This is a genomic window from Streptomyces sp. NPDC002623, assembly GCF_053592635.1.
In genome coordinates this window covers 397479-441282 of record NZ_JBSFWB010000006.1, presented here as the reverse complement: position 1 = coordinate 441282, position 43804 = coordinate 397479, and the positions used below count along the sequence as shown (strand labels likewise).

Sequence of the window (43804 nt, the reverse complement as noted above, 5' to 3'; positions counted from 1 at the left end):
TGAGGACGACCTCCTCGACGGCGGAGTCCGCGGTGGGCAGCGGGGTGTCCGGGGTCGCGCCGAGCAGGAAGGCGCACTCGGGCGTCGCGTCCAGCCCCGGGCCGCCGCCTTCGGCGTTTCCCCGCCCTCGCGTGATCCACTGGCCCGATGACGACACCCGCGCCGGATCGCGGCGTACGCCTCGTCCCCGTACTCCTGGTCCTCACCCTGGTGAGCGGCCTGATCGACGCGGTCAGCTTCCTCGGCCTGGGCCATCTCTTCACCGCGAACATGACCGGAAACGTGCTGGTCATCGGCTTTGCCGCAGCCGGCGTCCCGGGCTTCTCCGTGCCGCATTCCGCCGCATCCCTGCTCTTCTTCCTGGCCGGCGCGGTGGCGGGCGGCCGTGTGGTCCACCGCAGCGGGAACGGCTCCCGCCGCACCTGGGCACGGCTGACGCTGGCCGTGGAGGCGGCGCTGCTGGCGATCGCGGCGGCCATCGCCTTCACGACCACCGCCGCCGACGGCCGCTTCCGGATCTACGCGATCATCGCCTGCACGGCCTTCGCGCTGGGCATGCGCACCGCGACCGTCCGCAAACTGAAGGTGGCCGACCTCCCCACCACGGTCCTGACGATGACCCTGACCGCCCTGGCCTCCGATTCCCGCGCGGCAGGCGGCTCGGAGGTCCGCGGCTTCCGCCGCGCGGCGGCCGTGGCGTCCCTCTTCCTGGGCGCCCTGCTCGGCGCGTGGCTGGTCATCCACCACGGCCTGGGCTGGCCCCTCCTGCTGGCAGCGGCGATCTCGGGCGCGCTGGCCCTGCTCGCCGGCGGGAGGGACTGATCACCCGATCAACTGATCAACCGAACCGATCGCTTCACTCCGCGCTGACTCTCAACTCCTTCACCCCGTTGATCCAGGCGGACCGCAGTCGCCGTGGATCCTCCACCAGCCGCAGCCCCGGCATGGCGTCGGCGATGGCGTTGAAGATGAGGTTGATCTCCAGCACGGCAAGGGATTTGCCGAGGCAGAAGTGGGGCCCGCCCCCGCCGAACCCGAGATGCGGGTTCGGATCCCGGGTGACGTCGAACGCATCGGGATGGTCGAACACCTCGGGATCCCGGTTCGCGGAGGCATAGAAGATCCCGACCCGGTCCCCCTTCCTGATCAGCTTCCCGCCGAGTTCGGTGTCCTGGGTGGCGGTCCGCTGGAAGGCGGTGACCGGGGTGGCCCACCGCACGATCTCCTCGGCGGCGGTGTCGGGCCGCTGGTCCTTGTACAGCTCCCACTGCTCGGGGTGGGTGAGGAAGGCGTGCATCCCGTGGGTGGTGGCGTTCCGGGTCGTCTCGTTCCCCGCCACGGCGAGCATGAGCACGAAGAACCCGAACTCGTCGGAGCTGAGATTGCCCTCGTCCTCGGCCGCCACGAGCGTCGAGACGATGTCATGAGCGGGGCACTGCTTCCGCTCGGCAGCCATGTTCATGGCGTACGCCAGGATCTCGGCGGCGGACTGCTGCCCGACCTCGGCGGTGACGGCGAACTCGGGATCGTCGTACGCGATCATCCTGTTCGACCAGTCGAAGATCTTGGAGCGATCCTCCTGGGGCACGCCGATCAGCTCGGCGATGGCCTGGAGGGGCAGCTCCGAGGCGACGGAGGTGACGAAGTCGAAGGAACCGCCCTGCGCGAGGGCGCCGGCGACGATGGCGGTGGCCCGCTCCCGCAGCCGCTCCTCCAGCCCGCGGATGGCCCGCGGCGTGAACCCACGCTGCACGATCTGCCGCACGCGCGTGTGCTCGGGCGGATCCATGTTCAGCATGATCAACCGCTGGGCATCGATGGAAGCCCGCTCGATGTGCTCGTTGAAGCGGATGATCGCGGTGTTGAGGTAGGAGGAGAAGATCTCCGGATGCGTGGAAACGTACTTCACGTCCGCGTGGCGGGTCACCGCCCAGTACCCCTCGTCCTCGAAGCCGGCCACGTTGTCCGACTGCGGGATCCAGCGGACCGGTTCGGCGACCCGCAACTCGGCGAACTCGGGGAGGGGTACACGGTGTTGCAGCAGGTCGGGATCGGTGAAGTCGAACCCGTCGGGAAGCGCTGGACAGGGCATCGGCGGCTCCAGCCATCTGACGATGCAAGCTGACGGTCGATCTACGATCGAATCACGATCGATCTGACGGTTCATCAGAAATAGATTGCCGTGAAGGTAGTTCAGGACCCTCGAGGCTGCAAGACCCTTGCGGTGACCCACATCACGTAAGCAGACTGCACTCAGCAGAACTAGAACACGTACTAGTTCCGAAGGGATCCGCACCCATGGCCGCCGAACCCGTGATCGTGGAAGCAGTCCGCACCCCCATCGGCAAGCGCGGCGGCGCGCTCGCCAACCTGCACCCCGCCTATCTCCTGGGCGAGACCTACCGCGAACTCCTCGGCCGCACCGGCATCCCCGCCGACGCCGTGGAGCAGATCGTCGGCGGCACGGTGACCCACGCCGGCGAACAGTCCATGAACCCCGCGAGGACGGCCTGGCTGACCATGGGCCTCCCCTACGAGACCGCGGCGACGACGGTCGACTGCCAATGCGGCTCCTCACAGCAGGCCAGCCACATGACGGCGAACATGATCGCGTCGGGCGTGATCGACGTCGGAATCAGCTGCGGGGTGGAGGCGATGTCCCGCGTCCCCCTCGGCTCGGGCTCGAAGCACGGCCCCGGGAAGCCGTTCCCGGAGGAGTGGAACGTAGACCTCCCCAACCAGTTCGAGGCGGCGGAACGCATAGCCCGCCACCGAGGCCTGACCCGCGAGGACGTGGACGCCCTGGGCCTGCTGTCCCAGTCCCGCGCGGCGACGGCCTGGGCGGAGGAACGCTTCAAGAAGGAGACCTTCGCCGTCCAGGTCCCGACGACGGAGGAGGAGCAGTCGACGGGCCAGGGCATGTGGCGACTGGTCGACCGGGACGAGGGCCTACGCGACACATCGGCGGAAGCGCTGGCGAAGCTGAAGCCCATCATGCCGACGGCGGTGCACACGGCCGGCAACTCATCGCAGATCAGCGACGGCGCGGCGGCGATCATGTGGGCGTCGAAGCGTATGGCAAGGGCCCTGAAGCTGAGGCCGAGGGCGAGGATCGTCGCCCAGGCCCTGGTGGGCGCGAACCCCCACTTCCACCTGGACGGCCCGATCGACGCGACGAAGGCGGTCCTGGGCAAGGCGGGGATGTCCCTGAAGGACATCGACATCGTCGAGATCAACGAGGCGTTCGCGTCAGTGGTGTTGAGCTGGGCCAAGGTCTTCAACCAGCCCCTGGACAAGGTCAACGTCAACGGCGGAGCGATCGCCCTGGGCCACCCGGTCGGCTCGACGGGAGCCCGCCTCATCACGACGGCACTTCACGAACTGGAGCGCACGGACAAGGAGTTCGCCCTCATCACGATGTGCGCGGGCGGCGCATTGGCAACGGGGACGATCATCCAGCGGCTGTAGTCCAGCGGACGAACTCCGAGAACACGGCGGGCCGAAGCACGAGGACCGGGCCCGCCGGGTTCTTGGAGTCGCGGACGGCGACGGTGGCGGGGGTTTCGGCGATCTCGACGCAATCCCCGCCCTGGTCACCGCTATACGAAGACCTACGCCAGTTCTTCTCCATAGCGTTCCTCCATCACTCGCCGGATCAACTGTGCCGAATCCTTGAGGGAGAGAGCAGCAGCCCGGAGATGATCGTAACGGAGTGAACAGTCCTTGACGGTGTCCGGGTTCGCGCTCGGATACCCGATGCCATACCCCTCGGTATAGACGATCGTCGGGTCGCTGGAGAACCGGTAGAGGTTGAACGAGCCTTGCGTCCCGGGGTGCGCCCCGGCTGCGAACGGCAACACCTGGATGTTGATCCGGGGATCGCTCTCGAACGACAACAGATGGGCGAGTTGCTCGCGCATGACGGCCCGGCCACCGATCTCCTGGCACAGCGCGGCCTCACTCAACACCAGCCAGAAGACGGGCGGTTCGCCCTTCTCGAAGATGCGCTGGCGAGCAAGCCGGACGGCGGTGCGGTCGTCGAGGTCGCTCTTGTCGAGCACCCCGAGGACGGCACGCGCGTAGGCAGGAGTCTGGAGCAGGCCATGCACCAGGTGGGTCTGGAAGGTGCAGATCTCAGCGGCCCGCACTTCCAGCTCCGCCACCTGCCGGAACCAGGCCGGAAGTTGACTGCGAAGCACAAGCTCGACGAGCCGCGAGAAGAGACCACCGGTCCCGAGAGCCGCATCGACTCGCTCGCTGAACTCGGTAGTCGGAACCTTCCGGGCGGTCTCAACCTGCCCAACCAGCGACCCGGTGTAGTTGAGGATGTCCCCGAGCTGCTGCTGAGTGAGCCCGGCCGCTTCCCTTAACCGGCGCAGCTCGAACCCGTAGTAGTCGAGCGGCGAAGCACCCGGGTCAAGAACGTTGATGTGGGTCACGCAGGGGCCCCTCTCACGCAGGCACACGTTGCATTCAGCCAGTAGCCCAGAGTAGTCGTAGCAGGTCACCCTCGTCCCGTGAACGGATACTTCCCCTCGATCTACGCGCCCCCGGTCCCCACGCAATACCGAATGACGCTGACAGCAGGCACCCACTCGGCCCGCCACATCCGCCGAATCGCCCGCACCCTCCTGGCGGACTGGGACCTGAAGGACCTGACGGACCCGGTCGAACTGGCCCTGACAGAACTGATCGCCAACGTGGTCCGCCACACCCCGGACAGGCACTGCAAGCTACTGCTCCTGAAACAACCGACGGGAGTCAGAGCCGAGGTAACAGACAACTACGGCCAACTACTCCCGACCCCGGCGGAGTTGCACCCGGAGTCGGAAGGCGGCCGGGGCCTGTTCCTGCTCAGCGCACTGGTCGACACATGGGGAGTGTCACCGGCACCCGGCGGCGGGAAGACGGTGTGGTTCGAGTGCACCCTTTGCAGCACATGAGTAACCAGACGGCCCACCGAAGGAACCAGCAGGCCGCCGCCACAGATCCGAAGGTCACTCTTTAGTGAATATAAGATCCTGTTCTTGCATATCAGGCCCTCCCAAAGAGAGGTAAATCTTTCCAGAGTCCTCGTACGGATAGAAACCGCTCTGGAAATCTCCAGCACTGCCGCACATACCGGCGGAGAATTCAAGGTCGACCCAGACGTCCGAGTTCCTGCTCGGAAGACGCTGCTGCAGCTTCCAAGTCCCGTGCACGTCAGCAACGCCATTCTCCCCGTCCGGAAGGAGGTAACTGCAGCGAATGCCTGTCAGGACAGCAGTCCCATCAGGTGAGAGCCGAGCCGTGCGACTCCCGTCAGCACGCCAGGTCCCGACTATTTGCTGACGGGTTGGAGCCTCAGCGGTCTCCGGATCTACCCCTCCTGTACATGCCGCCGTAAACAACACGCACACGACACCCACAGCAGATGGGTTCAAACTTCTAGCGGATGGCAATCGACTCACTCCAGGAGACCGTCACTTTCATGGGGCGCTAACCCTCAGGGAATCTCTTCAAGATACTGTCGAAGACAATCTTCGCCAGCGTGAACGCCTTGCCGTCCCGATACCCGCCCCCGGTCGGAGGACGCATCCCCGACTCGCGGGTGATTGTATCCTGAACAGCGAATCTAACGCGGCCTTGCCCACGGCTGTCGATCGATTCGAGCTTGACTCTCCTGACGAACTACCCCGAATATCCAGGGTGCGTCCGCCGAGCTTTCCTCATTCCGCGCGCAACTCCTCGATCCTAGCCAGCTGATGCTCATAGCTGGCCGCATTCTCAGGAATTAGCTTGCTCAGCGTCCGAAAGAAGCGTGCGGCAGAAAGTGACATTTCCTGCAGGAAGTAGTCCAGTTCTACAGCGGCAGCTCGCAGGCCGTCACCGGCGTCACAAGACACGAGGACCTGCCCGCCTCCGATTTTTGAGAACTTCAGCTCAATCGGCTGGTCAGGAAAGTACGTCTTAGCCTCCACCGCCGTCTGCAGTTTCAGCATCATGGCGATGAAGTAGGCCCAAAGTTGGTCAACATAGTCCTCCATGGATGTGTCGATAACAGTCACTCCATTGATCACCAGATCGATGGCCCCCTCTACGTAATCGGAATCCCCGTCGAACCTTGAAGCAACCCGAACATTGGTAAGCCGACCCGATGAGCTACCCAGATAAGAGGTGATCTCGATCATTCATCGTCCTTCGATTATGAAATGCAGAGCGGATGTCCCCACAGGGCACCTGCGGAGACATCCGCTCACGTCACGGCAACGGGAAGAATTGTCCGATTCTACCCTTGTTTAGCCCGAGTTGATAGCTTTCCCCATTGAACACTCCTGTAATATTCCCGATGCCCGACGAGCCTATACGGGCAACTTCATCCTCATTCTGCCGCATCACTGAGGTTACTGCGGCCGCTATGTCATCGGGTGTCATACTCTCATCAAAGAAGGTCTGCATCTTTTTCACGGTAAAATTCCAGTACTTCGGGTGATGCCTGTTCAGGATATGCTTCATACCCGTCTTATCCAGAAGGAATCTCTCACCCCCGATGGCGATCCTAAGGTTCGAGAACTTGGAGAGGGCTTGCGCCACTTCCCCTGGCTTCCCCAGCTTATAAGCACTCTTGAAGCGCTCGAGCTGTGACCCTGCAGCGCCTTTCCCAATGCCTAGGGCGCCAGGCGAACCCGGAACCCACGGGACGATATTCTGCTGGACTTGCATATACTCGCAGTACGATCCGTCCGCATTGCAGACCAGACGCGGTTCAGGCTCTCCAAAAATTTCGTCGAAAACGAATTTGAGCGCGCTGAGAACAGGATCGTTGAAACCGCCCTTGTAGGGACCGGGAACCGGGGCAGGACCGGGGCTGGGCGCAGGTACGGGGCTGGTGTTGTCGCTGGATTGGTCGGCGTTGGCCGTGCCACCGCCGTTGCCGGAATTGCCGTCGTCAACCCCGTTGCCATCGGGGTCCCATGCGTGCGCAGGGTCGTCGGCAGGGTCATAGTCGTCGGTGGTGCCGTTGCTGCCCGAGCAGAAGTGCGGGTAGCAAGATTCGAGACCCGTCGGATCGCTCTCCGTCACGGGGTTGTTGTTGGCGTAGCTGTACCCGTTCAGCGAACCGGGCTGACCGAGGCTGAGGATCGGGTCCACGCTGATGAACTGACCGATGCCAGGGTCGTATTCGCGGGCGCCGATGTGGGTCAGGCCCGTCGTGGTGTCCTTCGTCTTGCCGAGGAAACCCTTGTCGTCGGGCCAGGGGCCGTACAGAGGGGTGCCGCGGTCCGCACCGAAGGGGGTCATGTAGCGCTTGGTGAAGGTCTGGCCGGTGTCCGTGTTGATGGCCAGCGAGGAGGTGTTGTGCTGGTCGCCCGTCAGGTACGTGAGCTTGTTGGTGCCTGACTGGTTGGACCGGAGAGCAGCCGTGACGTCACCGGCGCTGTAGTAACGCTGGGCCCAGGTGGTGCCGTTGGCGCGAAGGTGGAGTTCGGTGGCGCCGGCGTACAGGACGCGCTCGCCGTTCTGCGTGTTGCGGATCAGCAGGGTGCCGTCGGCGGAGTACAGGTAGTCGGTCGACGTCCCGTTCTCGGTGAGCTTGTTCAGCTTGCCTTCGGGCGACCAGTCCAGTGTCTGGGTGCCCGTCGCGCCAGGGCGATGCCAGCTGTTGCCGGTCTTGTCGTAGTCGTACGTGCGCTCCGGGCTCGCGCAGTCTGTCTTGGTCGTGGTGCCGGTGAGGGTGTGGGGCTGAGTGGTGCTGGTGTAGCAGTAGGTGGTCTTTGTGTCACCGGTGCTCTTGTGGACCGTTTCACCGGTCCGCTGGCCTGCGGAGTTGTAGGAGTAGCTCGTCCAGTAAGGGGCCGGGCCCGACAGGCTTGAGGCGCTCTTGGGGTCGGAGCACTTCTGCGAAGCGGGTGTCCAGGCCTCGATCATGCGCTGATGGCCGTCGTAGGCGAAGCACTGGGTTTCAGCGGAGCTGGTGCCGCCCAGGGTGGTCGGGTCGCTGATCGCCGTGACGTTGCCGGCCTGGTCGTACGTGTAGTTGAGGTCCTGCAGCATGTAGCCGTGTGTCTGGTCCGTGACATTGCTGCTGGTGACCCGGCCGGTTCCCTCCTCGAAGTTGTTGGAGACGTACACGCTCTTGGCGCCGGTGCCGCCCATGCCCAGCGTCAGGAGTTGGGGCTGTGCGAGCGCCGAGTAGTCCACGTCCAGCAGGTAGCCGGTCGCACCGCCGATGGAGGTCACATGGCCCAACGCGTCGTAGCCGTAGTCGATGTTCTCGGCCGGCAGCCCTCCGAGGGCCGACTCCTTCGTCTGCTTCAGGGTGCCGTCGACGTTGTAGTACGTCTCGTAGGCCAGCGTGGACGGTGCGCCCGCCTTCACGAGCGGGTCGCTCGCCGGCAGTTGCAGCTGGGCGCCGGTGGCGCGGTTCAGGCTGTCGTATGCGGTGACGGCCTGCGTGTAGGCAGCGCCCGTCTTGCCTCCGACGTAGCGCGTGGAGGAGGTGGGCAGGCCCTTGAGGAGCGTGTCGTAGACGTAGCCGGTGAGCTGGTTGGCGTCCGTCTTGGAGTCCTTCCAGGTACCCGTGACGCGGCCCAGCTCGTCATAGCCGGTCAGCATCGAAATGCCGCGCGAGTCCGTGGACTTGACCGGGCGATCGAGGACGTCGTACTCGACCGCTGTCGTTCCCTTGTCCGGGTCGGCAGCGCTGGTCTGGCGACCGAACAGGTCGTACGCGTATGCCCACTTGGCGTTGTCCGGGCCGGTGACCGACTCCTGCTGGCCATCCAGGACGTAGGTGAACTTCGTCGAGGAGTAGGGGGCGCCGGGAGCGGTGCCGAAGGAAGCGTCGGTCGGGCTTGTGCTCTCGTACTCGCGGGTCTCCGTCGTCTTGCCGCGCACGTCGGTGATCGTGCGCTGGGCCGAGCCTCCCTCGACCGCTGACGTCGCGACGGAGTCACCGGTGTAGCTGGTAGTGGTGGACCACTTCTTGACGCCGAAGATGTACAGACTGGTGCTCGTGGGTCGGCCGGCTCCGTCGAACACCGTCCCGGTCTGAGTGGGGGACTCGCCGTACTCGGCCCGGGCGTATGCGCCGTTGGGCGTCTTGGATTTGTCGAAGATGTCGGCGTACGTCTCGTAGGCCAGGCCACGCGTGTCGTACCGCGTGTCCGTCAGCAGCCGACCACCATCGGGTGTTGGTGACTGGCTCTGCAGGGGGCGCAGGAGCGAGTCGAAGAGCGCGTAGCTGGTGGTGTAGGTCTCGCCGTCGTTCTTCAGCGTCGAGGACGAGACCCAGGACGGCTCGGTGTTGTCCAGGTGGTAGGCGAACCTCTGGTTGGGGGCCTGGGTGCTGCTCGCGGTGTTCGGCAGCCAGACCTGGGTCAGTCGGCCGAGGGCGTCGTACGTCAGCTCGGTCTTCTTGGAGTTGACGTCGTAGACACGCAGTGGCTGACCGCGTCGCGGGTCGAGGAAGCTGACCTTTTTGTACGTCTTGGGGTCTGTGGTGATGGTCCTGGTCAACGGTCCGGCGTCGATGGGGGTGTAGGCGACGGAGGTGGGCGGGTTCGTTGACGCGTCACTGACACTCAGGGGGCGGCCCAGGGTGTCGTAGGTCGTGGCGGAGACCTTCTGCCAGCCGGCCGGAAGTCGGTCGCCGTTGCCGTCCGCGGTGGCGGCATAGCCGGTAGCTCGGCCGGTCCAGGTCGCCAGGCCCTTGGTGGGTTTCTGGTCCGCCGACCACGTCGTGGCGTTCGCAGTGTCGTAGACGGTGCTGACGTCGGCGAGGACGTCGCCCCGCGCGGGCTTGGCCGGGTCCATGGCCGTGGGCAAGGTGAGCGATGCGTCCGCCGTCGCACAGCTACGGGCGACCGAGCGGGTCCGGGAAGTCAGCGAAATGATGCCGGCGTCAGTGTTGCGGGCGTACCACGTGCGCGTGCAGGTCTCGTCCGCCGCTTTGCCGATCTGCCCGGCGTCATCGACCGTGACGGGCATGCCGTAGTCGTCGAAGGACGTGCTCGTCTGGCGCTCGCGCCAGCTCTGGGACGCCGTCAGGTAGGTGTAGTTGTGCACCTTCTGCGTGCGGACGTATCGGGCGACATGGTCGCCGGCACCGGGCGGGGTCTGCCGGGCGGTCTCCTTCGACCAGGGATCGTTCACTGTCGCCGAGATGGCTGTGGAGCCGTCGTAGGTGACCTGTTCGCGCAGTTGGCCCGCGTACTCGCCCTTGTCAGTGATCGACGCCGCGCCGAGTGCCGGTGTCGCCAGAGGGGCGACGGAGACGGACTTAGTGGTGCCGTCGCCCCTCTCGTCCCCGTGCATGCCCTGGAGGTAGAGCGAGACCGTCCTGGAGCGGGTCACGTCCGTCGCGCCTGTCCAGGCCGTGACCTGGGCGTATCCGCGCCATTCGGACCAGGTGCGCTCTTCCTTCTTCGTGAACGGGTCGTCGCTGTAGTGCCAGGCGGCGCCACTGTACGTGTAGGCGTGCTCGACCGCCTCGTTGCTGGCGGTCGGGTCCGCCACGGACACGGCCAATACGCGGTACTTGTGGAACCAGTCGATCGAGGCGTTCTCGGCACCGTTGATGTGCCAGAACTGCGGATAGCAGGAGCGCGTGTTGGTGTCAGGGGCCGCGCCCAGGACCTCGCTGCGCACGCACTCTTCTCCCGACAGCGTCACCGTGGTGATCGCGCCGGTCTCGGAGATGATGGTGGAGATGCGCGGGCGGGTCAGGGGCAGGATCTTGTCCGTCGCGTCTACCCGGTTGGGTCGCATGTGGTAGGTGAACGACACCGGGTTCAGAGCGATGGCGGTGTCGCCGGCCTTCGCGGTCCGCTTGAGTGACTCCAGTGTCAGTACCTGGTCGGAGCTGTCGCCGAGGTCCCCGCCGTCCAGGTACTTCTCGGTCAGGTCCCAGGAGTCCACGGCGTCATAGGCGGCGCTGGTGGCGTTGTACGAAAACGTGCCGATTCCGGTCAGACGCTTGCGGGAGAAGAAAGACGGGCCCGCGGCGTTGCACTCGTCGTCGCCACTGGAGCAGATCGCATCAAAGGGCACGTCCGGCCAGTTTTCGGATGTGTCGTCGGTCAGGCTGGAGCAGTCCGAGGCCGTGCAGCGCTCGGCATAGCCGAAGGTGACCTTCGCGTCCGCCTTGTCGGTGAACAGCGCGCCCTTGCGCAGGCCGTACTCGATCCGGCTCAGGAAGCCCCCGCGCGTGTAGGAGGCGTTGGCGGTCTCCGACTTGTTCTTCTTGTAGTAGTTCGATTCCTTCGTGTACCAGTACGTGGCGGCGTTGCCGCGGGTGTCCTCGACGTAGTCCAGGTTCCAGCGCCAGGCCTGGGTGAGAGCCCGATCGGCAAAGGCATCACCCGCCGAGTAACCCGGCTCAAGCGAGTCGTCACCGAACACCGGCACAGTCGAGACCGAGTTGGTGCGCTCGGTGCCCGCGCCGTCCAGCTTGTTCAGGCCGAACACGTACTTGGTGCCGTCGCCTGTGACAACGGTCCAGTGCTCGCCGTCGTCATCGCCGTTGTCCGCGTCCTTGGACCGTGTCACCTTCGACGCATCGTCGTTCTCGAGCCGCCACTGGTCGTCGTCGACCTTGACCAGCCGCGAGGACTTGCCGTTCAACACCAGGCGCGCGTTGTCGTACTTCCAGCACAGGTCGAAGACGTCTTCATGACCGTCGTCGTCGCACGAGCCGTAGGTGCGCTCGATGTAGGACTCGGTGAGTCCGAAGCCCTCACCGACCGACGTGCCCTGGTTATTGGACCTGGCGGTGCGACCGTCCACGCTGCCCGAGTCGTACGAGAGCGACAGCGGAGGCTGCGGGCCCGCCGCGGCCGGCGGCAGTGTGAAGTCGTACGACCAGGTGAACGATCCCGAACTGCCTCCTGCCTCCCAGGACGAGGACTCCGCCAATGGAGTGGCCGAGTAGCTTCCGGTGCCCTTGGGCGACTCTCCGGACCCGGCCGCGGCTGCGGTGACGGCCAGCACGGTGGCGGCAGAGGTGGCACTGTCCGCGGCCTTCATGAACTGGGTGGCCGGGCCGTCCGTGGGCTCGGCGATGCTCACCTTCGCCGAGACCGACTGGCGGGCGAGGTCGTTGTCCGACGCCAGCGGACTCTGTGTGCGGCACTCCTTCTTCTCCGGTGTCGTCAACGCACACGCGGGCAGTTGCACCAGACGCAGGCGCTGGGACCAACCGCCGCCGATGGCGGAGGCGAAACCGCTGTAGTCGATGCTTATCTCGGCGTCGCCCGCCGTGTCCGCGTCAGTGGTCAGGAGCACGCCGGTGATGCCTGCCGCGCGTGTGGACTTCTGGTCCAGCACCATGACACGTGCCTTGCCGCCGGCCACGGCCTTGCGACCGGACGGGGGTGCGATGGCGACGGGGACGCCACCCGGCTCGGCGGCTGTCGTCTTGCCGGCCGCGAGACCGAGCGTCGCCTCGCCCTTCCTCGGCCAGGTCGCCTTCTGCTCATTGCGGGCCCGGTCGGCCTGAGCCTTGTTGGCCTTCTTCTCCTGGGCGACCTGCTCGCGCGCCTTCTTCGCCCCGAGGCCGTCGACCTCCTTGACCTTGCTCACTCGGGACTTGGGCACGTCGGGGCGTCCCAGACCGGAGGATTCGGCGGCCTGGGCCAGTTGCGCCACGCCCAGGGGGACGACCAGTGCCAGGGCCAACGACTGCACCAGCAGTCGGCCAGCTCCGCGCCGTCTTGCATCCCTGCGCAATCTTGAGGTGCTCCTGCCAATGATCATGTGCTACGCCCCACCCGGTCCCGTTGAGAGAAGATTCAGCAAGTCGTCCGCAGGCTGCTGCGGCTTCCGCACTCTGCGTGGGGGTGAGGACAGCGCCCCCGGCGCTGTCCTCACCCGCCAGCCGTCAGTCGCCCACGGTCTCTTCGACCTGATCGGAACCGGTCATCGCACCGGCCCACAACCGCACCTCGGCTATACGTCCAGGCAGGTAGTGCTGCCACGCGCTGCTGGTGAAACCCTTGCCGACGGCGAAGTCACCGGAGCCGACCTTGGCGGTGAAAGCCTGTGGGTCTCGGTTCTGGACGCCTGCCAGATAGAGGCTGATCGTGCCCGTCGTGTCCGCCTGGGCGTCGAAGACACCGGTGAGCCGGACCATGCCGTCCAACACGGCGCTCTGTTCGGAGGACACCGCAGTGAACGTGCCGTTGGCGTCAAGTCGACCGAACTGCCAGTACCCCACCGGGACGGTCTTCTCCTCCGAGGTCTCCTCGTCCCACACGGTCTCCTTGCCCGACAGCTGGTACCAGAAGCCCCACGCCGAACCGTCCGCCGTCCGCTGTCCGACCACCTGTCCCGTGTAGCCGACGCTCTTGCCCACGAGGGCGGCACCGTCCAGGGACGCGAGGGCGGTGACTGTGAAGGAGCCGGTGTCGTCGACCACAGGTCCGGCCGTGGTGGCCGCGTCGTCCGATCCGTCCAGCACGATCGACTCGCCGTCCAGCGACGCTCCGCCAACAAGAGCCAGTGCACGACCGTAACCCGAGGTGGTGTCCGTGATCGTGGTGTAGACGCCGTGCTCGGCAGACCAGTCGGCGACCAGCTCCACACCTGCGTACCCCTGCGAAGTCAACGTCCGTGCTTCCTCCTTGATCGCCTCCGCTGACAGTGCCCGCTGCCATGTCTTAAGCTCGTCCACACTGCCCTTGAAGTAGTCGGTGTAGGCGTCGGCCCAGATCCCTCGGCCGATCTGCAGCGGACCTGACCCCTTCCAGGCAGTTCCGGCGTCGACCGTGCTCTGCAGCGCCCCGTTGACGTAGAGGCTGACCTTCTTCGTCTCGGCGTTGTGCACCCCCGCCACATGCGTCCAGACACCGCGCGGTGCGGCCTGCTGAGCGCTGGCCTTGTGCAGCGATCCATCGGTGGCCATCACGCTCATGCTCCAGGTGCTGGCCCCTTCACCCGCATACGACAGCCCAAAGGGGATGTACTTCTTCGAGAAGGGGCTCGGGTTGTCGGGCGCCTGGCTGAGCACCGTCAACGTGCGCGAGGCGGCGGGGTCGACACGCACCCACGCGGAGACCGTGTAGGAGGCGGAGGTGTCCAGCACCGTGGCGGGCGTGGCCGCATACCCTGTGCTGCCGTCGAGAGCCAGACCCTTGTCCGTCACCGGCGTCTCCAACGCCGCACCTGACGCGTCACGCGTGATCAGCCCGCGACGTCCCCGGTCGTCGCGCACGGCACCACCGGCCAGGGTCGCGTTGTCCGAGCCGTCCCACGTCGCGGAGTCCACCGCCACGCCGTCGGCCTCGGCGAAGTTCCACTGCCCGACTGGCTTCTCACCGTCGGCGACCAAGAATTCGACGACCGACTGCTCGCCGTAGCGACCGACGGTGTCCTTGGCCCGTACGTACAGGTTGTACTTGCCTTCCTTCGGCGGCGTGATGCCTACCGTGACCGTCGAGCCGGTCTGGTCGGCCGACCACGCAGCCGTCGACGAGAGCCGGTACTGGTAGGCGACGTTGTTCGCATCGACCGTCGCCGGCTTGAACGTGAACGTGCCCTTCACCCCCGGCCCGCCGTGAGGCGTACAGTCGTTGGCCAGGCACTCGGTGTATGTGGAAGCGATGGTGATCTGCGGTGCCTTGGGTGCCGTCGGGTCCACCTTGAAGTAACAGGGTGTGGTGTAGCCGGTGTTCTGCTGGTTGCTGCCGTCCTCGTAGTAGGACAGGGTCAACGCCTTGAGTCGGTACAGCACGCCCTCCTGGAGCGTGGGCAGACTGCGCGTCTGCTTGACAAGGTTCCCGACGTAGCCGGAGGTCGGACCGTCGACGTCCGTGTGGGCGGTCGTCCAGGTCATGCCGTCGTACTTGTCTGTCCGCCAGCGGATGCGGAGGCTGGCGCCCACCGAGCCGCCGGCCGCGGTGCGTGGCTTGCCCTGCACCAGCGGTGTCGGATCGGACACCACGGCCGGATCCGCCGAGCTCGCGGAACACGCGTAGCCGGTTCCCGTGACCAGACCGACCTCGGTCGGAAGCGCGGGCACTGCCACGAACTTCACCGCGAGCACAGCGTCGTTCTTGAACCGCTTCCATGCCGAGGTGTCCGACTCGTCATGCGCCTTGATCTCCAGCGTCAGCTGGGAGAACTGGCCCGCCGCGAAGTTCGAGACCGTTGAGGTGAGGTTCTCGTTCGTCTCGGCCGGGTTGTCGTTGAACTCGATCGGCGCGTCCGGGGAATCCGGGTCGCAGAGCGAGCCCCGACCGGCGGACACGTTCTGGTCGACCATCAGATCCAGCTCCGCCGGCCGCGAGGACCACGTCGTGGCAGAGGAGATGTTGTTCGTGCGGACGAGGTCCACCCAGCGCGGATCGCACTGGAACGCCCACGGCTCGGTCACCCGGAACGTGGCATCGAGGACCTTCTTGCCCTTCAGGCTCGCCGGGGAGAATTCGAAGTACAGCTTCTGCACGTACCCCGGGCCGCAGTAATAGCCGTTCCAGGTACCACACTTGCCCGCGCCCTTGCCCTGATCGTCGTCGCCGTTGCTCCAGCCGTAGGACTCGTAGCCGTCGTTGCGCAACAGGGTGCGCTCGGACTCGCCCCAGGTCACAGTCGGATCGATGAAGAGCGGGAAGGCGTCGGCCCCGGTCTTGCTGAGCATCGCCGTGTCAGGGACGACGGACAGCGAGTTCTTGGTGACGTCGACGTCCATCTTGGCGACCTTGTCGCCCTGACCGGGCTCCAGACCTGAGCCGGACGGTGCCAACTCGGCAGGGTCGGACGGTTCCAGGATGTCCGCGACAAGTGCCTGCGCCCGCATGAGTTGAGTCTGCGTGCCGGAGGCTTCGGGAGCCGCAGACGCCCCCGGAGTGCCGGACGCCTCTCCTCCCGAGTCCCACATCCGCGCCGGCGGTGCCTTGAACACGGTACGACCACTGCCGTCGACGGCCGTGAGGTTGCCCGCCGCCCCCTCGCGAACGTTCAGCCCTTGGGTCTTGAGTCCGAAGGTGAGCTTCTTCAACTCGTCGTTGGCCGCCGCCTCAGGGGACTTGACCACGAACACAGGTTGGAAGCTCTCCGGCGTCGCGGTCACCTGTAGGTCGACACCCGGCAGAACATCGGCATACACGGCGCTGGAGCCGTCCAACTGCGGGGCCGGAAGCTTGCCCGGCCAGCGGAGTTCCAGTGAGTTGCCCTCGTCCTCGATCCGAGCCAAGGGCTCCTTGTCGCCACCTGCCGAGAACGTGATCGACACGGCCGCGGCCTTGGGTCCGACCGACCCATCGGAGCGCGATTCCAGAGTCGCGTCCGGTGCCTGCCAGCCACCGTCCGGCTTGGCGACGCGTACAGGGACGGCCGACTGCTCCAGCGTGAAGGTGAAACCGTCAGGGTTGGCGTAGACCGTCGCGCGGTCTGTGCGTTCCCCGATCACCTCCACTTGCCGGCCGGACTCCTCGGCTGCGGCCAGTGCCTGCTGCCCCTCGGCCAAGGACGCAGGGTCCGTATCGGTGGGAGAAGCCGCTGCCTGTTGCGCGGGCAGCACCAACATGCCCAGCAGCACGGCCAACGCGGCTGTCGTGGCTCCGGTCCTCATAAATCTGCCATGCCCACGACATCCAGCTCCGCCTGAAACACCCCGTGCGAACTGCACTGAACCCCGCCCCCAGAGTCACACGATCTTCAAAAAAGTAACCGCATTCAAACCCTTCTCTCACCTTGCGTCAAGGAATTATCGACGCGCGCAGAACTCACTCGACGCCATGTATCCGCTAAACACGTTCGGCAATAAATAGCTTGAATTCGACGTCGGCCGCGATCGCGGTCTGCGCATGCCAGTCCGTTTCGGGAGGCACTCAAGCGCCTTGGCAAGATGGGGAGTTAGATACCTCAGGGCCGGTCGACGGGTTGGCCGACGCCAAACGGTCGGACGGGTTCCGGTGTTCGGCGCCGTCCGCACTCTGACTCAAAACATTCAGTTCAGTTGGTCAAGAAGTTCGGGAACGTAAGCGGTTCGAGTGAGCGACTCGGGCGATCAGTTCGGTGCCGGGTTCTTCTCCAGTTCCGTCGGCTCGGCAGCCCGCTCCCTCGGTGCCGACGGCATCGTCAGCAGCCGGGCCCTCGGTCCCATGAACAGATACGACAGGGCGAAGCCGCCGCCTACGACCGCTGCGCCGCCGGCCGCGTCCAGGATCCAGTGGTTGCCGGTGGCGACGATGGCCGAGACCGTGAAGAAGGGGTGCAGGAGGCCCAGGGCCTTCATCCACCACTTCGGGGCGACGATCGCGATGACGAGTCCGCACCACAGGGACCAGCCGAAGTGCAGGGACGGCATCGCCGCGTACTGGTTGGTGAGGGCCGTCAGTGTGCCGTAGTCCGGCTTGGTGAAGTCCTGGACGCCGTGGACCGTGTCGATGACGCCGAGAGAAGGCATCAGACGCGGGGGAGCCAGGGGGTAGAGCCAGAAGCCGACCAGGGCGAGGAGGGTCGCGAAGCCGAGGGACGCGCGGGCCCAGCGGTAGTCGACCGGGCGACGCCAGTACAGGAGGCCCAGGACCGTCAGCGGGACCACGAAGTGGAAGGACTCGTAGTAGAAGTCGAAGAAGTCACGGAGCCAGCCGACGCCGACCACCCAGTGGTTGACCGCGTGCTCGATGTCGATGTGGAGGAAGCGCTCGATGTCGAGGATCTGCTGGCCGTGGGCCTCCGCGCGGACCCGTCCCGCCGCGTTCGAGCCGCCGGTCGCCGCCAGCCTGACCTGCTGGTACGCCGCGTAGGTGACACGGATGAGCAGGAGCTCCAGGAGGAGGTTGGGGCGGGTCAGGACTCGCTTGAGGAACGGGAGCAGGGGCACGCGACGCCAGCGCGGGGGGACCGGCTGCGCGACTTCCGTCGGTATCGGCGTCCGGTAGTAGGGGGACGTCCGCGGCAGGAACGGGACGACCGTGGCCGCGGCGATCGCGGCCAGCAGCACCGCGTTGTCGCGCAGCGGGTAGAGGGCCGCCATGTTCGGCAGCATCATCTTCGCCGGGAGGGTCGTCACCAGGATCACCGCCACCGGCCACACATAGCGGTCGGAGGCGCGCTTGCCGACCCGCCCGACCACCGCCAGCAGGACCCACAGCAGCTGGTGCTGCCAGGTCGTCGGCGAGACGACGATCGCCGCGCAGCCGGTCAGCGCGACCGCCAGCAGCAGCTGGCCGTCGCGGGCGTAGCGGACCGCCCGGCGGATCCCCAGGACGGCGACGGCCGCGCCCAGCGACAGGAACAGGCCGATCTCGACCGGGCCGGCGAGGCCGAGGCGCAGCAGTGCGCCGTGCAGGGACTGGTTGGCCAGCCCGTCCGCCTCGCCGCCGAGGCCGGCGCCCGCCATGTGGTGCACCCAGTAGGTGTACGAGTCGTGCGGCATCGCCGCCCAGGCGAGCACGGTGACCCCGGCGAACGTGGCGCCGGTGGCGGCCGCGACCCGGCGGCGACCGGTGAACCAGAGCAACGCGGCGAAGAGCAGGACCGTGGGCTGGAGGGCGGCCGCCACGCCGATCAGGACGCCGGCCGCCCGCCAGTCCCGTACGACGAAACAGCCGAGCAGGACGAGCAGGACGGGGATGATGCTGGTCTGGCCGAGCCAGAGCGTGTTGCGCACCGGCAGCGACAGCATCAGCAGGCTGGTCGCGACGGGCGCGGCCAGCAGTGCGGTGCGTCTGCTGATCGGCTGCGGCAGGGCGCGGGCCACGACCAGGCCGAGGGCGGCGACCAGCAGCAGGGTCCCGAAGGTCCAGCCCCAGCCGAGTGCCTGTTCGGCCGCCCGGGTCAAGGGCTTGAGGACGAGCCCGCCGAACGGGGTACCCGTGAACTGGGTCGAGTCGTAGATCGAGCCGTTGACGTGCAGGACGCCGTTCGGTCCGACCCAGGTCTCGAGGTCCGTCAGCCGCTCACCGCGCGGGGTGCCGAGGACGACGGCCACCTGGCGCACGGCGAGGACCGCCGCCACCAGCCAGAGCCCGAGGCGGGCCGCGCGAAGCCGCGCCCGCGCCGTGTCGACCACCGTGTCGACCGCCGTCGACCCGAAGGCCTCTGTCGGCCGCCCGCTGTGCTCCGCATTCGCCACGCCTCGTAGGCCTCCCGCCCCGTTCGTGCCACGCGTTCCATGCGCAAATTTCCTACGCGCACTCTACGAGGCTCGCGCCTCCCAGGAGAGAGACGCAGGCCACCCCCTCTTCACCTGACGTCCGCCCTCCTTTTGTCCGGAAGACGATAGTCGTCCGTGGGGCCGGTCGCCTCCGCGGGGGCGGGATTTGGATCACGGTGCGAACAGATTCGGCTCTTCCGCCGTACCGTCCTTGGCACCACATACGCAGTGGAGGGTGACGGAGGGGATACGGAGCATGGTCGGTTTCCTGCGGGAACGGCGACGGCGGTTGCGGGCGTGTGGCAAGCGGTTACGCGGGCGGGTCGTCACTGTCCTCCTGGCGCTGCTGGCGATCCAGCTCGGTTCGCTCGTGGCACCGGCCTACGCCTGCGGCTGCGGTGCGCTCGTCCCGGGCGACGACCGGCAGCTGACGGTCGGCCGGGAGGCCTCCGTCGTGCGCTGGGACGGCAAGCAGGAACAGCTCGTGATGAGCCTGACCGTCGACGGCGACGCCGACCGGGCCGCCTGGATCATGCCCGTGCCGAACCGCGCGACGGTCGAGCTCGGCGACCCGGAGCTCTTCGACCAGCTGGCCGGGGCCACGGCGCCCGAGCAGCGCACCCGCCACCACTTCTGGCCGCAGGACGGCGACTGGCCGCTGACCACCGGCGACGGCCGGGTGGGCCCGCCACCGCCCGGCGCGGGGCCCGGCGGCGTCGGCGTGGTCGGACGCCAGCGGCTCGGTCCGTTCGACGTGGCCCGACTCACCGCCACCGACCCGGCCGGCCTGGACGACTGGCTGCGCAGCAACGACTTCGCCTTCCCCGCCGCCCTGCAGACCGCCCTCCAGCCGTACGTCGACCGGCGCTGGGAGTACGTGGCGGTCCGGCTGACCCCCGAGACCACCGGCGCCGCGCTGAGCGGCCGGCTCGACCCGCTGCACCTCACCTTCGCCGCCGACAGCCTCGTCTACCCGATGCGGCTGTCCCGGCTGGCGGCCACACCGCAGTCGCTGGGCCTGTACGTCCTCGCCGCCCACCGGATGGAACCGGCCTCCCGGATCGGCGGCGAGCGGCCCCGGGTGACGTTCGCGGGACGGCTCGGCACGACGACGGGGCCGCTGGCCGAACTGGCGAAGGGCGCCCCGTTCCTGACGGCCGTCGCCCAGGAGTTCCCGCGTCCCCCGGAGATCTCCGGGGACCTCGAGCTGCGCCGGGCCGCGACGGACACCGCGTTCCGGCAGGTCATCTACGAGGACCGGCTGCTCGCGCTGGCCGGGATCCCGGTGTGGCTGCTGACGGTCGTCGGCGGACTGGCCGTCCTGAACACGGCCGCGGTGGTCCTGGGGGTGCGCTGGGGACGGGCCCGCCGGGCGGGCCTGCCGGGACCTCGGCATGCGGTGGGCTGTCAGCCGGCGGCCACGAACCCGGTTCCGGGCGCGCCCCCGATGCCGACCCAGGCCCCGACCGCAGCTCCAGCTCCGACCCCGCCTCAGCCTCCGGTCCCACCTCAGGCTCCGACCCCGCCTCAGCCTCCGTTCCCACCTCAGGCTCCGATCCCGCCTCAGGTTCCGACCGCAGCTCCAGCTCGGAGAGCGGCTCCGACCCCGGGCTCGGCTCCGACCGCGGCAGCCATGCCGACCGCGCCTCCCAGGTTCGCCGCCCCGCCGACGCCTACCGGGCCTCCCAGGTTCGCCGCCCCGCCGACGCCTACGCCTACCGGGCCTCCCACGCCCTCCGGGCCTCCAGCGCCTCCCGGGCCTCCAGCGCCTCCCGCACCCTCCGCTCCTCCCATGCCCTCCGCGCCTCCCTCCGTACCTCCCTTCCTGCGTCCCCCCATATCTCGCTCCACGTCTCGTTCCGCGTCTGGCTCCGTGCCTCGTTCCGCGCCTCCGATGCCGTCCGCGCCACCGCCGTCCCCGGGACTTCGCGCACCCGGAGCTCCTGTCGCTCCTGCCGCTCCCGCCCCTTCCCCCGGGCCCCGCACGCCGCCTCGCTCGCGCTTCGCGCCCCCTGCGCCGAACGGCTGAAATCCGCTGCCGAAGACCAGCCTGACTAGTTAGCATTCCTAACTAGACATGCCGCCAGACATGTCAGGTACACGAGAGGCAGAGCGCATGAGCGAGTCGCAGGTCTGGGACGCCGTCGACGCCTACTTCACCGACCACCTCGCCCCGGACGACGAGGTGACGGAGGCCGCGCTGCGCGACAGCGAGGCCGCCGAGCTGCCGCAGGCCAACGTCACGGCGAACCAGGGCAAACTGCTTCAGCTGCTCGCCGAGATCCAGGGTGCCCGAGCGATCCTGGAGATCGGCACGCTCGGCGGTTACAGCACGATCTGGCTGGCCCGCGCCCTTCCCGCCGACGGCCGTCTGATCTCGCTGGAGTACAACCCGCGGCACGCGGAGGTCGCCACCCGCAACATCGCCCGCGCGGGCCTGGACAAGCTGGTCGAGGTACGGGTCGGGGCGGCCCTGGAGTCGCTGCCGCTGCTGGCCGACGAGAACCCGCCCCCGTTCGACCTGGTCTTCATCGACGCCGACAAGGCGAACAACGCCAACTATCTGGAGTGGGCGCTGAAGCTCACCAGCGTGGGCAGTCTGATCGTCGTCGACAACGTCGTACGGGGCGGCCGGGTCGTCGACGCGGACAGCGACACGGGGGACGTGCTCGGCACCCGCGCCGCGATCGAGCTGATCGGCTCGCACCCGAGGCTCAGCGGCACGGCGATCCAGACGGTGGGGACGAAGGGCTACGACGGTTTCGCACTGGCGCGCGTCCTCGCGTAGCCCCCACGTTTCCAAGCCTCAGCCCTCAGGCCTCAAGCCTCAGGCTTCAGGTCTCAGACCTCAGGCCTCAGACGTCAGACTTCGGGCCTCAGGCCTCGTGATAGAAGCCCACGTTGACGCTGCGCGGCCCGGTGCGGTCGATGACGATGATCTCGCCGGAGCCGCCGCGCTCCAGCGGCATGCTCCCGCCGTACGCGAGCGGCTGCGCGTACTGCCCGCTCACCAGCCGCACCTCGGAGGACGGCTCGTCCTGCGAACCGCGCAGCCACGAGACCTGCCAGACGCCGTCGGGGCCGCACAGGAACTCCAGGTGCACCCGGGAGACGAACAGCCAGTCGTCGGGGGTCGCGAGGCGACACACGGACTTGTCCCGGCCCACCCGCAGCACGGCGCCCGGTTCGCTGGGCGAGTCGGCCATCAGCATGCCGGCCGTGGCGCCCTCTTCCGTGCCGGAGACGGTGGCCATGGTCAGTTCGAGCACGTGCGCTCCCCTTGAAATGTCTTTGACATGCCTGTCGGCGTCCTGGGTCCTAAGTGTGCTTGTACAGCGGCCGCATGATAAATCGCCCGGCCCCACCGCGTCCGGCACAATGGACGCATGACCGAGCGAAAGCCACCCGGTGTCCCTTTCGAGTCCTGGGTCGACAAGCAGATCCGTGACGCGGAGCAGCGCGGCGAGTTCGCCCAACTCCCGGGCGTGGGCCAGCCGTTGCCGGAGATCACGGACACCTCGTATGACGAACTCTGGTGGATCAAGCGCAAAATGGCCCGCGAGGGCCTCTCCGTGCTGCCGCCGACGCTCGCCCTGCGCAAGGAGGCGGAGGACGCGCTCGCCGCAGCGTACGAGGCGCCTTCGGAACGCATCGTCCGGAAGATCATCACAGACGTCAACGTCAAACTCCGCGACATGATGTTCAAGCCGCCGCCCGGGCCCCCGCTGGGCATGAAGCCGTACGACGTCGAGGCGGTCGTACAGGAGTGGCGGGAGCGCCAGGAGCGGCGGGAACAGCAGGAGCGCGGGACGACGGCCGGGCAGTCCGAGATGCAGTCAGAGGCGTAGCAGCCGCTCGGTCAATTCACGGTAGCTGCGCAGCGCCAGCCGGAGTTGCTCGGTGTCGACGGTCGTCGCGGCGGGTGTTGCGGCGGGTGTCGCGGCGGTCGCCGGTCGGTCCTCGGCGCCGGCCGTCGGCTGCCAGGACCGGCGCAGGGTGCGGCGGCGTCGGTCCATGGCCTCGGTGAGGCGGGCGGCCAGTTCCTCCAGCGCCTGATCGGCCTCCACCACGGCGTCCCGGGGCCCGTCGACGAACCCGACGACCGCGTGCCGTATGCGTAGGGCGATCCGCTTGCCTTCGTCGTCCGGCAGGAGCGGCCCCCCGTGGTCGACGGGGGCCGTCCTCGTGTCTGCGTTCTTGCTCGTGTTCGTGCTCGTGCTCGTGCGCGGTGTCACGTCCTGCATGACGGTCAGCTCTCCTTCGCCTGGTGACGGGGGAAGCTCCACGGCAGGCGGCGGCCGAACCGGGAGGAATTCCGGGCCTGGACCTGTACCTGGGACTTGGGCTTGGGCTTGGGCTTGGACTGCTGTGGAGCGGATGCGACCAGGTCGTCGAAGAGCGCGCGGGCCTCGACCATGGCCGTCCGCAGGTCCTCCGTACCCGGCACCCGGCCGTCGCCCGTGCCTGCCGCGTGTGCGGCGCCGTGGACGCGTCGGTAGCCGTGGACATGGTTCGCGTGGTGGACGGAGAGCGCGGCGAGCTGTTCCTCGTGCTCGCTGCCGTCCGGGAAGCCGCGGGCGCCGGCCACCTCGGCGAGCAGGTGGTCCGCGTCGGCGACCGCCTCCCGGGGCGAGTCGACGAACCTCTCCTGCGCGGCCCGCCAACGGGCCTGGAACCGCTCGCGCTCCGCCGGCTCCAACGGCCGCTCGCGCAGCCCGCCGTGCCGTTGCACGAGGGCGTCGAGCTCTCTCTCGGCGGCGCCGACGTCCCCGTCGTGCCGGGCCACGGCCCGGTCGTACTCGGGCCCGAAGCGGTGCTTCAGGCCGCGTCCGCCGTGCGAGCCGCCGCGGGCGCGCAGGATGCGGACTGCCGCGACGACCATGACCGCCACGATCACGATCACGATCAGAGCGATGATCACGCCTGTGGACATGCCTTGCCTTCCGGTGGGTCGGCCCCACGGGCCGGTTCCCCTGCGTGTTGCCCGGATGTCGTCCGCCAAACAGCGCGCGAGGGCCGGGCCGAGTGCCGGGCCGAGTGCCGGGCCGGGTGCCGGGCCGGGTGCCGGGCCGACGAGCGGGGCGCCGCGCATATTCGCTTGCGGACCCCGCACACCGGCTCGCCAGAATGAGCGAATGACCTGGACCATCGCCCCGGAAGCCGTCGACTCCCCCGCCGCCGTCGCGCTCTGGCGGGCGTACTACACCGAGGTCAGCGACCGCTACTACCTGCTGCACGAAGGGCGCCGGACCGGCCCGGAGGAGCTGGAGCGGGAGATCGCCGCCCACGCCGGCGCCGAACTCGCCCCGCCCAGCGGGCAGTTGCTCGTGGGGCGGTACGACGGCGAACCGGCCGGCACCGCGGGCGTACGGCTGCTGGACGCGACGACCGCCGAGCTGACCCGGGTGTTCGTCCGGGCGGAACTGCGGGGCAGGGGCGGCGCCGCGCTGCTCGTCCGGGGCGCCGAGGACGCCGCCCGCGCGCTCGGCGTCACCCGGATGATCCTCGACACCCGCGGCGACCTCGTCGAGGCGCGCGCCCTGTACTCCCGGCTCGGCTACACGGAGACCGAGCCGCACAACGCGAACCCGTACGCCGACCACTGGTTCGTCAGGCTGCTCGGCCAGGACCTCAGGTGAGCCGGTGGTCGGGCACGACCCGCCCGCCGTGCGGCTGTTCCCGCTCCGAGCCGCACAGCTCGCTGTTCAGTTCCCGGACCAGTTGGACCAGGTCGGTGGGCCGGTCGGGTCCCCACCAGTCGCCGAGCAGCTCGGCCAGTGACTGCTCGCGGGTCTCGGCCAGCCGTTCCGCGACCTCGCGGCCCGCGTCGGTCAGCGTCATGTCGAGTCCCTCGCGCACGGCGAGCCGGCGTTCCTCGACCTGCCGGGCGGCGTCCATGATCACCGACAGCGGGACGGTGCTGCGCTCGGCCAGCACCGACGGCTCGACGCTGCCGTACCGCTTGATCCGCAGCAGCAGCCAGCTCGCGGCCGGGTGGAGGTCGTAGCCGGCCCGTGCGGTGATCTTCCGGTAGATCTCGCGGCGGCCCTCGCGGGTGCCGAGGACCGACAGCGCCCGGCACACCTCGTCGTACGAGGACCGCTCCACCGGGTTGCTGGCGAGGGTCTCGGTGACGTCGGGGGCGGTGACCGAGCCGCGCAGCGGGTCCTCCCTGAGGAACCAGGCCAGGACGAAGCCGAGGAGCGCGACGGGCGCGGCGTACAGGAAGACGTCGGTGATGGCGGAGGCGTACGCGTCCAGGACGCGCGGGCGCAGGTCGGACGGCAGGTCGGCGATGCCCCGTGGGTCGGACTCCAGCGTCCCGGCCGAGACCCCGGACGGCAGCCGGACGCCCCGGAAGGCGTCGGTGAGCTTGTCGCCGAGGCGGCCGGCGAAGACCGTCCCGAAGATGGCGACGCCGAAGGAGGCCCCGATGGAGCGGAAGAAGGTCGCGCCGGAGGTGGCGACGCCGAGATCCTCGTATCCGACGGCGTTCTGCACGATCAGCACCAGCACCTGCATGACCAGGCCGAGGCCGAGGCCGAAGACGAAGAAGCAGGTGCTCATCTCGCCCGTGGAGCTGTGTGCGTCGAGCTGGTGGAGCAGCAGCAGGCCGAGGGTGGTGACGGCGGTGCCCGCGACCGGGAACACCTTCCAGCGGCCGGTGCGGCTGACGATCTGCCCGGAGCCGGTGGACGACAGCAGCATGCCCGCCACCATCGGCAGCATGTGCACTCCGGACATGGTCGGCGAGACGCCGTGCACCACCTGGAGGAAGGTCGGCAGGTACGTCATCGCGCCGAACATCGCGAAGCCGACGATGAAGCTGATCACGGCGGAGAGGGTGAAGGTGCGGATGCGGAACAGCTTGAGCGGGAGGACCGGTTCGGCCGCCCGGCGCTCCACGGCCACGAACGCGACGGCCAGCAGCGCCCCGAGCACGGCCAGTGCGACGATCTGCGGGGAGCCCCAGTCCCAGGTGGTGCCGCCGAGGGACGCGACCAGCACCAGACAGGTGGCGACCGAGGCGATGAGGAGGGTGCCGAGGTAGTCGATGACGTGCTTGGTCGACTTGCGCGGGATGCGCAGCACCGTCGCGATGACGGCGAGGGCGACGACGCCGACGGGCAGGTTGACGTAGAAGACCCAGCGCCAGCTCAGGGCCTCGGTGAACAGTCCGCCCAGCAGCGGGCCGAGGACGCTCGTGGCGCCGAACACCGCTCCGAACAGGCCCTGGTAGCGGCCGCGGTCGCGCGGCGGGACGATGTCGCCGACGATCGCCATCGACAGCACCATCAACCCGCCGCCGCCCAGGCCCTGGAGCGCGCGGAAGCCGATCAACTGCGGCATGTTTTGCGCCATTCCGCACAGCGCCGAACCGATCAGGAAGATGACGATCGCGATCTGGAACAGCCTTTTGCGGCCGTACTGGTCGCCCAGTTTGCCCCACAGCGGGGTCGCGGCCGTCGACGCCAGCAGGTACGCGGTGACCACCCAGGACAGATGCTCCATACCACCGAGGTCGCTGACGATCGTCGGCAGGGCGGTCGACACGATCGTCTGGTCGAGGGCGGCGAGGAACATGCCGAGCAGCAGGGCGCCGATCGAGACGAGGACGTTTCCGGACACGTGTTCCTGACGTGGATCCGCGGTCCTGCTGTGCGCGTCCAAGGCCATGGATGCCTCCTGCGGCTCTGGTGGCTCTGGTGACCCCTTCATCGTGATCGGTGTGACCCGTTATGGCCTCTTGAGTCCGCTTCGGTCCGTGTTCGGGGCCGCTGTGATCCTTCCGGGCGCCCGAGGGTAATCCCTCGGGATCCTGGCGGAATCCGACATTCCGGGGGTCGCGCGCGGTCGGCTGTGTGGAGGATCTGCATAATCTCTGGAGTTTGGATGGGGAGGGACGAACAAGTGATCGATCCGACGGGGCAACAAGGGCGACCCGAGCAGTACGGGCTGCCGTGCCCGGAGTGCGGGGCACTGCGCGCGCCCGACAACACCCCGTCCTGCGCCTGCGCCCAGCGCGCCGCCGACACCCTGCGCGACACGCGCACGGCGGAGGCCGCCGCGGCGGAGGACTTCGATCCGCTGCGGATACGGCCGTACGTGGAACTGGACGGCACGGGCGCCTCCGGGACGGACACCGGGTTCGGGGCAGGAGTCGGGGCGGGGGCCGGCGCGGGGATCGGGGTCGGGGCTTCCTCCGCCGCCGATGTGACCATGCCGATCCCGACGGTCCCGGCCGACGTGACGATGCCGCTGCGCGCCGTGGACCCCACCGGCCCGCCGCCCCCGGACGCGACGACGGCTTTACCCACTCCGCTGGCTCCGCCCGGCCTCGCGCCCAGCGCCGGCGACCTGAGCCTGTTCGAGGCGGACGACCTCGACACCGCGCACCCCGACGACGAGGAGCCGGGCAGCCCGCGCCGTCGCCGCGCCCTGCTGATCGCGACGACCGCCGCCGTCGTGGCCGTCCTGGCCGCCGCCGGGTTCGCCAGCGGACTGTTCTCCTACGAGACGCCGACCCGCGACGGGGCCGCCCCCAAGGACGTGCGGGCGGCCGTGCCCGACACCTCCACGAGCGCGTCGTCCGGGTCGCCGTCGGCGAGCCGGTCCGCGTCTCCGTCGGCCTCCGACGCCTCGCCGTCGCCCTCCGAGAGCGAGAGCCCGTCGCCGTCCAGGTCGCAGGCGAGCGCCTCGTCCTCGGCGTCGCGGTCGGCCGACGCGGTCGAGAGCACGCCGACCTCTCGCGTCACCAGTTCCACGGGGCCCGAGAACGGCGCCGACGACAGCGAGGAGGCCGCGCCCGGAGTCGTCCTGCGGCTCGGCGACACGGGCGCCGAGGTGACCGAACTCCAGTTGCGGCTGACCGAGGCGTTCCTCTACACCGGCGAGGCCGACGGCACGTTCAGCAGCGAGGTCGAGACCGCCCTGCGCAACTTCCAGTGGGCGCGCGGCACGACGGAGGACGGGCTGGGCGTGTACGGACCGGTGACCCGGGAGAAGCTGGAGTCGGAGACGAAGGAGCCGTAGGCCGGCCCGCACGCCTCACCCCAGGTGGATCCGCACCCCGTCCGCCACCGTCTCCACCCGCACCTGCCGCAGATCCCGCACCACCGCGTCCGGTCCGTGCACCGCCGCCCGTGGGCCCACGCCCACGACCCGCATCCCGGCGGCGCGTCCGGCCTCGATGCCCGCCCCGGAGTCCTCGAAGACCACGCACTCCGCCGGGGCGACCCCCAGCTCGGCCGCGCCCTTCAGGAACCCTTCCGGGTCCGGCTTGCTCGCGCCCACGGACTCCGCGGTGACGCGCACGTCCGGGAGGTCCAGTCCCGCCGCGGCCATCCGGGCCGTCGACAGCGGGACGTCCGCCGAGGTGACCAGCGCGTGCGGGACGCCGCGCAGGGAGGCGAGGAACTCCGGTGCGCCGGGCACCGGCACCACGCCCTCCAGGTCGGCGGTCTCCTCCGCCAGCATCCGCGCGTTGTCCGCGAGGTTCATCTGCATCGGCCGGCTGGGCAGCAGTACGGCCATCGAGGCGTAGCCCTGTCGGCCGTGGACGACCTTCATGACCTCGTCCCCGTCGAGCCCGTGCGCGTCGGCCCAGCGCCGCCAGACCCGCTCGACGACGGCGTCGGAGTTCACGAGGGTGCCGTCCATGTCGAGCAGGAGGGCGCGGGCGGTCAGGACCGGCATCAGGCAGCTCCAGGTGAGAAGGGACGAGGCGGCCGGGAAGAGAACAAGGCGGCCCCGCCCGCCGGTCAGGGAAAACGGGCGGGAGCCACTTTGTTTCCCCACGGTACAAAATAATCCGGTCCGACCGCCACCCCACCGGGAAAGGTCCGGAAACCGTTCACCCGCCGTTCAGCTCCCCCGGGCCGCCTCGGGCGCACGCGCAGGCCCGACTCAGCCCGCGCCGCAGGCCCGGCTCAGCCCGCGATCGCCTCCCACAGGCTCCACACGCCCAGCGCCAGCATCAGCAGGGCCGCGATCCGGGTGATCAGCTTCAGCGGTACTCGCTTCATCAGGGCCTTTCCACCGACGATGCCGAGTCCGGCCACCGCCCACAGCGCCAGCACCGCGCCGAGGCCGACGGAAAGCGGGTCGTCGTAGCGGGCGGCGAGGTTGGCCGTCATGATCTGGGTGAGATCGCCGAACTCGGCGACGAGGATCAGCATGAAGCCCGCGCCCGCGACCTTCCAGAACGACTGGTCCTCGGGCCGCCGGACCTCCTCGTCGCCCTCGTCCTTCTTCAGCAGCAGCACCGCGGCGCCGCCCAGGAACAGCACGCCCGTCAGCGCGTGCAGGATCTGCTGCGGCAGCAGCGTGAGCACGCTGCCCGCGGCGACGGCCAGCACGACATGCAGCGTGAAGGCGGCGGCGACGCCCGCGAAGACATAGGAGGCGCGATAGCGGGTGCCGAGGACGAGGCCGGCGAGGGCGGTCTTGTCCGGCAGCTCGGCCAGGAAGACGACGCCGAAGACGAGCGCCGTGACGGTGATGCTGATCAAGGTTCCTCAATCGGTCGGGGCCGCCCCACCGAGAGTGCAGTACCTCACATACTTCGCACAAAGACACCTCGGCACGGCAGCACACAAGTCACCCGTGCCGTAGGGCACGGGCGTGCACTGCTTGCCGAAGGTCTCGCTGGCCGACCCGTACGACGGGTCTGCCTCCGGGCGCCGGCTCAGACGAGCTGAGCAGTATGTCGACGGTCCGGCGAAGAGCTACTCCCCTTCTGCGCTCCCCATTGTACGAGATCGTTCTGCGATAAACCTTGTCGTGTCATGCACGCGTCATTAGTTTCTTACCGAGCGCTCATCTCCCCGCAACTCGGCACCGCGAGCATTCGAACGCTCGCGCTCCAACACCCCGCATCCCCCATGGAGTTCGCATGTCGAAGTTCTACGCGCGTGGACGGCTGAGCATACTCGCCGCTCTCACCGGCCTCATAGCCTCGGTCGGGCTTTTCACCTCCCCGACCGCCTCCGCCGCCCTCCCCACCCCGGTCAGCGCCGCCACCGCCCGCACCTACCTCGCCTCGCTCACCGTGGCGACCGAGGACCGCACCGGCTACGACCGCGACCTGTTCAACCACTGGATCACCATCTCCGGCACCTGCAACACCCGTGAGACGGTCCTGAAGCGGGACGGTACGAACGTCGTCACCAGCTCCGCCTGCGCCGCCACCAGCGGCACCTGGTACTCCCCCTACGACGGCGCCACCTGGACCGCCGCCTCCGACCTCGACATCGACCACCTGGTCCCGCTGGCCGAGGCCTGGGACTCCGGCGCCGACAGCTGGACCTCCACCCAGCGGCAGAACTTCGCCAACGACCTGACCCGCCCGCAGCTCATCGCCGTCACGGACAACGTGAACCAGTCGAAGAGCGACCAGGACCCGGCCGAGTGGATGCCGTCGGTCACCTCCTACCGCTGCACCTACGTCCGCGCCTGGGTCCAGGTGAAGTACTACTACGACCTCTCGGTCGACTCCGCCGAGAAGAGCGCGCTGACGAGCTACCTCGCCAGCTGCTGATCGGCGTTCACGGAAGCTGATCGATCCGTAGCCGCCGGGATCTCCCCGCAAGCCTCCGTCGTTCCGTACCGTACGGGGCGACGGAGGAGGGCGATCACGTGGCCGGACTGCGGCTGGGACCACTGCTGAGGTACGCCGACGGCTCGTCCGCGACCGTCTGGGTCGAGGCGAGCCGTCCGTGCGCCGCCGAGGTGCGCTGCGCGGACGGCGCCGCCGGCACGGCCCGCACCTTCCAGGTCGCGGGCCATCACTACGCCCTGGTCCAGGTCAGCGGCCTGACCGCGGGCACGACGACGGCGTACGAGGTCCTCCTCGACGGCGCGCTCGTCTGGCCGCCGCCCGACTCCCCCTTCCCGCCCTCGGTCATCCGCACCCCGCCCGACGGCGACGGCGAGGTCCGCGTGACCTTCGGCTCCTGCCGCTGGGCCGCGCCCCCGGCCGACGACCACGACCCCGTCGGCCCCGACGCCCTGGACAGCCTGGCCGCCCGCCTCGCCGCCGACCCGACGGCCGAACGACCCGACGTCCTGCTGCTGTTGGGCGACCAGGTGTACGCCGACGAGGTGTCCGACAGCACCAGGGAGCGGATCGCCGCCCGCCGCGGCCTCGCCGATCCGCCGGGCGCCGAGGTCGCGGACTTCGAGGAGTACACCTGGCTGTACTACGAGTCCTGGCTCGACCCCGAGGTGCGCTGGCTGCTGTCCACCGTGCCCAGCTGCATGGTCTTCGACGACCATGACGTCATCGACGACTGGAACACCTCCGCCGCCTGGCTGGCGGACATGCGGGCCACGCCCTGGTGGCGCGAGCGGATCCTGAGCGGCCTGATGTCGTACTGGGTGCACCAGCACCTCGGCAACCTCACCCCGGCCGAGCTGGCCGCCGACCCGCTCTACGCCGCCGTCCGCGACACCCCCGACGGCACCGACGTGCTGCGCGCCTTCGCCTGCCGGGCGGACGCGGACCCGGCGTCCGTGCGGTGGAGCTACCGGCGCGACTTCGGACGGGTACGGCTGCTGATGGTCGACACCCGGGCCGCGCGGGTCCTCGACGAGGGCGGGCGCTCGATGCTCGACCCCGGCGAACAGGCATGGCTGCGCACACAGGCCCTCGACCGTCCCGGCTCCTACGACCACCTGCTGATCGGCACCTCGCTGCCCTGGCTGCTGCCGCAGCTGGTGCACGACGCCGAGGCCTGGGACGCGGCCCTGTGCCGGGGCGAGCGCGGCCCGCGCTGGGCCCGGTTCGGGGAGAAGCTGCGCCGGGCGGCGGACCTGGAGCACTGGGCGGCCTTTCCGACGTCCTTCGCCGCGCTGACGGCGCTGATCGCCGAGGCGGGCAGCGGGGCGGCCACCGGGGCGCAGGCCCCGGCGAGCGTGCTCGTGCTGTCCGGGGACGTGCACCACGCGTATGTGGCCGAGCCCCGCTGGCCCGAGGGGACCGGTCCCGACGCGCGTGTGCTGCAGCTCACCTGCTCCCCCGTGCACAACGCCATACCGCTGTCGATAAGGGCGGGCTTCCGCTTCGGCTGGAGTGCCGCGGCCCGGGCGCTGGGCCGTCGGTTCGCCCGGCACGGCCGCTGTCCGCGGCCACCCGTCGACTGGCGGAAGACGGGCGGACCGTGGTTCGGCAACCAGCTCATGTCGCTGACCCTGCACGGGCGTTCGGCCCGGCTGCGGCTGCAGCAGGCGCGGGCCGACGGCATGCTGGCCACCGTCCACGAGTCCGACCTCACCCCCTGATCCGGACGGCGACGGGACGACCGCGGGGAAACAACGGGACAACTGGGGCGCGTGGGGCCCGCGTTGGCTTCCGGGAACGCGGGGCACCCCCGTGCTCGAAGAGTTCGGGAGAGGCATGATGAGGCAGTCCGTCCGCTTCCCGCACGGCCTCGCACGGCCTCGCACGGCCTCGTGGACGGGCAGCTCCATCGCGCCCCACACGCCCGGGAGTCACCCCCTTGCCCTCAGTGAACGCGGAACACACAGCCGGCGCCGCCGCCATCGACGTCTCCGTCGCCCTCGTCGGCGCCGGGCCGCGCGGCACCAGCGTCCTGGAACGCCTCTGCGCCTCCGCGCCCGAACTCCTGCCGCCCGGGGCGCGCCTGACGGTCCATGTCGTCGATCCCGACCCGCCGGGGCCGGGCCGCGTCTGGCGCACCGCACAGTCGCGGGAGCTGCTGATGAACACCGTGGCCTCGCAGGTGACCCTGTTCACCGACGACAGCGTGGACTGCGCGGGCCCGATCCGTCCGGGCCCGAGTCTGCACGCGTGGGCGCGCGGCGCGCTGGGCCCGGACGAGTACCCGACCCGCGCGCACTACGGCCGCTACCTGGAGTGGGTGTTCGCGCGGACCGTGCGCCAGGCCCCGCCCTCGATCCGCGTCGAGACGCACGCGGCCCGCGCGCTCCGGCTCGACGACGCCGCCGACGGCCGTCAGGTCCTCACCCTGGACGACGGCCGCGTCCTGCTCGGCGTCTCCGCCGTCGTCCTCGCCCAGGGGCATCTGCCGGTGGCCGCCGACTGCGCCCAGCAGCGCCACACCGCCTACGCCGAACGGCACGGCCTGCGCCATGTCCCGCCCGCCAACCCGGCCGACGTCGACCTCTCCGCCCTCGCGCCGGGCAAACCGGTGCTGCTGCGCGGGCTCGGCCTGAACTTCTTCGACCACATGGCCCTGCTGACCACCGGCCGGGGCGGCCGCTTCGTCCCCGACGCCGGCGGCGCCGGGCACACCGGCGCCGGCCGGGCCCTGCGCTACATACCCTCCGGTCACGAGCCCCGGCTGTACGCCGGTTCCCGGCGCGGCGTCCCGTACCAGGCGCGCGGCGACAACGCCAAGGGGCCGTACGGCCGTCACACCCCGCTGGTCCTCACCCCGGAGGTGATCGCGGGCTTCCGCAAGCGCGCGGACTCCGGCGAGGCGCCCGACTTCCTGGCCGAGATATGGCCGTTGGTGGCGAAGGAGGTCGAGACGGTCTACTACACGGCCCTGACGGACCGCCCCGGACCCGCCGGCCGTTTCCACGCCGGCCGTTTCCTCGCCGACCGTTTCCTCGCCGTCCCGCACCGCGACCCCCGAGAGGCCCTGCTGCTGGACGAGTTCGGGGTGCCGGAGGCGGACCGCTGGAGCTGGGACCGGATCTCCCGGCCGTATACGGAACGGCGGTTCGCGCATCCGGGGCAGTGGCGGGACTGGCTGCTGGCGTATCTGCGCAGGGACGCCGAGGACGCCGCCCGGGGCAATGTGGAGGGGCCCTCGAAGGCGGCCCTGGACGTGCTGCGCGACCTGCGCAACGAGCTGCGGCTGATCGTCGACCACGCCGGTCTGGCCGGCCCGTCCCGCCGGGACCATCTGGACCGCTGGTACACCCCGCTCAACGCCTTCCTGTCCATCGGACCGCCGCGCCGCCGCATCGAGGAGCTGGCGGCCCTGGTGGCGGCGGGGGTGGTGGAGGTGCTCGGCCCCCGGCTGGAGGTGCGCGAGGAGGACGGGGCCTGGCTTGCGCACTCGCCGGAGGTGCCGGGCTCGGCGGTCCGGGTCACGACGCTCGTCGAGGCGCGGCTCCCGGAACCGGACGTCCGCCGCACCGCCGACGGCCTGCTGGCCCGGCTGCTGAAGACCGGGCAGTGCCGTCCGCACACGGTGGACGGTTACGTGACCGGGGGGCTGGACGTAACGCAGCGCCCCTACCATCTGATCGATCGTCAGGGCCGGTCACATGCAAGGAGGTTCGCCTTCGGGGTGCCGACGGAGGGCGTGCACTGGGTCACCGCGGCGGGCGCGCGCCCAGGGGTGGATTCGGTCACGCTTTCGGATGCGGACGCGGTCGCGAGGGCCGTCCTACGTGCGGCGATCCGGGAGGCGGGGATGAAAACGGAATCCGATCAGTGGCCAAAAGTTGAACTTGCAAGCATTGATTAGGTCCGCCTAACGTGTGTCGCTCATTCGGTACCGCCGCCCCCAACGACCGACACCGAAGGAGCACCCCCACATGCCTGCTCGCCTCAACACCGCACAGCTCGATACCGCACAGCCCTATGCGGTCGGCGTCTTCCGCATCGTCGTAGGCCTGCTCTTCGCCTGCCATGGCGCGGCCTCCCTCTTCGGCGTCCTCGGCGGCGCCGCGGGCACCGACGGCGGCACCGTCGACGCCGGTGCCTGGCCCGGCTGGTACGCGGCCGTGATCCAGCTCGTCTGCGGCAGCCTGGTCCTGCTGGGCCTGGGCACCCGGGCCGCCGCGTTCCTCGCCTCGGGCTCCATGGCGTACGCCTACTTCGACGTGCACCAGCCCAGCGCCCTGTGGCCGATGGAGAACGGCGGCGAGGCCTCCGCGATGTTCTGCTGGGCCTTCCTGCTGCTGATCTTCACCGGCTCCGGGGCACTCGGCCTGGACCGTCTGTTCTCGGGCCGTCGCACGGCCGCGGAACGGACGCCGACGGCACAGAAGGCCACGGTCAACGCCTGACCCGACGGCCGATCCGCCTTGCGGTGCGTGCAGGTCGCGCACCGCAAGGCGGATCACCCGCAGGTGAACGAGCCGCGCCGAACATACGAGCCCCCGTGATCCTGCTGTCACACCCCGGGCGTACGCTGTATGGCTGTCATTGGCCGCACCTGCCGCTCCCCCGCGACACAGCGGCACGGTCGGGTCGCCACGGGGGAGACACGGGGAGTCTGCGGTGTTCGAGAGTGTGGGGGCGTTGTTCGGCAGCCCCTGGATCTACGCGGTGGTGGGCCTGTCGGTCCTCCTCGACGTGTTCCTTCCGGTACTGCCCAGCGGCGTGCTCGTCATCACGGCGGCGACGGCCGCGGCGGCGGGCTCGGGCGCGGTGGCCGGCCAGGTCCCGCACGACGTCCCGGACATCATGGTCCTGATCCTCTCCGCGACGACGGCCTCCGTGCTGGGCGACCTGGTGGCCTACCGGCTGGCCTGGCGCGGCGGTGAGCGCCTGGACCGCGCGATCGCCCGTTCCCGTCGGCTGACCACCGCGCAGGAACGTCTCGGCGAGGCCCTGGCCCGCGGCGGCGGCGCGCTGGTCGTGCTGGCCCGCTTCGCCCCGGCCGGCCGTTCCGTCGTCTCCCTCATCGCGGGCACGGCCCACCGCCGCCCCCGCGAGTTCCTCCCCTGGTCCGCACTGGCCGGCCTGTCCTGGGCGGCCTACAGCGCCGCCCTCGGCTACTTCGGCGCCCACTGGCTCGGCACGACCTGGCTGGCGACGGGCGTGTCGGTGCTCGCGCTGGTCGGCGCGGGGGCGGGCGCGGGGTACGTGATGCGCAGACAGCCGGCGTAGCGGGCCCGGTCCCGGGTCCGCCCCTGCCTCCTGCTCCTGCGCCTGCCCCTGTCTCTGGGGTCCCCAGGCGCTACGCGCTACGCGCCGGCCGCCACGCTGCGGCCCGAGCCGCGCACCTCCAGGCCGTCCAACAGTTCGGCGGTGGCCGCGGCGATGACCTCGACCGCCCTCTCGAACACCTCCCGGTTGTGCTCGGCCGGCGCCCGGAAGCCGGACACCTTACGGACGTACTGCAGCGCTGCGGCGCGAATCTCGTCCTCCGTCGCCTCCTCGGGCAACGCGGGCGGACGAAGCGTCTTGATACTCCGGCACATGTCCCCAGTCTCCCTCTCCGCTTCCCGTTCCGATTCCCGTTCCGATTCCCGTTCCGGTTCCCACAGAGATTCCCTCTGGGACTCCCTCTGCGTCTCCCGGTCACATGCCATGATCACTTCAGAGGCGGCCACCGCACCCGCGGGGTCGACCGACGAGAGGATCAACAGCATCATGACGAACGACATACGCACCGTTGCCGTCCTCGGCCCCGGCGGGGTGGGCGGCCTGCTCGCGGCCCTGCTGTCCCGGGCCGGCCACCAGGTGATCTGCCTGGCCGGCGAGGACACGGCCGCGACCCTGCGCACCGACGGCATCCGCGTCCGCAGCACGCCGTTCGGCGAGTTCACCGCTCGGGTGGACGCGGACACCGAGCTGCGCGCCCCGGTCGACGCGGTCCTGATCGCCGTCAAGCACACCGCCCTCGACGCGGCGCTGACGCGCATCCCGGCCTCCGCTCTCGGCGAGGACACTCTCCTCGTGCCGTTCCTGAACGGCGTCGAGCACCCGGCCGTCCTGCGCACGCACCACCGCCCGGACCGGGTGGCCCCGGCCGTCATCCGCGTCGAGTCGACCCGGGTCGCCCCGGGCGTGATCGAGCACGGGAGCGCCTTCGCGGAGATCGACCTGACCGGCGACGCCGTGCCGCGCCCCCGCCTCGACGCGCTCGCGCGGGCGCTGACGGCGGCCGGCCCGACCGTGCGCGTCCTGCCGGACGAGACGGCCGCGCTGTGGGCCAAGATGGCGTTCCTCGCGCCCTTCGCCCTGCTCACCACCTGGCACGGTCTGCCGCTCGGCGAGATCCGCACCCGGCACCGCGCGGAGCTGACCGCGCTGGTCGAGGAGAGCGCCGCGGTCAGCACCGCCTGCGGCGCCCCCGCCGACCCCGCACAGGCACTCGCCCGGTACGACGCGTTCGCCGCCACCGCCAAGTCCTCGATGCAGCGCGACGCCGAGGCGGGCCGCCCTCTCGAACTCGACGCCATCGGCGGGGCGTTGCTGCGCGCGGCCGAACGGCACGGCGTGCCGACGCCGGTGACGGCGCGCCTGGTGAGGGAGCTGGCGGACACGCCTTCGTAGCCGGACACCACCCGGTAGGCAGAAACCACCCGGCAGGCAGCAACCACCCGGCAGACGGACACCGCTTCTCAGGGACCGGTGCGCAGGTCGACGTACCAGTCGTTGGATGTGATCGGGTTCCCCTTCGGGTACTCCAGCTCGACCTGCCCGAGCAGCGTGAACCCGGCCTTGCGGCACACCCCGTTGGACGCGGGATGGTCCACCTTGGGGAAGGCGTGCAGGGCCGGGTGCCCGCCGGTCTCCCGTACGACGTCGACGAGCGCGCGGGCGGCCTGCGCCGCGAGGGCTCTGCCCTGGAACTCGGGCAGGATCCCCCAGCCCGTCTCCCACACCGTCCCGTCCCGCCACTCGCGCTCCCAGTAGCCGATCGAGCCGACGGTCTCCCCGCCGTCGGCGAGCGTGACCCGGTACATGCACCCGTTGAACGGCTCGACATACCGCCGATGCCGGTCGGTGAGCTTCTCCTCGCTCTCCGGCCCGCCCAAGTGCTTGGTCATCTCGGGGCTGTTGGTCCGCTCCAGCAACCAGAAGTCACCCTCCGACCAGGGCACCAGCCGCACTTGGTCCACACCGTTGAGATCCATGCGCCCACGGTAGAGCGAGGGTCTGACAATCGGGTCCGCCCCCGTAACGTCGGGACAGCACCACCCATGGAACGAAAGGAGTCAGAGGCCGTCATGCGTCGTCGCATCCCGACCTGTGTCCTCACCCACGCGACCCCGCCCGCCCTGAGCGACGGGCACGCGGTCGACCGCTACGTCCCGATCGCGTCGCTCACCAAGGTCGTCACCGGCACGGCGCTGATCCGGATGGCGGCGGCCGGAGTCCTCGGCCTCGACGACCCCGTCGAGCGCCTGCTGCCCACTGCGTCCCCCGGCACCGGCATCACCCTGCGGCACCTGGCCGAGCACACCTCCGGCCTCCCGCGTCTGCCGCCCGTCCGCCTCCCCCGCCGCGACCCGTACGCCCCGTTCGACGACTCCGCGCTGCACGCTCTCCTCCCCCGGCTCGCCACGCTCGTCACCCGCCCCCCGGGCCAGGAGGAGGAGTACTCCAACTTCGGCTACGCGCTCCTCGGCGCGGCCCTGGCCGCCGCGTCCGGCACGGCGTACGAGGAGCTGGCGACGGCATACGTGCTGCGCCCGCTGGACGTCACGGAGATGACGGCGCGCCCCGACCCGGCACGCTGCCTCCAGGCCCCGGGCCTGTTCGGCAGAGCGCGCCGCCCGTGGACGATGGACGGCGCGATCCTGCCGGCGGGCGGCCTGTGGGCCACTCCGCGAGCCGTGGCCGACCTGGTCGTACGGCTCCTGGTGGAACGGCGGCTGGGAGATCCGGCACCCTCCTGGGCGACGGCCGGCCCGCTGCTCTGGCACAACGGCGCGACCCGCGACGCCTCGCTCTTCGCCGGGGCGATGCCCGACGGCAGTTGGGTTGTCGTCCACCGCCTCAACGGAGACCCGCAGCTCACGGACCGACTGGGCGTGGCGATCCTCGACCGGGCCCGCACCGACAGCTGAGATCCACCGCCCCTGCTCGAACATACGTTCACACGAACACCCCGAAGGAGCTCGCCACCCAAATTCGAACAGGCGTACCATTGCCGTGTGGCCAAGACCTATGACTTTCCCAGCGACCTGCGCGCCGGTCAGGAGGAGCTGCACCAGGTCCGGGCCGAGCTGTCGGCCTTGCTGAAGCGGCTCCCCTGGTCGGTGGAGCCCCTGGACGGCTTCAGCGACGACACCGGCTGGCGCAAGACCGAGCGCCCCGCCTCCCCCGGCTGGACGGCCGACGAACAGGCCGAGGTGGAGAAGCTCCGACAGCGCGAACACGAACTCGCGGTCTTCGTGTCCTGCCACCGCTACTGGGCGGAGATCGCAGCCCCGGACCGGGTCGAGGCCCGCATGAACCTCAAGCACGCGCACGAGTAGGGTCCCCTCCCGCCGCCGGACCTCCCATGGCACGATGCCCCCTTCAGACCGCTCTGTCCGTGGGGGAACACATGCGCATCCGCGCCGCCGGCACACTCACCGCCGCGCTCCTCGTGCTCACCGCCTGCTCCTCGCAAGGCGACGACCCGGCCCCGGCCAACGACTCGGGGACACCCGCGGCCGAGCCCACCGTCAGCGTCCCGGCCGAGCACGAGGGCGACGACCTGAAGGCGGCCGTCGCCGTCTACACCGCCGCGTACTTCGCCGCCGACGCCGACACCGCGTACGGCATGCTCTCCACCCGCTGCGCCGAGCAGACGACCAAGGAGGCGTACGCCGGCGTCGTCGAGCAGGCGAACGTCGACTACGGCGAGGACCACCCGGCGACGGACATCACGGCCCAGGTGTCGGGCACGCTGGCCCGGGTCGCCTACAAGGTGCAGGGCCTGCCCAAGTTCGACCAGCAGGCGCAGCCGTGGACCCTGGAGGGCGACGCCTGGAAGTACGACGCCTGCTGACGCGTGGCCGCGAGCCTCAGGTACTCGACAGACCGGCGCGGGCCGGGCGTCGGAACAACTGCTCGACGACGGTGTTTCCCCAACGGTCTCCGGACTGCTCCGAGACCAGCGCGAAGCCGTGCTTCTCGTACATCGCGCGGGCCGTGTCGAGCCCCTGGAACGTCCACAGCGCCGTCGCCTCGGCACCGCCGGCGTCGCAGTAGGCCACCGCATCGTTCAGCAGTCGCCGTCCGAGGCCTGTGCCGCGAGCCGCCCGGCCGACCAGGAACCAGCGCAGGTGCGCCTCACGCGGGCCGTGGGACAGCTCGACGGCGATCGAGCCGACGACCGTGCCGTCCTCGTCGCGGGCGATCCAGATCCGGTCGGCCGGGTCGTCGCGCCTGACGAACTCGGCGAGGTCCCCGGCGACCACCGCTTCGAACGCGACGCCGAAGCCCGCGATCTCGGCGTACTCCCGCGCATGCAGGACGGCGATCTGCCCCACGTCGCCCGGCCGCAGCTCCGTGTCCACCTCGATCGCCGCCCGGGAACCGGGCAACGGATGCCCCAGGCGGCTGTGCACCAGAGCCTCGGCATAGGTACGCAGACCACGCCGCACCGCCTCCTGTTCCGGCTCCGCGAGGTGCGCGAACGCACTCTCCACCTGAGCCGTTCCGTGCCGATGGATCGCGCGGACGGTCTGCCGCCCCTTGCCCGTCAACGACAGCGTCTTGTGCCGGCGGTCCGTCTCACCCAGATCCTCACGGATCTCGTCGGCGTCGACCAGCCTGCGCAGCAGCCGGCTCACGGTCGAACGATCCAGCAGCAGCTCGTCCGCGAGTTCGGCGGCCGTGATCCCGGGCGTGCGATCGATCTCGATCAGCGCGTGCACGGTCGACGGCGGATAGGGCGTCGCGGCAAGCGTCTGCTCCATGAACCCCAGCTCACGCGTCACACGGCGAGCGTGAGCGCGCACCGCCAGGATGCGGTCCTCGTTCTGCACACAACAGATGTACCAGCCAACCGATGCACCAGGCAACCGATGCACGAAGCAACTAATTATGCTCGTGCGGATGGCGGCGCAGGCGGACGTCGCAGTCCGACACTCTGGAGTAGTCGCCCGCGGCGGCTGCGGCCGCCCGCTGCTGGGCCAGGGCCGCGCAGGTTACGCATCCAGGTACCGGCCGGGGCCGCTCAAGACTGGCGGGCTCGGGCCGGGATCCGGCGTTCATACGGTCTCGCCTCCTCGCGCACGCTGCCACGCACTTCGCAACGTGCCGGCTTCCGGACACACCTTCGCTGTATCGGCCCGGCACTCCTGACAGCCGAGACAGTGATCCAGCAGAGCTCGGTATCGACTGTCAGCCCGGTAGGCGCGGACCTGGCGCTTCCCCGCGCCCCTCATCCTGCCTGCTCCTCACCGAGCCGCGGGCCGAACGCGTCCCCGAGAGCGGCGCGCAGAGCCTCCGCATCGGTGAGAAGTCGGCCCTCGCCCGGGCACATGCGCCAGTGCGGGCCCGGCCCCTGCGTCCGACGGGGTGGAGGAATCGCCACCGAGCTGCCGCAGCTGAGCACCTTCGCGTTCTCCAGTTCCCAGCCGTTCGCCGTCCCGCGGGGCACGAAGAAGTACAGGACCGAGCGGGAGTCACCTGACTCGACGACAGCACCACAGCACGGACCGAGGATGCCCATCGCAGCGAGTCCGGTCTGACGCGGTACACGGATGGCGTCCCACTCTCGTCCGGCATCTTGCAGGGTGCACCCTCCGGCGGACGGCAATTGTGTGCTCGGCATCATGGCTCCTCGGCAGCCTGTGAGGTTCAGATGCAGTCAAGATTGGCCCTTGCATATCGCGATTTCGAGGACTTCGAGAGGGCTTTCTGCCGCCCCAAAGAGGACTTTTTATAGGGTGTGCGGGTAAATGCTGGCCAGAACAAGGGCTTCCGGCGACACTTGACGCAGTGCTCGACACGGAGGTGCAGCAGTGGCACGGCCCGCAGGCAACACCCGCCTCAAGTCCGCTCGTGTAGCGGCCGGCTACCACTCTCAACAGGCCCTCGCCGACGCCCTCAAGGCGGGCGTCCGGCAGGTCCGTCGGTGGGAGTCCGACAATCCGCCGTGGCCGCAGGCCGAGGTGGGTCAGGCTCTCACCCGGCTCCTCGGACAGGATCTGGAGGCGCTCGGATTCACCCCTCCCGGCGGCAGCACTGCGGACCGCGCCCGTCGTACGGTCCTCGCGGCGACGGCTGCCGCCGTAGGCCTCGCCGCCGTCCCCACCCAGGCCGTGGCCGTCCAACCCGCCTCGGTCGCTGCGGACTTCGAGGCCGTGACGCGCTCACACCGACGCCTGTACTGGTCCGTCGCGCCGGCCACCCTGCACCCGGCCGCGCTTTCTCACGCCGCCCTCGGCTGTGCTCTGCTCCCGGAAACCGCCGGACAGACCAGGCAGCGAGTCGCGTCCGCCCTCGCCGAGACGTGGCTGCTCGCCGGACGGATCGAATTCTTCGACCTGCGCGACGCCCTACGCGCGCAGCAGACACTGCTCCGCGCGCTCCAGGCCGCAGGCGAAGCCGACGACGCGCTCATGGGCGCAGCCGTCCTCGCGCACACCGCGTTCATCCCCGCATGGACGGGCGACCGGGACGCGGCCGTCGAGCGGATGGTCGCCGCCCGCACCTACGCCCGTCGCGGCCCGGCCTCGGCCGAGCTCCTCGCGTGGCTGGACGCCGTCGAGGCCGAGTGCGAGACCAGGTGCGGACACACGCGCACCGCCCTGCACCTGATCGGGCACGCCGAGGGCGTGCTTGAGGCGGGCAGCGAGCACGAGAGCCCGAACTGGCTGGACTGGTTCTCCCCGGTCCGACTTGCCGCGTTCAAGGGCAACACTCAGCTGAAGGCCGGGCACCTGCCGCAGGCCCGCACCACTCTCCTCGCTGTCCTCGACGCGCTGGAGTCCACCGAGGAGAAGCAGCGCAGCGTCATTCTGGGGGACCTGGCCGCCGTCGAAGCCACGGCCGGTGACCCCGAGGCCGCATGCGCGCACGCGGTCCAAGCGCTCGATCAGCTGGAGCGGACCTGGTACGCAATGGGCATGGATCGCGTGCGGGAGGTGCGTCGGCAGCTGACGCCGCACCAGCACAAGGCATGCGTGCGCGAGCTCGACGACCGGCTGTACGGGTGGGGGACGACGGTCAGCGCCTTGTCTCGTTGAACTTGGCGATCAGCCCGGACAGTTCGCGGAGGCTCTCCACCCGGAAGGTGGGGAGTTCCTTCGCTTCCTGGGTGTTCCACTGGATCGTCGCCCACGGGCCGCGGCGCACCAGCGCGGTCGGCATACCCGCGGCAACGGCCGGGCGGAGGTCGTTGTCGACCCGGTCCCCGACGTAGAGGATCTCCTCAGCCGAGAACGGGACGACCTCGGCGACGCGGCCGAAGAACGCGAGGTCCGGCTTGCTCGCGCCCCAGTCGTCGGAGGTGCCGATCAGGTCGACGTCGTCGGTGAACAGTTCGCGCAGGATCTTCCCCGCGCGGACCGTCTGGTTCCCGGCGATGCCCAGCCACAGGCCCTCCGCACGGAGCTGTGTCAGTGCAGGTCGGACGTCCGGGTAGAGGTCGGCCTCGCCGAAGTGCTCCGGCCGCCCGGCCTCGGCGCGGCGCTCGCGTTCCGCGTAGAGGTCGAACCCGGGCTGGAACTCCTGAAAGGTGTCTCGGTAGTCGCGGCCCTGCGCGATGACCGCGCCGAACACGGCGGCGAAAGTGTGGCGGGGAACGCCGAGCCAGTCGGCCCAAGTGCCGTACTCACGAGTCTCGTCCACGAGGCACTCACCGACGTCGAAAACCACTGCGCGAATCATGCCCGCAGGGTAACCGGGCATGACGAAAGGCCCCCTGTACGGCCCGGGTGGGGCCGTACAGGGGGCATCGCTCACTTTCAGTCCTGCTGCTCCGCCACAAGGGGCATGAACGCCTTCAGCAGCGCGGTCCGCGGTGCGATCCGCAAGGTTGTCCCGTGGCCGCTGGCGATGATCAGACCCATGCCCTTGAGAGCGTTTATGTCGCGGGAGACGGT

37 protein-coding genes (1 of these 37 running past the window's edge) are annotated in these 43804 nt (G+C 69.5%); 18 read left to right on the top strand and 19 right to left on the bottom strand.

Going from position 1 to position 43804, the window contains the following annotated elements:
- The first annotated feature begins 147 nt into the window (after positions 1-147).
- Positions 148-822, top strand: coding sequence for a YoaK family protein (locus ACWD4O_RS14250; protein WP_451279955.1), 675 nt, complete (start codon positions 148-150; stop codon positions 820-822).
- 34 nt (positions 823-856) lie between these two features.
- Here the strand turns inward: ACWD4O_RS14250 and ACWD4O_RS14245 are convergent, their stop codons facing one another.
- Positions 857-2092: a cytochrome P450 gene (locus ACWD4O_RS14245; RefSeq protein WP_451279954.1), complete on the bottom strand. Its 1236-nt coding sequence runs from the start codon at positions 2090-2092 to the stop codon at positions 857-859.
- Positions 2093-2298: 206 nt separating this feature from the next.
- Between ACWD4O_RS14245 and ACWD4O_RS14240 the strand changes: the two genes are divergently transcribed.
- Positions 2299-3468, top strand: a complete 1170-nt coding sequence (locus tag ACWD4O_RS14240; protein WP_451279953.1) for a steroid 3-ketoacyl-CoA thiolase — start codon at positions 2299-2301, stop codon at positions 3466-3468.
- On the opposite strand, the gene ACWD4O_RS14235 is transcribed toward ACWD4O_RS14240, so the two are convergent.
- Both ACWD4O_RS14235 and ACWD4O_RS14230 read right to left on the bottom strand, forming a co-directional pair.
- A complete protein-coding gene (locus ACWD4O_RS14235) occupies positions 3452-3631 on the bottom strand; it encodes a DUF397 domain-containing protein (protein WP_363174464.1) in 180 nt (59 codons plus the stop codon). The two genes, ACWD4O_RS14240 and ACWD4O_RS14235, sit on opposite strands and share 17 nt — an antisense overlap.
- Complete coding sequence (locus tag ACWD4O_RS14230) at positions 3612-4439, bottom strand: helix-turn-helix domain-containing protein (RefSeq protein WP_451279952.1); 828 nt, start codon at positions 4437-4439, stop codon at positions 3612-3614. Before ACWD4O_RS14230 ends, ACWD4O_RS14235 begins: the two co-directional genes overlap by 20 nt.
- A 132-nt stretch (positions 4440-4571) precedes the next feature.
- On the opposite strand from ACWD4O_RS14230, the gene ACWD4O_RS14225 reads away from it, so the two are divergent.
- The gene (locus ACWD4O_RS14225; RefSeq protein WP_451279951.1) at positions 4572-4943 is read left to right on the top strand and encodes an ATP-binding protein; all 372 of its coding nucleotides are present in this window, start codon (positions 4572-4574) and stop codon (positions 4941-4943) included.
- A gap of 765 nt (positions 4944-5708) precedes the next feature.
- On the opposite strand, the gene ACWD4O_RS14220 is transcribed toward ACWD4O_RS14225, so the two are convergent.
- From ACWD4O_RS14220 to ACWD4O_RS14205, 4 genes are all read right to left on the bottom strand, one after another.
- On the bottom strand, positions 5709-6170 hold the full coding sequence (locus tag ACWD4O_RS14220) for a hypothetical protein (RefSeq protein WP_451279950.1): 462 nt from the start codon (positions 6168-6170) through the stop codon (positions 5709-5711).
- Positions 6171-6240: 70 nt separating this feature from the next.
- Complete coding sequence (locus ACWD4O_RS14215) at positions 6241-12735, bottom strand: RHS repeat domain-containing protein (RefSeq protein WP_451279949.1); 6495 nt, start codon at positions 12733-12735, stop codon at positions 6241-6243.
- Between the two features lie 124 nt (positions 12736-12859).
- Positions 12860-16504: a LamG domain-containing protein gene (locus ACWD4O_RS14210; RefSeq protein WP_451279987.1), complete on the bottom strand. Its 3645-nt coding sequence runs from the start codon at positions 16502-16504 to the stop codon at positions 12860-12862.
- A gap of 483 nt (positions 16505-16987) precedes the next feature.
- Positions 16988-19060, bottom strand: a complete 2073-nt coding sequence (locus tag ACWD4O_RS14205; RefSeq protein ID WP_451279948.1) for a bifunctional glycosyltransferase 87/phosphatase PAP2 family protein — start codon at positions 19058-19060, stop codon at positions 16988-16990.
- A 277-nt stretch (positions 19061-19337) separates the two neighbouring features.
- Here ACWD4O_RS14205 and ACWD4O_RS14200 point away from each other — a divergent pair, with 277 nt between their 5' ends.
- Together ACWD4O_RS14200 and ACWD4O_RS14195 are read left to right on the top strand one after the other, a co-directional pair.
- Positions 19338-21110 carry a DUF2330 domain-containing protein gene (locus ACWD4O_RS14200; protein WP_451279947.1) on the top strand — a complete coding sequence of 591 codons (1773 nt, stop codon included), beginning with the start codon at positions 19338-19340 and terminating at the stop codon, positions 21108-21110.
- 87 nt (positions 21111-21197) lie between these two features.
- Positions 21198-21869: an O-methyltransferase gene (locus ACWD4O_RS14195; RefSeq protein WP_451279946.1), complete on the top strand. Its 672-nt coding sequence runs from the start codon at positions 21198-21200 to the stop codon at positions 21867-21869.
- 88 nt (positions 21870-21957) lie between these two features.
- Here ACWD4O_RS14195 and ACWD4O_RS14190 read toward each other — a convergent pair whose 3' ends face one another.
- Positions 21958-22350 carry a hypothetical protein gene (locus tag ACWD4O_RS14190; RefSeq protein ID WP_451279945.1) on the bottom strand — a complete coding sequence of 131 codons (393 nt, stop codon included), beginning with the start codon at positions 22348-22350 and terminating at the stop codon, positions 21958-21960.
- A gap of 117 nt (positions 22351-22467) precedes the next feature.
- Between ACWD4O_RS14190 and ACWD4O_RS14185 the strand changes: the two genes are divergently transcribed.
- On the top strand, positions 22468-22929 hold the full coding sequence (locus ACWD4O_RS14185) for a DnaJ family domain-containing protein (protein ID WP_450947255.1): 462 nt from the start codon (positions 22468-22470) through the stop codon (positions 22927-22929).
- Here ACWD4O_RS14185 and ACWD4O_RS14180 read toward each other — a convergent pair.
- Positions 22918-23325 (bottom strand): hypothetical protein, encoded by a 408-nt coding sequence (locus ACWD4O_RS14180; protein ID WP_451279944.1) that lies wholly within the window; start codon positions 23323-23325, stop codon positions 22918-22920. The genes ACWD4O_RS14185 and ACWD4O_RS14180 overlap by 12 nt on opposite strands.
- 5 nt (positions 23326-23330) lie before the next feature.
- Entirely contained in the window at positions 23331-24014 is a 684-nt protein-coding gene (locus ACWD4O_RS14175; RefSeq protein ID WP_451279943.1) for a hypothetical protein, read from the bottom strand.
- Positions 24015-24216: 202 nt separating this feature from the next.
- Between ACWD4O_RS14175 and ACWD4O_RS14170 the strand changes: the two genes are divergently transcribed.
- Positions 24217-24720: a GNAT family N-acetyltransferase gene (locus ACWD4O_RS14170; protein WP_451279942.1), complete on the top strand. Its 504-nt coding sequence runs from the start codon at positions 24217-24219 to the stop codon at positions 24718-24720.
- On the opposite strand, the gene ACWD4O_RS14165 is transcribed toward ACWD4O_RS14170, so the two are convergent.
- The gene (locus tag ACWD4O_RS14165) at positions 24713-26758 is read right to left on the bottom strand and encodes a DHA2 family efflux MFS transporter permease subunit (protein WP_451279941.1); all 2046 of its coding nucleotides are present in this window, start codon (positions 26756-26758) and stop codon (positions 24713-24715) included. The two genes, ACWD4O_RS14170 and ACWD4O_RS14165, sit on opposite strands and share 8 nt — an antisense overlap.
- 216 nt (positions 26759-26974) lie before the next feature.
- Between ACWD4O_RS14165 and ACWD4O_RS14160 the strand changes: the two genes are divergently transcribed.
- A complete protein-coding gene (locus tag ACWD4O_RS14160) occupies positions 26975-28114 on the top strand; it encodes a peptidoglycan-binding domain-containing protein (protein WP_451279940.1) in 1140 nt (379 codons plus the stop codon).
- Positions 28115-28129: 15 nt separating this feature from the next.
- Here ACWD4O_RS14160 and ACWD4O_RS14155 read toward each other — a convergent pair whose 3' ends face one another.
- Positions 28130-28777 (bottom strand): HAD family hydrolase, encoded by a 648-nt coding sequence (locus ACWD4O_RS14155; protein ID WP_451279939.1) that lies wholly within the window; start codon positions 28775-28777, stop codon positions 28130-28132.
- Between the two features lie 233 nt (positions 28778-29010).
- Positions 29011-29592: a TMEM165/GDT1 family protein gene (locus tag ACWD4O_RS14150; RefSeq protein WP_451279938.1), complete on the bottom strand. Its 582-nt coding sequence runs from the start codon at positions 29590-29592 to the stop codon at positions 29011-29013.
- Between the two features lie 383 nt (positions 29593-29975).
- On the opposite strand from ACWD4O_RS14150, the gene ACWD4O_RS14145 reads away from it, so the two are divergent.
- The 5 genes from ACWD4O_RS14145 to ACWD4O_RS14125 all read left to right on the top strand — a co-directional run bounded on the left by ACWD4O_RS14145 (position 29976) and on the right by ACWD4O_RS14125 (position 35915).
- Positions 29976-30620 (top strand): HNH endonuclease family protein, encoded by a 645-nt coding sequence (locus tag ACWD4O_RS14145; RefSeq protein ID WP_451279937.1) that lies wholly within the window; start codon positions 29976-29978, stop codon positions 30618-30620.
- 98 nt (positions 30621-30718) lie between these two features.
- A complete protein-coding gene (locus ACWD4O_RS14140) occupies positions 30719-32362 on the top strand; it encodes an alkaline phosphatase D family protein (RefSeq protein WP_451279936.1) in 1644 nt (547 codons plus the stop codon).
- A 227-nt stretch (positions 32363-32589) separates the two neighbouring features.
- Positions 32590-34545, top strand: coding sequence for an FAD/NAD(P)-binding protein (locus tag ACWD4O_RS14135; protein ID WP_451279986.1), 1956 nt, complete (start codon positions 32590-32592; stop codon positions 34543-34545).
- Between the two features lie 70 nt (positions 34546-34615).
- Positions 34616-35089 carry a DoxX family protein gene (locus ACWD4O_RS14130; protein ID WP_451279935.1) on the top strand — a complete coding sequence of 158 codons (474 nt, stop codon included), beginning with the start codon at positions 34616-34618 and terminating at the stop codon, positions 35087-35089.
- A gap of 214 nt (positions 35090-35303) precedes the next feature.
- Positions 35304-35915: a DedA family protein gene (locus tag ACWD4O_RS14125; RefSeq protein WP_451279934.1), complete on the top strand. Its 612-nt coding sequence runs from the start codon at positions 35304-35306 to the stop codon at positions 35913-35915.
- A gap of 77 nt (positions 35916-35992) precedes the next feature.
- On the opposite strand, the gene ACWD4O_RS14120 is transcribed toward ACWD4O_RS14125, so the two are convergent.
- Entirely contained in the window at positions 35993-36229 is a 237-nt protein-coding gene (locus ACWD4O_RS14120; protein WP_351911299.1) for a DUF2277 domain-containing protein, read from the bottom strand.
- Between the two features lie 172 nt (positions 36230-36401).
- Between ACWD4O_RS14120 and ACWD4O_RS14115 the strand changes: the two genes are divergently transcribed.
- Complete coding sequence (locus ACWD4O_RS14115) at positions 36402-37307, top strand: ketopantoate reductase family protein (protein ID WP_451279933.1); 906 nt, start codon at positions 36402-36404, stop codon at positions 37305-37307.
- 68 nt (positions 37308-37375) lie between these two features.
- Here the strand turns inward: ACWD4O_RS14115 and ACWD4O_RS14110 are convergent, their stop codons facing one another.
- Positions 37376-37891, bottom strand: a complete 516-nt coding sequence (locus tag ACWD4O_RS14110) for a GNAT family N-acetyltransferase (RefSeq protein WP_451279932.1) — start codon at positions 37889-37891, stop codon at positions 37376-37378.
- 93 nt (positions 37892-37984) lie between these two features.
- On the opposite strand from ACWD4O_RS14110, the gene ACWD4O_RS14105 reads away from it, so the two are divergent.
- From ACWD4O_RS14105 to ACWD4O_RS14095, 3 genes are all read left to right on the top strand, one after another.
- Positions 37985-38827 carry a serine hydrolase domain-containing protein gene (locus tag ACWD4O_RS14105; protein WP_451279931.1) on the top strand — a complete coding sequence of 281 codons (843 nt, stop codon included), beginning with the start codon at positions 37985-37987 and terminating at the stop codon, positions 38825-38827.
- An 87-nt stretch (positions 38828-38914) separates the two neighbouring features.
- Positions 38915-39238 (top strand): hypothetical protein, encoded by a 324-nt coding sequence (locus ACWD4O_RS14100; protein WP_451279930.1) that lies wholly within the window; start codon positions 38915-38917, stop codon positions 39236-39238.
- A 71-nt stretch (positions 39239-39309) separates the two neighbouring features.
- Complete coding sequence (locus ACWD4O_RS14095; protein WP_451279929.1) at positions 39310-39756, top strand: hypothetical protein; 447 nt, start codon at positions 39310-39312, stop codon at positions 39754-39756.
- A 16-nt stretch (positions 39757-39772) separates the two neighbouring features.
- On the opposite strand, the gene ACWD4O_RS14090 is transcribed toward ACWD4O_RS14095, so the two are convergent.
- Both ACWD4O_RS14090 and ACWD4O_RS14085 read right to left on the bottom strand, forming a co-directional pair.
- Entirely contained in the window at positions 39773-40690 is a 918-nt protein-coding gene (locus ACWD4O_RS14090) for a GNAT family N-acetyltransferase (RefSeq protein WP_451279928.1), read from the bottom strand.
- Positions 40691-41136: 446 nt separating this feature from the next.
- On the bottom strand, positions 41137-41427 hold the full coding sequence (locus tag ACWD4O_RS14085; protein ID WP_451279927.1) for a hypothetical protein: 291 nt from the start codon (positions 41425-41427) through the stop codon (positions 41137-41139).
- A gap of 292 nt (positions 41428-41719) precedes the next feature.
- On the opposite strand from ACWD4O_RS14085, the gene ACWD4O_RS14080 reads away from it, so the two are divergent.
- The gene (locus tag ACWD4O_RS14080; protein ID WP_451279926.1) at positions 41720-42946 is read left to right on the top strand and encodes a transcriptional regulator; all 1227 of its coding nucleotides are present in this window, start codon (positions 41720-41722) and stop codon (positions 42944-42946) included.
- On the opposite strand, the gene ACWD4O_RS14075 is transcribed toward ACWD4O_RS14080, so the two are convergent.
- The gene (locus ACWD4O_RS14075) at positions 42927-43589 is read right to left on the bottom strand and encodes an HAD family hydrolase (RefSeq protein WP_451279925.1); all 663 of its coding nucleotides are present in this window, start codon (positions 43587-43589) and stop codon (positions 42927-42929) included. The two genes, ACWD4O_RS14080 and ACWD4O_RS14075, sit on opposite strands and share 20 nt — an antisense overlap.
- Before the next feature lie 77 nt (positions 43590-43666).
- Positions 43667-43804, bottom strand: the end of a protein-coding gene (locus ACWD4O_RS14070) for a Fic family protein (RefSeq protein ID WP_451279924.1). Its footprint extends 1041 nt past the window's final position; only the last 138 of its 1179 coding nucleotides appear in the window; the start codon falls outside the window, past its right edge — the gene reads right to left on this strand; it ends in the stop codon at positions 43667-43669.

Coding starts and splice junctions, on each gene's coding strand:
- ACWD4O_RS14145 (WP_451279937.1), top strand. CDS start 29,976: ATGTCGAAGTTCTACGCGCGTGGACGGCTGAGCATACTCGCCGCTCTC.
- ACWD4O_RS14210 (WP_451279987.1), bottom strand. CDS start 16,504: ATGTTGGTGCTGCCCGCGCAACAGGCAGCGGCTTCTCCCACCGATACG.
- ACWD4O_RS14165 (WP_451279941.1), bottom strand. CDS start 26,758: ATGGCCTTGGACGCGCACAGCAGGACCGCGGATCCACGTCAGGAACAC.
- ACWD4O_RS14115 (WP_451279933.1), top strand. CDS start 36,402: ATGACGAACGACATACGCACCGTTGCCGTCCTCGGCCCCGGCGGGGTG.
- ACWD4O_RS14130 (WP_451279935.1), top strand. CDS start 34,616: ATGCCTGCTCGCCTCAACACCGCACAGCTCGATACCGCACAGCCCTAT.
- ACWD4O_RS14095 (WP_451279929.1), top strand. CDS start 39,310: ATGCGCATCCGCGCCGCCGGCACACTCACCGCCGCGCTCCTCGTGCTC.
- ACWD4O_RS14225 (WP_451279951.1), top strand. CDS start 4,572: ATGACGCTGACAGCAGGCACCCACTCGGCCCGCCACATCCGCCGAATC.
- ACWD4O_RS14215 (WP_451279949.1), bottom strand. CDS start 12,735: ATGATCATTGGCAGGAGCACCTCAAGATTGCGCAGGGATGCAAGACGG.
- ACWD4O_RS14105 (WP_451279931.1), top strand. CDS start 37,985: ATGCGTCGTCGCATCCCGACCTGTGTCCTCACCCACGCGACCCCGCCC.
- ACWD4O_RS14240 (WP_451279953.1), top strand. CDS start 2,299: ATGGCCGCCGAACCCGTGATCGTGGAAGCAGTCCGCACCCCCATCGGC.
- ACWD4O_RS14250 (WP_451279955.1), top strand. CDS start 148: ATGACGACACCCGCGCCGGATCGCGGCGTACGCCTCGTCCCCGTACTC.
- ACWD4O_RS14195 (WP_451279946.1), top strand. CDS start 21,198: ATGAGCGAGTCGCAGGTCTGGGACGCCGTCGACGCCTACTTCACCGAC.
- ACWD4O_RS14200 (WP_451279947.1), top strand. CDS start 19,338: ATGGTCGGTTTCCTGCGGGAACGGCGACGGCGGTTGCGGGCGTGTGGC.
- ACWD4O_RS14085 (WP_451279927.1), bottom strand. CDS start 41,427: ATGGGCATCCTCGGTCCGTGCTGTGGTGCTGTCGTCGAGTCAGGTGAC.
- ACWD4O_RS14155 (WP_451279939.1), bottom strand. CDS start 28,777: ATGCCGGTCCTGACCGCCCGCGCCCTCCTGCTCGACATGGACGGCACC.
- ACWD4O_RS14120 (WP_351911299.1), bottom strand. CDS start 36,229: ATGTGCCGGAGTATCAAGACGCTTCGTCCGCCCGCGTTGCCCGAGGAG.
- ACWD4O_RS14180 (WP_451279944.1), bottom strand. CDS start 23,325: ATGCAGGACGTGACACCGCGCACGAGCACGAGCACGAACACGAGCAAG.
- ACWD4O_RS14235 (WP_363174464.1), bottom strand. CDS start 3,631: ATGGAGAAGAACTGGCGTAGGTCTTCGTATAGCGGTGACCAGGGCGGG.
- ACWD4O_RS14185 (WP_450947255.1), top strand. CDS start 22,468: ATGACCGAGCGAAAGCCACCCGGTGTCCCTTTCGAGTCCTGGGTCGAC.
- ACWD4O_RS14170 (WP_451279942.1), top strand. CDS start 24,217: ATGACCTGGACCATCGCCCCGGAAGCCGTCGACTCCCCCGCCGCCGTC.
- ACWD4O_RS14110 (WP_451279932.1), bottom strand. CDS start 37,891: ATGGATCTCAACGGTGTGGACCAAGTGCGGCTGGTGCCCTGGTCGGAG.
- ACWD4O_RS14175 (WP_451279943.1), bottom strand. CDS start 24,014: ATGTCCACAGGCGTGATCATCGCTCTGATCGTGATCGTGATCGTGGCG.
- ACWD4O_RS14245 (WP_451279954.1), bottom strand. CDS start 2,092: ATGCCCTGTCCAGCGCTTCCCGACGGGTTCGACTTCACCGATCCCGAC.
- ACWD4O_RS14220 (WP_451279950.1), bottom strand. CDS start 6,170: ATGATCGAGATCACCTCTTATCTGGGTAGCTCATCGGGTCGGCTTACC.
- ACWD4O_RS14160 (WP_451279940.1), top strand. CDS start 26,975: ATGGGGAGGGACGAACAAGTGATCGATCCGACGGGGCAACAAGGGCGA.
- ACWD4O_RS14075 (WP_451279925.1), bottom strand. CDS start 43,589: ATGATTCGCGCAGTGGTTTTCGACGTCGGTGAGTGCCTCGTGGACGAG.